Genomic DNA, 54745 nt, shown 5'->3' with positions numbered 1-54745 from the left:
ATGCGGGTGGTGTCTATCATGGCGGCTGGCCCGCGATATCGCGGAATTGAGAGGTGGCGATATTGATCCGATGTTCGATCAGAATGCCAATCTGGATATCCTGCTGCGGTCAATGGAAGACGAAATGTCGCGCAGGGATCGGGCGGGGAGCGGCGCGGAGGGGGATAATGCTGGCTTGCAGATGCAGCTTCACCTCTTGCGGCTCTGGGTTCTGGGCGCGTATGAGGTGTTCCGGAGACTTCATAAGGATCTGAGCGCGGGCGCGCATCACAAGCCTATTGGTGCGTGTCTTCGAGCATCCAACTCCAAAGGATGTGGCTTCGAGGAATGCGTCTTGTGCACCATCGGGCATCTGCGCAACGAACTGGCACTCGTTCGCATTCATCTGGCAAAGTGGGATGAGGCGAAACACATTGAGTCTCCGCCTTTGTCGAACGCTATGCGCGAGACACTCGAGGCGGCTCCGGATGCTTCAGAACCTCCTTTTGACAAGCATCTTATGAGGGGTGAGGGCCATATGTCGGGCGGGATCTGTTGGCATGTCACGGATCTGCGTGTGGGTCGTAACCGCAATATCTCGCGCCGTGAGCTATCGCAGCAGATCTTGGACCGACTTTCGGCCGAGAAACTCGATACTGTCTTCGGTCGCGGCTTGAAAACAGTCGTCGCAGAGGCTAGCAACGGCCCCAACATTACAGAGGGTAAGAGTCAGATGAGCGATCTCGACCAGCTTCGCACGAAATATCTTTCCGGCGTGGCGGATGCCGCGGATGAGGCGGCTCTGGAAGAGCTGCGTCTGGCAGGGCTTGGCAAAAAAGGCGAAATCAGCCTGATGATGCGCGAGCTGGGCAAGATGAGCCCGGAAGAAAAGCAGACCTTCGGTAAGGCGCTCAACGAGCTGAAGACCGAGATCGACACCGCCTTGCGCGAGAAGAAACAGGCGCTGGCCGATGCCGCTCTCGAGGCACGTCTGCAGGATGAATGGCTGGATGTGACCCTTCCGGGGCGTCCGCGTCGTCAGGGCACCATCCACCCTGTGTCTCAGGTGATGGACGAGGTGACCGCGATCTTCGCCGATATGGGCTTCTCGGTGGCCGAAGGGCCGCAGGTGGAAGACGACTGGCATAATTTCGACGCGCTGAATATCGCGCCCGAGCACCCCGCCCGCCAGGAGCATGACACCTTCTTCATGCATCGTGCCGAGGGCGATGACCGTCCGCCGCATGTGCTGCGCACCCATACCAGCCCCGTGCAGATCCGCGCGATGCAGGAGCAGGGCGCGCCGATCCGTGTCATCGCGCCGGGCCGTGTGTATCGCATGGATATGGACCAGACCCACGCGCCGATGTTCCACCAGATCGAGGGGCTTGCGATCGGGAAGGACATCTCGATGGCGAACCTGAAATGGGTGCTGGAAGAGTTCTGCAAGGCCTTCTTCGAGGTCGATAATGTCGAGCTGCGCTTCCGCGCCTCGCATTTCCCCTTCACCGAGCCTTCGGCAGAAGTGGATATCCGTTGCTCTTGGGAGGGCAAACAACTCAAGATCGGCGAAGGCAATAGCTGGATGGAGATTTTGGGGTCGGGCATGGTCCACCCGAAGGTGCTTGAGGCGGCTGGTGTGGATTCGACGCAATATCAAGGCTTTGCCTTCGGTATCGGGATCGACCGTCTGGCGATGCTCAAATATGGCATCCCCGATCTGCGCGCCTTTTTCGACAGCGATCTGCGCTGGCTCAAGCATTACGGTTTCGCGCCGCAGGATGTGCCGACCGTGCTGGGCGGCCTGAGCCGCTAAGCCTGCCTGCCAAGATGCAGACCGCAAAGACGCCGCCCCCGAGGGGCGGCGTTTTGCATTTGGCGGCAGAGGAGGCTGGAATGGTGTGCTGAAAAAATGGGCATCTGGCGGCGGGCCGCTGATCTTTCGCTGCGACATTAAGATCTTGCTCATCAACTTCCCGCCAAGTGGGTGGCCGTTTGGCGCGGGGCGGGTAAGAATGCTGGCAGAGATAAATCGTAGGAACCGGAGGGATCTCATGAGCTGGGGTGGGTTGATTTTTCTGATGGTACTGGGCTGCGCGGTCAGCCTTGTGGGTCAGCTATATGTCTGGGGCAAGGGGACGACGCGCGCGCGGGACGAGGATTACGAGGCGGGGATCACCCGCATTGGTGTGGCAAGCCTTGGCGGTGCAATCCTGTTTGTCTTCCTGCTGGCCATCGGGGTGGACCGCGTTATGCCTCTGGCAAGCTATATGGCCTTTGCCACGGGGATCTGCATCACGCTGGTTATTGCATGGGCGGACACGCGCCAGACGATGAACGAGCGTAATTACGATCTGGGTATGAAATACGATGTCGTGATGTTTGTCGTGGCCGCGATGCATGTGGTCTTTGGCGTCATGATGGGGTCTTTCGGCTGGAATTTCGACATGCTCAGCCTCATTTTTGTCGAGCTGGTGGTCGTTCTGGTCAGCGTGATCTTCCGGTCGGTCGTCCGGGCCGCCACCAGCGGGGCAGAAGAGCACGCACACTGAAAGAGGCTTATGCGGATTTCAGGAAAACCCTTGTTTCACCGCGACCAACGCGGTGATTCCGACGAAAAGCGCAAGCTGTATGCCGCCTATGAACTCGCCTATACATTGGTCGATTTCGGGGCGGCCGTTTGCTTTGTGGTGGGGTCGATCATGTTCTTCTTCGACGCATGGATGATCCCCGGCACATGGCTGTTTCTGATCGGCTCGATCCTCTTTGCAGCCAAGCCGACGATCCGTCTGGTGCGGGAAATCCGGCTTTTGCAGATGGGGGACGCAAAGGATGTCGCGAAGCGGCAGGAGTGACCTTCCCATCCGGTCCCTTATCCGCTAGGACAGGCCCGCATCCCGTAGGGGGAATAGACGAAGGGTTGACCCATGAAATTCACGCTGAGCTGGCTGAAAGAGCATCTGGACACCGAGGCAAGCCTTGACGAGATCCTCTATGCGCTGACCGATCTGGGACTTGAGGTCGAAGAGGTCATCGACCCCGCCTCCAAGCTGGCCAGCTTTACCATCGCCAAAGTGGTCCATGCCGAGAGCCACCCCGACGCCGACCGTCTGCGCGTCTGCCGTGTGGCCACCGATGAGGGCGAGACGCAGATCGTCTGTGGCGCGCCCAATGCCCGCGAAGGCATCACCGTTGTTCTGGCCAAGCCCGGCGATTATGTGCCCGGCCTTGATGTGACCCTGTCGGTCGGCAAGATCCGCGGCGTGGAAAGCTTCGGCATGATGGCCTCCGAGCGCGAGCTGGAGCTGTCGGATGAGCATAACGGCATCATCGAACTGCCCTCGGGCGAGGTCGGCCAGAAATTCGTCGACTGGCTGGCGGTGAACAACCCTGCCGCTGTCGATCCGGTCATCGATATCGCGATCACTCCGAACCGCCCCGATGCTTTGGGCGTGCGCGGTATTGCGCGTGATCTGGCCGCGCGGGGTCTGGGCAAGCTGAAGCCGCTGGCGGTCACGCCGGTTGCGGGCAGCTTCGACAGCCCCGTGTCTGTGTCCATCGACGCGGGTCTGAAAGCCAAGGGTTGCCCCTATTTCGCGGGTCGCGTGATCCGTGGCGTGAAAAACGGCGAAAGCCCCGAATGGCTGAAAAAGCGTCTTGAGGCGATTGGCCTGCGTCCGATCTCGGCGCTGGTGGATATCACCAATTACTTCACCTTCGACCTGAACCGCCCGCTGCATGTGTTTGATGCGGCCAAGGTGGCCGGTGGTCTGCGTATCGAGCCCGCCAAAGGGGGCGAAAGCTTCGCCGCGCTCGACGAGAAAACCTATACGCTGCGCGAAGGCCAGATGGTGATCGTGGATGACAATGGCGTCGAAAGCCTTGCCGGTATCATGGGCGGCTCTGCCTCGGGTGCCGAGGCTGACACCGTCGATGTCTTCCTTGAATCCGCCTATTGGGACCCGATCACCGTGGCGGCCACGGGTCGTGCGCTGAAGATCAATTCGGATGCGCGCTACCGGTTTGAACGTGGCGTTGATCCGGCCTTCACGCTGGACGGGCTGGAGCTGGCGACGCAGATGGTGCTGGATCTCTGCGGCGGCGAGGCGTCTCATGTGGTGTCCGATGGTGCCATGCCGCAGGTGGATCGCGCCTATAAGCTCGACCCCGCCCGTGTGATCAGCCTTGTGGGCATGGAAATCCCCGAGGCGACCCAACGCGCAACGCTTGAGGCGCTTGGCTTCACGCTGGACGGCGATATGGCGACCCCGCCCAGCTGGCGTCCCGATATTCTGGGCGAGGCCGATCTGGTCGAGGAAGTGGCGCGTATCGCGTCGCTCGCGCAGCTGGAAGGCAAGCCGATGGCGCGCGAGACTGCAGGCGTTCCGGGGGCGATCCTCACGCCCCTGCAGCGCCGCGAGAAAATGGCGCGTCGTACCATTGCGGGCGCGGGCTATAATGAATGCGTGACCTATAGCTTCATCGATGCCGCCTCGGCCACGCTGTTCGGCGGCGGTGCGGATGCGACCAAGCTGCAGAACCCGATTTCCTCGGAAATGACCCATCTGCGCCCCGACCTGCTGCCGGGCCTTCTGCAAGCGGCCAGCCGCAATCAGGCACGCGGCGCGGGCGATCTGGCGCTTTTCGAGGTTGGCCCCGCCTTCACGGGCGGCGAACCGGGCGAGCAGCATCTGCAGGCAACCGGCCTTCTGGTCGGCCAGATCGCCCCGCGTGACCCCTATGGCTCGCGCCGTCCGGTGGACCTGTATGACGCCAAGGCCGATGCCGAGGTCATTCTGTCGGCGATCGGTGCGCCTGCGCGGATGCAGATCAACCGCAAGCTGGATGGCTGGTGGCACCCCGGTCGCTCGGGCGTGATGGCGCTGGGTCCGAACAAGCTGTGTGCCTTTGGCGAGATCCACCCCAAGGTTCTGCGCGAGATGGGCGTGAAAGGTCCGGCTGTGGCCTTCACCATCTGGCTGGAAAATGTGCCCTTCCCGAAAGCCAAGGGCCCGTCGCGTCCGGCGCTGGAAATGTCCGACCTGCAAGCGGTCGAGCGTGACTTCGCCTTTGTCGTCGATGCCAAGACCGAGGTGCTGACCGCCGTAAATGCCGCCTTGGGTGCGGATAAGGCGCTGATCGAGGCGGTGAATGTCTTCGACCAGTTCACCGGCCCGAAAGCGGAAGAGCAGATGGGGGCGGGCAAGAAGTCCATCGCGCTTAGCGTCCGCCTGCAACCGCGGGACAAGACGCTGACCGATAAGGATATCGAGGCGGTCTCTGCCAAGATCATCGACAAGGTCACCAAGGCGACCAAGGGCAGCCTGCGCAGCTGATCCTTTTTGCAACATTGACCAAACGCCCCTGCCACCCGCGGGGGCGTTTTTCTATGCCAGAATGCCGCTTGGCGACCAACGGGCTTGTGCCGTGCGCCTATGCTGCCCATCTTGGAAACAGGAGGTGCGCTATGGCAGGAGGTTGGGCCCGCGACGGGGCCGTGAACGAACAGATCGAAGCCTCGGTTCAGGATGAACTGGCCCGTATGCGCCAGCGCCGTGGCCCCACGGGCGAAAGCGCCGAATTTTGCGTGGACTGTGACGAGCCGATCCCCGAGGCGCGGCGCAAGGCCATTCCCGGAGTAAAGCTTTGCGTCGAGTGTCAGGGTGGCCATGACAGCCGTCATGCAAATCGCGGCGGAATGAACCGCCGCGCGTCGAAAGACAGTCTGCTGAAGTGATCAGCCCATGGCATAGGGCCGCAGCCGGTGCCCGTCGGGGTCGGCAATCACGAAGCTGCGGCCAAAGGGCAGGTCGGTCGGCTCCATCAGGACCGGACCTAGCGCTTTCCACTGGTCAAATTGTGTGTCGACCTCGCCTTGGGCCAGCTTGAAGCCGATCTCGCAGCCCCCGGCAGCTCCCGTGGCAGCCGGTGTCACATGATCCTTCTGCCAAAGCCCAAGGGCTTGCCCGTCGGGCAGTTTGAACAGCGCGAACTGGTCCATCCTTTCAAGCGGTGCCTGCCCGAAAGCCGCTTCGTAGAAGGTACAGGACCGTGCGATATCCGCGACATACAGAAAGAGGGTGGTCTGGGTCATGGGGTGCTCCTTTTCATGATGCCCCCTCTCTAGCGTGCCCCTGTGTCAGTTTCTGTCAGCAGCCAAGCAGCCCCTGCGCGCGCCGCCAGTCATCGAACAGCTTCTTGCGCGGGGGGCGGTAGGTCTCGCCCGTGGGCAGGGCTTCCGATATTCGGTCGGTGCGGAAACTGCGGAAATCGCCGCGCAGCTCGCACCAGCCCAGAAGCACCCGCGCCTGGTCAAAAAATGCCAGCGCCACGGGCCAGATGACGCGCTCCGACAGGGTGCCCTCGCCCGTGCGATAGGTAATGCGCAGCTTCTGTTGCTGGCGGATGGCCGCCCGCAGCGCGCGCGAGGCCACCTGATCGGGGGCAGGGCGCGGGCCGCCCACCACCAGCGTGGTCAGGTCCATCTCGTCGCGCAGGGCAGCAGGCACCACCGCGCGCAGCCGCGAAAGCGCGCTTTCCGCCGCCTGCGCCATATCGCTGTCGCCCTTGCTGGCCAGCCAGCGGGTGCCAACAACAAGCGCCTCAAGCTCTTCGACCGGAAAGGTCAGCGGCGGCAGCAGAAAGCCTTCGCGCAGCACATAGCCCAGACCGGCCTCGCCCTCGATCGGGGCGCCTTGCCCCTGAAGCGTGGCAATATCGCGGTAGAGCGTGCGCAGGCTTACCCCGAGTTCCTGCGCCAGAGCGGCCCCCGTCACCGGATGGCGATGGCGGCGCAGGATGTCCAGAAGCTGCAGCAGCCGTTCGGAGCGGCTCATCTGTCAGAGGGGTGCGAGACCCCGTCGACCCATTTGACAGGCTCCCAGTCGCGGGGGTTCACGCCCTCGATGGCACCAAGGTTCACACCATATTGGGTCGGGTCCGAGCGGCGGCGGTGATGGGTGTAAATCCCGCAGGTCTTGCAGAAGTAATGCACCGCCGTCTTGGTGTTGAACTGATAGACGGTCAGGTTCTCTTCGCCCTGCGTGATCTCCAGATCCTCCAGCTTCACCGTAACAGCCGCCGCCCCGCGCCTGCGACAGAACGAGCAATCGCAGCGCCGCGCTGTGCGCAGCCCGTCTGCAAGACGGATTTGCAGCTTTACGGCACCGCAATGACAGCTCACGGTTTGCGGGGCATTCTGGTCGATGATCATGGGCGTTTCCTCCGGTTCACCAACCAGCATAGGCGAAGATGCCGCGCCCACAATAAAAATGGCCTCCCGCAAGGGGAGGCCATTCAGGGGAACAGGGTCCGGACGGGTTATTTCGCGCCCGCCGAGGCCAGAAGCTGGGCGTTGCCGCCTGCCGCTGTGGTGTCGATGCAGATGTGGCGTTCATGCCAGACATGGCCCACATCGGGATGGCCGGTGATCAGCGCAAGGATGGGTCCCTCACGGCGGGCCAAGGCCTGCGCGTATTTGCGCGCCTCTTCCGGTTTGCCCCAGTAGAGCGCCCCCGAAATGCCGTGTTTCGCGGTCAGACCGTCGGGGGTGACATTGGTGGCCACTTCGGCCACGCCGCCCAGTGCTTCGACAGCCGCTTTCTGGTTGCGGGCCTCTTCGGCGCTGGGGCCCATGCACAGGAGCGGTTCGCGCACATGCAGCGTCAGGCGGTTCGATTCACCGGTCGGGCCCGGAAGCGAGCGCGCCTCTTGCGGCTTGTCCGAGGGTGCCGAAGTGGTGAAGCGCCACAGATATTCGGGGCCACCCGCTTTGGGGCCGGTGCCCGAAAGCCCTTCGCCACCGAAAGGCTGGCTGCCCACGACCGCGCCCACCTGGTTGCGGTTAACGTAGATATTGCCGCAATGGATGCTTTCCGTGACTTCCTGCACGCGGTTGTCGATACGGGTGTGCAGACCGAAGGTCAGCCCGTAGCCGGTCGCGTTGACCGCGTCGATGACCTTGTGCAGGTCTTCGGATTTGAAGGTCGCGATATGCAGCACGGGGCCGAAAATCTCGCGTTTCATATCCTCGATGCCGTTCACACGGATCGCGACGGGGGCACAGAAATGGCCCTGTTGCGGGGCGCTGATTTCTTTCAGCACGCGGCCTTGCGCACGGGCGGTTGCCACGTGGTCGCGGATGATGCCTGCAGCCTCGTCATCAATGACCGGACCGATATCGGTGGTCAGATCCCACGGGTTGTCCACCAGCAGCTCGTCCATCGCGCCAAACAGCATTTCCTGAATGGTGGGTGCGATATCGTCCTGCACATAGAGGCAACGCAGGGCCGAGCAGCGCTGACCCGCCGATTGGAAGGCCGAGACGAGGATATCGCGCACGGCCTGTTCCGGCAGGGCGGTGGAATCGACGATCATGGCGTTCAGACCACCGGTTTCCGCGATCAGCGGCGCGCCGGGGTCCATGTTGTCGGCCATAGCGCGACGGATGATCTTCGCGGTCTCGGTCGAGCCGGTGAAGGCCACGCCATTGATCCGCGCATCCGAGGTCAGGCGCGCGCCCACGGTCGCCCCATCCCCCGGCAGCAGTTGCAGGGCTTCGCGCGGCACGCCTGCCTCATGCAGAAGCTGCACGGCGAGGGTGGCGATGATCGGCGTCTGCTCGGCGGGCTTGGCCAGCACGGCATTGCCGGTCGCAAGGGCTGCGGCCACCTGACCGGTGAAGATCGCCAGCGGGAAGTTCCACGGGCTGATGCAGGTGAAGAGGCCACGCGCCTGCGCATTTTGCGGGATGTTGTGGGCGTAGTAATGCAGGAAGTCGACAGCTTCGCGCAGCTCGGCCACGGCATCGATCTGGATCTTGCCGGCCTCGCGGGCGAGGGCCGCGAAGATTTCGCCGTAATGGGCTTCGTAAAGCTCTGCGGCGCGGTTAAGAACCTCGGCGCGTTCGGTTTCCGACGCGGCCCACGGTTGGGCATTGGCCAGAGCGGTCTCGACATCGGCGCTGGAGGCGTTGAAGACCTGACCGATCACATCGCCATTCGAGGGGTTGAGCGCCTCGACAACGGGCAGCGGCTGTGCGGTGCCTGCGATCAGCGGACGGGCCTCGAAACGGGCAGCCTTGAACGGTGCACGGGCGGCATCAATGGTCGCCAGAGCGTCGCGTTCGGTCAGATCGAAGCCGGTCGAGTTCTTGCGGTCGCCGAACAGCGCATCGGGTTTGCGCAGGATCGGGTTTTCCACATGGCGGGTGCTTTCCACCTGAGCGAAGGGGCAGGAGGCCACTTCCTCGGGGGTCACATCCTCGTCCACGATCTGGTTCACGAAGCTCGAATTCGCGCCGTTTTCCAGCAGGCGACGCACCAGATAGGCCAGCAGGTCGCGGTGGGCACCACAGGGCGCATAGATCCGGCAGCGGGTCTTGTGATCGCCCAGAACGAGGTCATGCAGACGCTCGCCCATGCCATGCAGACGCTGGAATTCGAAATTGCGACGGTCTTCGCCTTCGGTCATTTCCAGCACGGCCGACACGGTATGCGCGTTATGGCCTGCAAATTGCGGGTAGATCCGGTCGCGCAGGCTGAGAAGCTTGCGGGCATTGGAGATGTAGCTGACATCGGTCGAGGCTTTGCGGGTGAATACGGGGAAGTCCTTGAGGCCCATGACCTGCGCGCGCTTCACCTCGGCGTCCCAATAGGCGCCTTTCACCAGACGGACCATGATCTTGCGGTCATAGCGCTGCGCCAGATCGTAGAGCCAGTCGATTGCAGGGGTGCAGCGGCGGCCATAGGCCTGCACCACCACGGCAAAACCGTCCCAGCCTGCCAGCGACGGATCGGCCAGAACGGCCTCGATCACCTTGAAGGACAGCGTCATGCGGTCGACTTCTTCGGCATCGACGGTGAAGCTCATATCGGCTTTGGCGGCTTTTTGCGCCAGACGCAGCACGACCGGCACCAGCTCGGCCATCACGCGCTCTTCCTTGGCAAGCTCGTAGCGCGGATGCAGCGCCGAGAATTTCACCGAAATGCCGGGGTTGTCGTAAAGGTGACCCTTGCGGCAGTTGGTGGCAATCGCGTCGATCGCTTGCGAGTAGTCTTCCTCGTAGCGCTTGGCGTCTTTCATGGTGCGGGCGGCTTCGCCCAGCATGTCATAGCTGTAGGAATAGCCCTTGGCTTCCTGCTTCTTGGCGCGCACCATCGCCGACTGGATGGTTTCACCCAGAACGAACTGGCGGCCCATTTCCTTCATCGCGCGGCTTACGGCCTTGCGGATCACCGGCTCGCCCAGACGGCGGATCGCGCCGCGCAGATGGCCTGCCATTCCCGGCGGACGGTCATCGAGCACCTTGCCCGTCAGCATCAGGCCCCACGTGGAAGCATTGACCAGCGGCGAGGCCGAATGGCCCAGATGCTTGCCCCAATCCGACGGTGCGATCTTGTCTTCGATCAGCGCATCCATCGTGTCGGCATCCGGCACGCGCAACAGCGCCTCGGCCAGACACATCAGCGCAATGCCTTCCTCGGTCGACAGACCGTATTCCGCCAGAAAGACCTCCATCAGGCCCGGACGGCTATCGGCGCGGATACGGCGCACCAGTGCGGCCCCGCGTGCGGCAATCTTGCCCCGCGTGCTCTCATCCAGCGCGGCCTGCGCGATCAGGCGGTCCAGCAGCGGTTCTTCGGGTTGCAACGTCAGCGCGTCGATCTGCTGGAAGTCCAGCGCCGGATCAACGATGGGAGATGAAATTTTGGTCATGGCGGGCCTCAAGGAAGGTATTTTGTCTAATCTACATCGAAACCACTTTTTATTTCGCCCATTCGATGACAATTCTTGGTCGAAGAAACCAAAGATACGGGTCTAAACATGCCAAATGATCTGCCAGACCTCGATAATTACGACCAGAAGATTCTCGCGGCGCTTTCGGAAGAGGGGCGGCTGTCTGTTACCGAGCTTGCGCGCCGCGTCGGGCTGACCAAGACGCCTGTGCAGGCGCGGATGAAGCGGCTTGAGGATCTGGGGGTGATCAAGGGCTATCGCGCCGTGCTCAGCCCGATCCGTATGGGGCTGAGCCATGTGGCATTTGTCGAGGTGCGGCTCTTGGACACGCGCGAGGTGTCGCTGGCGGCGTTCAACCGCGCGGTGCGCGCCCTTCCCGAGGTGGAAGAGTGCCATATGATCGCTGGCGGCTTCGATTACCTGCTGAAGGTCCGGACCCGCGATATCACCGATTATCGCCGTGTGATGGGCGAGAAAATCTCGGCTTTGCCACATGTTTCCTCCACCACCACCTATGTGGCGATGGAGACGGTGACGGATGCGGCGGCGATCAGTCCGCAGGTCTGACCGCGATGATAACGGGTTGGCCATCGGCGCGCAGTTCGATGCCGTCTTGTGTGGCCGCAACACTGTCGACGCGGGCAATGGCTGCATGGAAGGCCTGTTCGGTCTGCATTTGCGGTTCCGAGCACATCATGCGGGTGCCGACAATCGCACCGATATGCAGCTTGCCGTCGCGCCGTTCCACAGGCGCGCTATAGCGGTTGCAGCCCGAATTTCCGGCAATCTGCTCCGCTTCCGGATGGAGCAGGTTGACCTTGACCCCCTCGGGCACCGGACGGCCTGCGATCTGCGTGACCTGCCATTCCTGCCCGACAGGCAGAGCGGCCAGCATATCCGCTGGTGGGGCATCGGGTTTGCAGGCGGCAAGACAAGCAATCAGGGCAATCGGGAGCATGAAACGCATGGGGCTATCCTTCGGATAAGGACCGGAACGCGTGCTGGCACGGCCCGCAGGCCAAAATCGGCGCATTCCGGCCCGTGTCGGTATCGTCCATGCATGCGGTCATTGCGCCGTGAAGTAAAGGCCATTGACGTGAGGACCCTCCGGGGGGGGCGGGCGATCGGCCTCTTGGGCGGGGTGGTTCGGGGGCAGGCCGGCCTTCATGCCGTGCCAGAAACCGCTTGCAGAGCTGTGGTAAATTAATCAAAAGGGGCCGCAGCATGTGCTGTTTTTGTTCCTGTGGTTGCCCTGTCCGAGCCGGATAGGGATGTCTGAGAGCGGTTTTCCCGAGGTGATTTCATGACAGGTGAGAGCGTTTCTTCTGATCAGCTCGATGATACGGACCGCCGTCTGATTGCCGCGCTGCGTCGCGATGGGCGGGCGGCTGTCTCCGATCTGGCGACCCAGCTCAACCTGTCGCGGGCCACCGTGCGCTCGCGGATCGAAAAGATGATCTCGCGGGGCGAGATTACCGGCTTTTCCGTCCAGACCCGCTCGGATGCGCCGCAGGCTGCCGTGCGCGGGGTGATGTTGCTGGAGATCGACGGTCGCCAGACCGACCAGATCGTGCAGAACCTGCTGGGCCTGCCTCTGGTGCAGGCGGTGCATACGACCAATGGGCAATGGGATCTCCTGCTGGAGATCGGCGCCCGCAATCTGCAAGAATTCGATGATCTTCTGCTGATCATCCGCGCCTTCGAAGGGGTGCGCCGCAGCGAAACCAGCCTGTTGCTGGGCACAAGGCGGCCTGCGGTGATCGGCTAGGGCCAAGCCTGCAACATATTCCATGGTGTGATAGGCTGGGTGCTTTTCCTACGCGCCTGCGGGCGGTAAGGTGCCTGCGCAACAGGAGGCCCCCGCGATGATTGCCGAGCTAGGTCACTTTACTCTTATACTGGCACTTTTTGTGGCCGTTATTCAGTCCCTTGTGCCGCTGATCGGGGCGCATAAGAACTGGCGCGGCTGGATGGCGGTCGCCGGACCGGCGGCGACGGTGCAGTTTCTGCTTGTCGTGACATCCTTTCTGGCGCTGACCTATGCTTTCGTGACATCGGATTTTTCGGTCGCGCTGGTCTACGAGAACAGTCACACCGACAAGCCGATGCTCTATAAGGTCTCGGGAGTTTGGGGCAACCACGAGGGCTCCATGCTGCTTTGGGTGCTGATCCTGTCGATCTTCGGCGCGGCGGCGGCATGGTTTGGTGGCAATCTCCCGCCCCGTCTGCGGGCCCGTGTCCTGTCGGTGCAGGGCATGATCGGGCTGGCATTCCTGATTTTCATCCTGTTCACCTCGAACCCGTTTCTGCGCATGGCCAATCCGCCGATGAACGGGCGCGGGATGAACCCGCTGCTGCAAGACCCCGGTCTGGCCTTCCACCCGCCCTTCCTCTATCTGGGCTATGTCGGGCTTTCGATGGCCTTTTCCTTTGCCGTGGCCGCCCTCATCGAGGGGCGCGTCGATGCGGCATGGGCGCGCTGGGTGCGGCCCTGGACGCTTGCGGCATGGATCTTTCTGACCATCGGTATCGCCCTTGGATCATGGTGGGCCTATTACGAGCTGGGCTGGGGCGGTTTCTGGTTCTGGGACCCTGTGGAAAACGCCTCCTTCATGCCGTGGCTTCTGGCGGCGGCGCTTTTGCATAGTGCGATCGTTGTGGAAAAACGCGAGGCGCTGAAAAGCTGGACGATCCTTCTGGCCATTCTGGCCTTCGGATTTTCGCTGATCGGCACGTTTATCGTGCGCTCCGGTGTGATTACCTCGGTGCATAGCTTTGCCAACGACCCGCAGCGCGGGATCTATATCCTGAGCATTCTGGCGGTCTTCGTGGGCGGGGCGCTGACGCTCTATGCCTTCCGCGCGGGGGCCATGCAGGCGCGGGGCGTGTTTTCCATGCTGTCGCGGGAAAACGCGCTTGTGCTGAACAATATCCTGCTGGCCGTGGCGGCGCTTGTGGTGTTTGTGGGCACGATCTGGCCCCTGCTGGCCGAGATGTTCTGGGCGCGCAAGCTTTCGGTCGGGGCGCCGTTCTTCGATAAAAGCTTCACGCCGTTCTTCGTGGCACTGGCGCTGGTGCTGCCGGTCGGGGCGATGATGCCGTGGAAACGTGCGAAGATGGGCCGTGTGCTGCGTCCGCTGCTGCCGGCCTTCGTGCTGGCGCTGGCGATTGCCGGACTGGGATGGACAATGGAAACGGGCCGGTCGCTGATGGCGCTGGTGGCCAGTTTCCTCGGGGCATGGATCATTCTGGGGGCGCTTGTCGAACTCTGGCAGCGTGCCGGACGCAGGCCCGCACGGCTGTTGCGCCTGCCGCGCGCCGATTGGGGCAAGGCGGTGGCGCATTCCGGTCTGGCGATCACCATCATGGGGGTCGGGCTGCTGACCGCCGGTCAGGTCGAGGATATCCGCGTGGCACAGGAGGGGCAGCCCTTCGAGGTGGCCGGATACCGGATCAGCCTTGATGAGGTGCATCGCGATCAGGGGCCGAACTATGTTGCCACCACCGCCACGATGACTGTGCGGCGTGGCGGGAAGGTGATCACGGTGCTGCATCCCGAAAAGCGGGTCTATCCGACCGAGGGCATGCCCACCACAGAGGCCGCAATCCATAGTGGCTTCCTGCGCGACATCTATCTGGTGATCGGCGATCCGCAGGAGAATGGCGGCTGGGCCGTGCGCACCTATATCAAACCCTTCGCGATCTGGATCTGGGGCGGGGCGATTATCATGGCCCTTGGCGGGTTGCTCAGCCTGTCGGACCGCCGGTATCGTGTGGCTGCGGGCGCGCGCAAGGCGTCGGCCGTCTCTTCCGCAACTCCGGCAGAGTGAGGCCGTGCCGATGATCCGTATCCTTCTTTGCGCCCTGTCTTTCGTCATGTTGCAGGCGGCGGCGGTTCTGGCCGTGCAGCCCGACGAGATCCTGCCCGATCCGGCGCTGGAGGCCCGCGCCCGCGCCCTGAGCACAGAGCTGCGCTGCCCCGTCTGCCAAGGCGAGGATATCGACGATTCCAACGCCGCCGTGGCCCGTGATCTGCGGCGTCTGGTGCGCGAAAGGCTGGTGGCGGGCGATACGGACCAGCAGGTGCTGGAATATGTGACGGCGCGCTACGGGGAATATGTGCTGTTTTCTCCCGAGGCGAAGGGCGCCAATCTGCTGCTCTACTGGGCGGGGCCTGCCACCTTGCTGATTGCCTTGGGCAGTGTGGTGGTCTGGGTGCGCCGCAGGGCTCGCCGTCACGACCCCCGCCCCGAGGCGCTGAGTGTCGAGGAAAAGGCGCGTTTGGACGAAATATTGAAGGGTTAGAGGCGCTGGCCTCTTGCGCCTTCGCAGCCTTTCGCTTAGCCAAGACGACGTTGCGGGCGTGGCGGAATGGTAGACGCATGGGACTTAAACTCCCTGGGGCCTAGGCCCATACCGGTTCGAGTCCGGTCGCCCGTACGGTTTCCCCCCATTTTGTCCGTGGCGCTGCCGATCCCCCGCTCGGGCGCGGCGCGTGAGGCCGATCCGGGCCGCAGGAGGGGGCCTTTGCCTGGGATGGCCGGGGTGGAGCCTTGCCTTTCGCCTTGCGCCCCACGGCCGTTATCGCCACTATCCGCGCGCGATAAACGGAGACACCCATGAGCTTTACCCTTGCCACCTGGAACATCAACTCGGTCCGCCTGCGCGAGGGGCTTGTGGCGCGTCTGATGCGCGAAGAGGCGCCCGATGTGCTGTGCCTGCAGGAGTGCAAGAGCCCTGTGGAGAGCATCCCCTTCGAGAGCTTCCGCGCTTTGGGCTACGAGCATATGGTTGCCCGCGGCCAGAAGGGCTATAACGGGGTGGCGATCTTTTCCAAGATCCCGATGGAAGAGGCAGGCGCCGGCGATTATGCCAATCTGGGCCATGCGCGCCATGTGGCGGGGCGTCTTGCCAATGGCGTGACTGTGCATAACTTCTATGTGCCCGCAGGGGGCGATGTGCCCGACCGCGAGGTGAACGAGAAATTCGGCCAGAAGCTGGATTACCTCACCCATATGCGCGATGAATTCGCCGCCAAAGCGCCCGAGCGTGCCATCCTTGTGGGCGATCTGAATATCGCCCCGCGCGAGGATGATGTCTGGTCGCATAAGCAGCTTCTGAAAATCGTCAGCCATACGCCCATCGAGGTAGAGCATCTGGACGCGGTGATGAAAGCGGGCAACTGGGTCGATGTGACCCGTCAGGACATCCCCGAAGGGCTGCTTTATAGCTGGTGGAGCTATCGCGCCAAGGATTGGTCCGCCGCCGATAAGGGCCGTCGTCTGGACCATATCTGGGCGACAGCGGATATTGCGGGCGCGGCCTCGGGCTCGCGTATCCTGCGCGATGTGCGCGGTTGGGAACAGCCCTCCGACCATGCGCCGGTCTTCGCGACTTTCGATCTTTAATTTCGCGCGTCCCGCAGGGCAGCCCTTGGCGGGGCGGGTCCGCGAGCGCATATAGACACCGACAGAACTCCGGAAGGAAGATCCCATGCTCGGCAATGAGATGATCGGCGGTATGACAGCCGCAACCGATGACCTGATCAAGGACGTAACCGAAGCCAATTTCATGGCCGACGTGATCGAGAGATCGCAAACCGTGCCAGTGATCGTCGATTTTTGGGCGCCGTGGTGTGGCCCGTGCAAGACGCTGGGGCCGGCGCTGGAAGCGGCGGTGACCAAGGCCAAGGGTGCGGTCGTGATGGCCAAGATCAATGTCGATGAAAACCAGATGCTCGCAGGGCAGATGCGGGTGCAGTCCATCCCGACCGTCTATGCCTTCTATCAGGGCCAGCCGGTGGACGGGTTCCAGGGCGCGCTTCCGGGCTCCGAGATCGAGAAATTCGTGACCAAGATCGCCGAGATGGGGCCGGGGGCCGATAACGGTCTGGCCGATGCGATTGCCGCCGCCGAAGAGATGCTGGCGGAGGGCGCGGCCGAGGACGCCGCCGAGACCTTTGCGGCCATTCTGGACGAAGAGCCTGAAAATGCCGAGGCCTTCTCGGGGTTGATCCGTGCCCATATCGCGGCAGGGCAGCTTGAGCAGGCGCAGGCGCTGGTTGAAAATCTTGCGCCCGCCCTTGCCACGGCGGCATCGGTCGAGGCGGCGCTGGCACAGCTGGAACTTGCCAAACAATCGGCCAATGCCGGTCCGCAGGCGGAACTGCAGGCCAAAGTGGATGCCGATCCGACCGATGCTCAGGCGCGCTTCGATCTGGCGCAGGCGCTGTTTGCCGCAGGTGATGCGGAAGGCGCGATCAACCAGCTTCTGGAGCTGTTCCGCCGTGACCGCGAATGGAATGATGGCGCGGCCAAAGCCCAGTTGCAGACCATTTTCGAGGCGCTCAAACCCACCGATCCTCTGGTTGCAAAGGGGCGTCGCAAACTCGCCTCGATGATATTTGTCTGATCGGGGTTTCGGCCTAGCTGGTGGTCCATGATGAACGCAATCGACCTGCCCGATGCCATTCCGCTCTTCCCGTTGCCCGGGGCGCTTTTGCTGCCCCGGGGGACGCTGCCCCTGCATATCTTCGAGCCGCGCTATTTGCAGATGATCGAGGATTGCCTGAAAACGCCGGGGCGGTTGATCGGGATGATCTTGCCGCGCAACCACGGCGAGGACGAGGCCGAGCTTGCGCCGATCGGCTGCGCGGGGCGTCTGACGGGGTTTTCCGAAACCGAGGACGGGCGCTATCTGATCACCCTGACCGGCATCTCGCGCTTCCGTCTGATGGGCGCACGCGACGGGTTCACGCCCTACATTATGGGCGAGGTCGAGTGGGACGAGTTCTCCGGCGATCTGCATGGGCCTGACCATGACCGGGGCCTGCAACGCGAGAGTTTCTTTGCGCTTCTCAGCCGGTTTTTCGAGGCCAATGGCATGGATACCGACTGGGACAGTCTGCGTGATGCCGAGGACGAATTGCTGATCAATTCGCTTTCGATGCTGATGCCGCTTTCTCCGGAGGACAAGCAGGCCCTGTTGGAGGCTCCCAACCTGACGGTGCGGCGCGAAACCCTGCTGACGCTGATGGATTTCTCCCTGCGCAGCGGTGGCGAAGGGGAAGAGAGCCTGCAATGAGCACAGCGCAACCGGAGGATAATCCCGACCGTGTCAGCACCGAGCGCCCTGCCTTCGACAGGCGGATGCTGGAGGTGCTTGTGTGCCCGTTGACCCATGCCGTGCTGCATTATGATGCCGCCGCACAGGAACTGATCTCGAAGCCCGCACGTCTGGCCTTCCCGATCCGCGGCGGCATTCCGATCCTGATCCCGTCCGAGGCGCGGGATCTGGATGTCGATTGAGGCGGGTTAAAGCGGCTCGCCCTTCAGAAGGCGGGGCAGGGGGCCACCCAGCCCTGCGGCCTGTGTCATGAAGCCGCGCCGCAATCCGGGGAGTGCCTGAACCAGCCCCATTCCCATCTGGCGCCCGAGTTTCAGCAGGGGGTTATGGTTGGAAAACAGCTTGTTGACCGTATCCATCCCCAGCGCCAGCGAGGTGGAATCAAAGCGCCGCCAGCTTTGATAGTCTTCCAGCACATTCAGCGCACCGATATCATCGCCACGCCGGTAGGCATCCACCAGAACCTGCGCCAGCGCCGCGACATCACGCAGCCCGAGATTGAGCCCCTGTCCCGCAATCGGATGCACGCCATGCGCCGCATCGCCGACCAATGCGATCCGCGCGGCCACATAGGATTTGGCCAGCGTCAGGTTCAGCGGGTAGCTGAAACGCGGGCCAGCCAGAGAGATCTGGCCAAGGAAATCCCCGAAGCGCGGGCGCAGCAGGCCCAGAAAATCGCCATCCGACAGGCCGTCCAGCGTCTGCGCGTTCTCGCGCGTCTCGCTCCAGACGATAGAGGACCGGTTGCCGGTCAGCGGCAGGATCGCCAACGGGCCGGTCGGCATGAAGAACTGCTGCGCGATGCCGTGATGCGGTTTTTCATGGGCGATTGCGGCGACCAGAGCGGTCTGGCCGTAATCCCAGCCTTCGCGCGTGATCCCCGCACGTTCGGCCACGCCGGATTTGCGCCCGTCGGCCCCGACCAGCAGGCGGGCCGTCAGGCATTGACCGTCCGAAAGCGTCGCTGTGACATGGCCTTGGGATACCTCTTGCGCGATGACAGAGGTGCCCGCGATTACGGTGACAAGGGGCTGTGCCTCCATCGCGTCCTGCAAGGCGCGGGACAGATAGCGGTCTTCCAGCATCCAGCCCACAGGGGACTGGTCCATCTCGCGCGAGTCGAAATGCAAAAAGAAGGGGGCCGCGCCGTCGCCTGCGTGACCATCGGAGGCTTTGACATCCATCATCGGTTGCGCCTCGGGGGCAAGCTGGCCCCATAGGCCCAGCCCCTTCAGCAGCCGCTGCGAGGCGACCGCCAAAGCGTAGGCCCGCCCGTCAAAGCCCTGATGGGCCCTTGCGCGGGGCGGCGTTGCATCGACCACGGTCACCCGTAGCCCCGCCTGTGCCAGCGCCAATGCCAAGGTCGGGCCGTTCAGCCCGCCGCCGGAAATAAGGATATCACAATCGGTTTTCATGCTGCTAAATATGGCGTTTTCGGCGCGCTTGTCCATTGCTTGCACGACTTTGGTGTAACCCCCATTGTCAGAACGATAAAATCATGTCTAGCCTTGGGTTTGAGTGATGATTGGAGAGCCTGCATGACGACCTCGACCCGCTATCTGCCTGCCGCGGAACAAGGGCGTCTGATTGCCGCGGGCATGCTGGATCCGGTCGCGCAGGTCGAACTCTATCTGGAGACGGCAGCGGGGCGCGATGGCCGGATGGCATTTGCCCGCCTGACCCCCAATCGCGCGCGCTTCGAGGCGATGGCCGCCCGCACACGCACGAAAGTGGGGCAGGGGCGTTCGGCGCTGGATGGGGTAGCCATTTCATGGATGGATGCGGTGGACAGTGCGGGGGCGGTCACCGAAGCGGGCAGCCGGCTGTTTTCGGGCCATGTGCCCGCCCGTGATGCGCGCGCGTTGCAGCAGGCCAGTGCTGCGGGCGGGGTCTGTCTGGGGAAGACGCAGATGACCGAGCTGGGGCTGGATCTTCTGGGGGTGAATGCCCTCAGCGTCACCCCGCCCAACCGCCATGATCCCAGCCTTGTGACGGGGGGAGGGGCCTCTGGCGGGGCGCTCTCGGTCACACTGGGGCTTTGTGCTATGGCGGTGGGGCTGGAGAACGGCGGCGGGCTTCTGGTGCCTGCCGCGTGGAACGATCTGGTGGGGTTCCGCCCCGGACTGGGGCGCGTGCCGCTTGCGGGGGTGGCGACGGGGTCGCAATTCGATACGCTGGGCTTCATGGCGCGACGGGTCGAGGATTGCGCGCAGGGGCTGGCGCTGGTGGAAAACGGCAAGCTCCCCGATCTGCGTGGCGCAGACATATCGGGCGCGCGTCTTCTGGTGCTGGAGGGCGGCGTCTTTGATGATGCCGATCCGGCCTGTCTGGAGGCAATGAGCCGTGCGATAGGCCGTTTGGCCAAGGCGGGCGCCAAGATTACGGTGCAAAGCCCCAAAGCGTTCGAGGCGCTGAAGCGGCTGCGCTTTTTGGCGCAGACCGAGTTTCACGCCCGCTGGCAGCAGCGGGTGAGAGAAAATCCGCTTAAGGTGACGCCCGATTTCCTACGGGCCTTCGAGGCGGCGGTAGGTGTCTCGGCGGATGTCTATCTGCAGGGGCTCGCGCAGTTGCACGCGGTGCGGCAGGACTGGCGGGGCGTGGTTGCGGGCTATGATGTCGTGCTGATGCCCACTGCGGCCTCCTTGGCCCCAAGCTATGATAGCCTGTTGATAGATCAGGATTTCTTTAGGAGCCAGCAACAGTTGGCCAGCCGGAATGTCGGCAGTGCGGCGCTTCTGGGCGGGCCGGTGCTGACCCTACCCACGGGGCGCGATATGGTGGGGCTAAGCCTTCTGGGGCTGCCCGGAGAAGATGAAAAGGTGCTGTGTTTTGGGGCTGCAATCGAGGCCGCGCTTGGCTGAAATGCCACAATCCAAAGGCGACCTTGCCCGCATCTCGCCATGATCTGGACAGGACATGTGGTTTTTGGGTAACGTCGTCCCGAACGGGGCGCAAAATGACTCCGGCAAATGAGGCATATAATGGATTATCCCGAGCGGTTCTCGAACCTGCCCGAATACGCGTTTCCGCGTTTGCGGACGCTGCTCGATTCCCACCAGCCGGGCGGGGAAATTATTAATATGACCATTGGCGAGCCGCGGCATGCGATGCCGGGCTTCGTGGGCGATGTGCTGGCGGCCTCTGTCGCGGAATTCGGCAAATACCCAGCCAATAACGGTACCCCCGAACTTCTGGCCGCGATTTCGGCATGGATTGCGCGGCGCTACGGCGTGGAGGTTGCCGAGGATCGGATCATGGCGCTGAATGGCACCCGCGAAGGGCTGTTCAATGCGGTGCTGGCACTTTGCCCCGAAACCAAACGGGGCAAGCGCCCCGTGGTTCTGATCCCCAACCCCTTCTATCAGGTCTATGCCATCGCCACGATGATGATCGGCGCAGAGCCTGTTTTCGTGCCCGCCACCGCAGAAACGGGGTTCATGCCCGATTATCGCGCGCTGCCTGCCGAGGTGCTGGACCGCACGGCGATCGCCTTTATCTGCTCGCCCGCCAATCCGCAGGGGGCCGTGGCCTCGCGCGCGTATCTGGCCGATCTGCTAGAGCTGGCCGAGACACATGATTTCCGTGTTTTTGCCGATGAATGCTATTCGGAACTCTATCGCCATGACCCGCCCCCCGGGCTGATCGAGGTGGCGCAGGAGGTGGGGGCCGATCCCGAGCGCGTGGTGATCTTCCATTCGCTGTCCAAACGGTCCAGCCTGCCGGGGCTGCGGTCCGGCTTTGTTGCGGCGGGGCCGAAAAGCATGCATTATATCCGCCAGTTGCGCGCCTATTCGGGGGCGCCGCTGCCGCAGCCCTTGCAGCGTGTCGCGGAAAAGGTCTGGGCGGACGAGGATCATGTGATCGAGAACCGCCGCCTGTATCAGGAGAAATTCGATGACGCGGCCGTGGTCTTTGACGGCATCAATTCGGTTACCATGCCCGATGCGGGCTTTTTCCTATGGTTGCCGGTGGAGGATGGCGAGGCGGCGGCCATGAAACTATGGCGCGAGACCGGTGTGCGGGTTCTGCCCGGTGCCTATCTTTCGCGCGAAGTCGAGGGCGAAAATCCCGGCAGATCCTATATTCGGGTGGCTCTTGTCGCCCCAAGAGAAGAAACGCGACGCGGACTGACCAAGCTCCGTGATTGCCTTTACCTTTGAGGACGAGCAGCAGATGGCATTGTATCAAATGAGACAGCGCGACCCCCTTCTCGACCAGAATACGCAGGCACTTCTTGAACGCCGCGGTAAAGAGCTTGCCGGCGCGGGACTGATCGTTCTGGCGGCGCTCTTGAGCATGATGCTTGTCAGCTATTCGCCCGAAGATCCCAGCTGGATGGCCGCCTCGGATGGGGAGGTGCAGAACTGGCTGGGGCGGATCGGCGCGGGGATTGCCTCGCCGCTTTACGTCATTTTTGGCCGTGGATCATGGCTTCTGCCGCTGGCCTCGCTGGCATGGGGCGTGCGTTTCATGACCCATCGCGGCGAAGAACGGGCCCTGTCGCGGCTGATTTTCCTGCCCATCGCGATCGCGGTTTCGGCGGTGCATTCGGCACTTCTGGTGCCGGGGGCGGAATGGACCGCGAATTTCGGACTTGGCGGCCATTTTGGCGATATGATCGCGGGAATGATGCTGGGGATCGTTGGCGCTTCGGCCTTTGTGGTGAAGTTCCTGTCGCTGCTCTTTGCGGCCGGTAGCCTTGCGATGATGGCCTTCGTTACCGGGTTCGTGAAGCCGGAGTTGCAAAATATCCTGCGTTTCCTGCTGCTTGGTCTGCTGGCAGGTTATGACGCGATCATGCGTATGATCGGGCAGGGGGCATCGGCTTCGGTGCTGGCGGCGCGTGGTGCCGCAGAACGCCACCGTGCCCGCCGTGCCGAGGCACAGGCCCATGCCGCCGAACTGGCCGAATGGGAAGCCCAGCAGGACTATCAGGCGCAGGCGGCCCAGCCCTCGCGCGCCCAATCGGCGCGTCGCGCGCCGGTATATCAGGCCCCCGTCTATGACGAGGAAGAAGAGGTTCTTTACGACGACGAACCCGAACAGGACGCGCCTCGCGCAGGCTTCCTGTCGCGCATTATCCGTCCCGCCGAGCCGGAGCCGATGGTCGAAGCCGAGCTTGTGGACTTCGAATATGACGATCCGCGCGCCGGAACGGACGAGGCACCCAGCCCCGAGCGGATCAAGGCACGTATTGCCGAGGCCGTGCATCAGCGTCGGCAGGCCCCGCGGGTGCAGCGTCAGGAGGCTCCGCAACACCTTGCAGCACCGGTCGCGCCGGAACCCGAAGAGGTCCAGCCTGCACGGCCCGAAGCCCCGCTTTCGGTCATGGCGGCTGTGGCCCGCCGTCTGGCCCGTGGTCCGAAACTGCGCGAGCGGATCGAGCCGCAGCTGAAGGCCGAACCGGCCCGCGTCGAACCGCCGCTGCGTGCCGAGCCGCGCTATATGCCGCGTTTCGGAGCGTCCCATGCCGAGGCTCCGTCGGCCCCTTATGCCGATATGGCGCATCCTGCTTATGCCCCGCAGCCCGCGCCGCGCGCGCAATCTGCGGCAGAGGTCTCGGATGCGCGCAGCCGTTTGATGGCCGAGCCGCATCAGGATTTCCGCGCGCAGGATCAGTGGCTTGATCAGGGCTATCACATGGATGAGGTCGAAACGATGGACAGCCATCAGTTCGAGCCTTTCGACGTGGATGCGTTCAGCGCCTTGGACGAGACCTATGGCTCCGCCCATTCCGAGCCCGCACCCGCACAGATGCCCCGCGCCAGCTTCTCGGCGCCGGTGGAAGAGAACGAGGAGCCGTCTGCGGCTTATCGTATGATCCAGCGCGGCGAGGCCTATGCCGAGGATGCGACGCTGAGCGGGGATGATGACGACGACATGATGGATGCGCCGCAGCCGTCATTGTCGCAGCCATCGCTGGATGAGGCGCATGATATGGGCGTTGCGCGCAATGCCATGCCGGATGTGCCTGCCGTCAAGCCGGTTGCAACGGCAAAGACCGTGGCACAGGGGGAAAGCCTCAATCGCGGGCCGATCCAGAAGCCCGTGCATATGCCGAGCGCGACCCATGCCAATTACGAAGCGCCGCCGATGTCGTTGCTGACCGATCCGGCTTCCATCCCGCGTCACCAGTTGCCCGACGAGGCGCTGGAAGAAAATGCGCGCCAGCTGGAAACCGTGCTGGAAGATTACGGCGTCAAGGGCGAGATCGTCTCGGTCCGTCCGGGTCCCGTGGTCACCATGTACGAACTGGAACCGGCGCCGGGTCTGAAAGCCAGCCGCGTGATCGGTCTGGCCGATGATATCGCGCGGTCGATGTCGGCGCTGTCTGCGCGGGTGTCGACCGTGCCGGGGCGCACCGTGATCGGGATCGAGTTGCCGAACGAGCATCGCGAGAAGGTCGTGCTGCGCGAGATCCTGAGCGCGCGTGATTTCAGCGATGGCAATATGCGCCTGCCGCTGGCTCTGGGTAAGGATATCGGCGGCGAGCCTGTTGTGGCCAACCTTGCCAAGATGCCCCACCTGCTGATCGCAGGGACCACGGGTTCGGGGAAATCGGTGGCGATCAACACGATGATCCTGTCGCTGCTCTATCGCCTGACGCCGGATGAATGCCGTCTGATCATGATTGACCCGAAGATGCTGGAACTGTCGGTTTATGATGGCATCCCGCATCTGCTTTCGCCCGTTGTGACCGACCCGAAGAAGGCCGTTGTGGCGCTGAAATGGGTCGTGGGCGAGATGGAAGACCGCTATCGCAAGATGTCCAAGATGGGCGTGCGCAATATCGAAGGCTATAACGGCCGCGTCAAAGAGACGCTGGCGCGTGGCGAGATGTTCAAGCGCACCGTGCAGACCGGTTTTGACGAAGAGACCGGCGAGCCGATCTTCGAGACCGATGAATTCCGTCCCGAGCCCTTCCCCTATATCGTCGTTATCGTCGACGAGATGGCCGACCTGATGATGGTCGCGGGCAAGGAAATCGAAGCCTGTATTCAACGGCTTGCACAGATGGCACGTGCTTCGGGTATCCACCTGATCATGGCCACGCAGCGCCCGTCGGTGGATGTGATCACAGGCACGATCAAAGCGAACTTCCCCACCCGTATCTCCTTCCAGGTGACCTCGAAGATCGACAGCCGCACCATTCTGGGCGAGCAGGGGGCCGAGCAGCTTTTGGGCATGGGCGACATGCTTTACATGGGCACCGGTTCGCGTCTGAACCGTGTGCACGGGCCGTTCTGTTCGGATGAGGAAGTCGAAGAGGTGGTGAACCACCTGAAATCCTTCGGGCCGCCCAGCTATATGTCGGGCGTGGTCGAGGGGCCGGAAGATGACAAGGCCTCGGATATCGACGCGGTGCTGGGTCTTAATACCGGCGGCAATACCGGCAATGAGGACGCGCTTTACGATCAGGCGGTGCAGATCGTGGCGAAGGACCGCAAATGCTCGACCTCTTACATCCAGCGTAAACTGGGCATCGGCTATAATAAGGCCGCGCGTCTGGTCGAGCAGATGGAGGAAAACCATGTGGTGTCTTCCGCGAACCATGTCGGTAAACGCGAGATCCTGATCCCCGAAGCCTGAGCCGGTTTCCGCAAACTCGTGATAGGCGCCCCGTGCAAGTTGATTGCGCGGGGCTTTTCCTTTTTCAAAAAGCGCCTAAATTCCAGCTTATGAACATACTTCGCTTCGCGCTTGCGCCCGTCCTCGCCCTGTCTCTTGCCGTGCCGGCATTTGCCGATGCGATTTCGCTTGGGACTTTGTCCAGCTATCTCAACAGCCTGCAATCGGCCTCTTCGAAGTTCACACAGGTGAATTCCGATGGCTCGATCTCGACAGGCACGATTTATATCCGCCGCCCCAATCGCGTGCGGTTCGAATATGATAAGGATAAAACGCTGGTGCTGGCTTCGGCAGGGCAGGTGGCGATTTTTGATCCGAAATCCAATATGGGACGACCGGAGCAATATCCGCTGTCGAAAACGCCCTTGAGCCTGATTCTGGCCGATAATGTCAATCTGGCCAAATCGGGGATGGTGACCCAGCATACATCGGATGGCACGAAAACAACCGTCACCGCGCAGGACCCGCAGCACCCCGAATATGGCAATATCCAGATGGTGTTTACGGGCAACCCGACCCAGCTGCGCCAATGGGTGATTACCGATAATGCGGGGGCGAAAACCACGGTGATTCTGAATGGCTTGCAGAATGGCAAAGCCTTTGCGCCGTCGCTGTTCTCGATCGATCAGGAGGTCAGCCGCCGAGGCGGCTGACCCTGTTTTCAGCGCCGACAGGAGGCAAGCTGTGCGCGATACATCAGCGCACGGCTTTGCACTTTGCGTGCCACGGCCAGAAGCCAGGGCTTCGATTTATGCGACCCGTTGGCAAAGCCGCCCCGCCCCTCGTGATAGGCCAGATATTGGTTCATGGCATCGGTTTTGGGGATGCCCAGCTTTTTGCTGGTGCCATCCATATACCATCCGATAAAATCGGTGGCGTCCTGAATCCGGTTGCGCCGCGCACCGCGCCCGCCGCCGCTGTCGCGATATTCTTCCCATGTCGCGTCCAGCGCCTGACTATAGCCATAAGCCGAACTCTGACGCCCCATCGGAATCACCCCAAGCGCATATTTGAACGGGGTTTTGGCATTGCCGACAAAGCGCGACTCTTGGTGAATGGTGGCCATCTGCACATAGACAGGAATCCCCCACCGCGATTCGGTGCGTTTCATCGCCTTGAAATAGGCGGGTCTCTCACGCGACAATGCGCATGCGTCATCAAGATTTTGTGGCGCCTTGTAGTTGCCCCCACCACAGGAAGCGGCCAGTAGGGCCAGCGCCAAAAAGGCGAATTTCTTCATACTGCTCTTGCCTGATTATGATCTCGTTTTGCAGGGCAGTGTATCCGAAAATGACCATAACGAAAATCACAAAGCTTCCGGCACGACTGTCAGGGCCACTTACACAGATTGTTTCCGGCGAATTTGTGGAAAAAATGCTGGGTTGTTTGTAAAAGAATTAAGAATTCGAAAACTTTAGGGAAGGCCGTGTATGTTTGCCACTCAAGCCAAATTCCATATCGGGCAGGTTTTGCGCCACCGGAAGGATGCATTTCGTGGCGTTGTCTTCGATGTGGATCCGACTTTCGCCAATTCACAGGAATTCTATGACGCTATTCCCGAGGATAGCCGCCCTGCGAAAAATCAGCCCTATTACCACCTTCTCGCCGAGACGGATGACGATTTCTATGTCGCCTATGTCTCGGAGCAGAACCTGATTGTAGACGGGTCAGGTGAGCCTGTGGAGCATCCGGATCTGCCGGATCTGTTCGGCGAGTTTGAAAACGGCGCCTATCCGCTGCAATTCCAGCTGAACTGAACCCCGATCAGCCTTCTTGCCGCAATGGCAGGCGAAAGGCCAACATGTTACGTCCATTTTCGCGTTTATAGCCAAGATCTTCGGCCAGATCGCGAATGAGGAACCAGCCGAACCCGCCTTCAGGAAGTTCGTCTGTATTCAGAGTCTGCAACGCATCTTCGACAGTATCGAAGGTTGACGGGTCCTCCAGAACGAAGGACGGCAGCTCGACCCCGTCATCAGTGACAGAGCAGTTCAGCCCGCGCTTTTCCATCACCATGGAAAGGGTGATCGTTCCGACGCCGGTATCCTGATAGCTATGTTCGACGATGTTATTGAGCACTTCCGCCAGCAGCAGCTCTAGCGTCCCCGCTTCGTCTTGCGACATATGCAAGACAAACCGTGCCAAAGCGGCGCGCAATGCCTCTCGTACCGCAAGCGGGGTGGCGGGAAAGCTATGATGAAACAGTCGCGGCTGAAGCCGATCCTCTCGCGGAATGGCCGTGCCGGACTTCAACGCCTCTGCGTCATGATTAGCCAGCATTCCGTACCTCCGGCAGGAAGGCCTCTTCCGCAGTGGGATGGATTTTGAAAATGGTGTCCATCCGCGTCAGGCGGAAGACTTTTGCCACATTCATATTCAGACCGGCCAGTTCCAGCTTGCGATCCGCCGGCAACGCTTTCATGACCGCCACGATCGCCCCCAAGCCGGAGCTGTCGAGAAATGTCACGCTTTCAAGGTCCAGTACCACGCGTTGCGATGGTTGCGTGCAGGCTTCACGCATTTGATCTTTGAAGCGGATCGCGATGGCTGCATCAAGACGGTTCTCTTCGACCCGGACCCATAATGCGTCTTGGCGGGCTTCGGCATAAAGATTCATCTGCAGTCTCCAGCTCGTCACTTTTCACCTATCCCGTTTAAGCGCAAAAGCTTACCAAACCGTAATTATGGCTCCGGCCGTAATCGGGACCAAAGGGGGCTTGACCACGCAGACGATCGCAGGCAAGCGACCTTTATGATGTATCGCTATGATCCGCCAACCGACCCCGTCACGATCCTGCATGCCGACCATGAAATTCTGGTGGTCGACAAGCCGTCCGGCTTGCTGTCGGTGCCAGGCAAGGGGCCGGAAAAGGCGGACTGCCTGATTGCGCGCCTGCGTCATTCCTACCCCGAGATCCTGCTCGTGCATCGTCTCGATTGCGATACCTCGGGGGTGATAGTCTTTGCGCTTACCCCCCATGCGCAACGGCACCTGGGGCTGCAATTCGAGCACCGCCAGACCAAAAAGGCGTATCTGGCGCGGCTCTGGGGCCATCTGGAGCCGAAAGCGGGGCGTGTCGACCTGCCGTTGATCGTTGATTGGCCGAACCGCCCGCGCCAGCATGTGGATCACGAGAACGGCAAACCTGCCCAGACCGACTGGAAAGTGCTGCGCCATGATCCCGACGGGACGACGCGGGTGCGGCTGATGCCGTTGACAGGCCGGAGCCACCAGCTTCGGGTCCATTGCCAGTCGCTGGGGCATCCCATTCTGGGGGATCCGCTTTATGCCGAGGGAGAGGCGCAGGCCTATCCGCGCCTGATGCTTCATGCCCATACGCTGCGGCTGCGTCATCCCGATGGCGGGATGCATATGTCCTTTAGTGCCGAAGCGCCGTTCTGAGGGGCCTTCAGGAGGCGGCTGCCTCGGTCAGGGCATAGCCCTTGCGGGCGGCCTGCATGCGCCATGTATCAGCGGCCTGAACCGCATCTCGCAGGTTCGAGAAAAGCACGCTGCGCATTCCTGTAGCGCGGCCGTGGCGCCCCCATTCGCGCTGGACGGTGTATTCACCAAAAAGATTGTCGCACACGTCCACACGGTAGAAATCGCGGGCGCATTGGCGATGTAGAAGAAGGGTCAGCATGGCAGTGCGTTCCTTAATCGGCCTATCACCATTGAATCAGAAGAGCGCGCATGGGGCTATCAAAAATCCACCCGTCCGGCAGGATTTTTCACAGCAGGATTTTGCAAGAAAAGCGAGATGACAAAAGAAAAACCGCAAGGTTTCCCTTGCGGTTTGATCTTGCCGATGGCTCGGTCGTCTCAGCCCTGACGGGCTTTGAAACGACGCTGCGTCTTGTTGATCACGTAAACGCGGCCCTTGCGGCGCACGATTTGGCAATCGCGATGACGCTGCTTGAGCGAGCGGAGCGAGTTGCGAACCTTCATGGTCGTATCTCCTTGTCGCGGCGCGCGTGCGCCTTGAAAGCAAAAAGCCCCGACAGCCAGGCCGAAGGGGCGGCGAAATAGAATGGTGGGCGGTACTGGGATCGAACCAGTGGCCACTACGATGTCAACGTAGTGCTCTACCGCTGAGCTAACCGCCCACGCTCCGATTTGATTTGCCTTCGACCGGATTTTGTCTCAGGCTTGTGCCTGTCCAGAACCTCGATCTTCCGGTTCACCTCATCGGTGTGGAGGGGTCTATAAAAGGTGTTCGCGAGACGCGCAAGAGGGTTTTGACGAGAAAATGCATTGCGCTACACTGCGGGCATCATAAAGAGGGTTCATGACCATCCATGAAACATGATCTTCCGGCATTCAAACTGTCCGTGCCTGATCCGGTCCGGACTTCTGTCATTTTTTCGTCGCCGCATTCTGGGCGCTATTATCCATCTGATTTTAAACAGAATACAGCGTTGGATCTGCTGCGCCTCAGGTCGTCCGAAGATGCTTTTGTGGATGATTTCATGCGCTTGGCCCCTGATCTCGGGGCCTGTTCCATCGCCGCGACCTATCCGCGCGCCTATCTCGATCTCAATCGTGCGAAAGACGAGCTTGATCCGGGAATCATCGACGGGCTGCGCCATCGGGGCAGCGGAAGTCGCGTGGCCGCCGGTCTTGGCGTGATTCCCCGCGTGGTTTCGGGCGGTCGCGCAATCTTGCGCGGCAAGATCAGTGTCGAAGAGGCCCAGAATCGCCTTGATGATATCTGGGAGCCCTGGCATGGCCGGATTGCGAGCCTGATGGAGGATGTGCACGCTATTTTTGGCGAAGCGATTCTGGTTGATCTGCATTCCATGCCCAGCGAGGCGATTGAAGCATTCGGCTTGCGGCGCCCCGAGATTGTGATCGGGGATCGCTATGGCAGTTCGGCATCGGAGCGAATCGTCGAGGGAATCGAGGCGGCATTTGCCGAGACCGGCCTTTCTGTCAGCCGGAATGCGCCTTTTGCCGGGGCATATATCGCGAAAACCTATGGTCAGCCGAACCTGGGCCGCCATGCGGTGCAGATCGAAATCAACCGCGCGCTCTACATGGATGAAGCGCGAATCGAACGACGTGCGGATTTTCCCGAGTTTCAGGCGCTTATGGACGGGGTGCTGACCCGTATCGCGGATATCGGCCGTCCGCGCCAGTCCGGCTCTCTGGCGGCGGAATAGCTAGTCTTTCGGGTCCAGATCCAGCCCGCGTCCGGTCCGGATGGCCGTAGCGCCGAATTTCGCGCGGATCGCATCGGTGGCCCGCTCCAGCTTGGCCCGCTGTCCGGCATCGGGGTCCAGAAGGTCGCCGACAGGATCGCCCGCCTGCGCGGGGCGCAGACCCGAATATCCGATGCCGATCAGCCGATAGGCCGTGCCGGAGGGCAGGGTATCAAACAGCCGCCGTCCCACGTGAAACAGCGTATCGGCCAGCTGGCTCGGGTCTTCCAGCGGCAACTGGCGGGTGATGGTCGAGAAATCGGATCTTTTCAGCTTGAGCGTCACGATGCTGCCCGCCAGTTCCTTGGCCTTCATCCGCGCCGCCGTCTTTTCGGACATGTGCCATAATTGAGCCAGCAGCGCGTCACGGTCACTGAGGTCCTGCGAGAAGGTTGTTTCGTTCGAGACGGACTTGACCGGCGCATCCGGTATCACTTTGCGGCTGTCCTCGCCCTGCGCCAATGACCAAAGCCGCATACCCTGACCGCCAAACCGCCGGAGCATGTCATCCCGCCCGATCCGGCGGATATCGTTCAGGGTCCGGATACCTGCCTGTCCCAAGGCCTGACGTGTCGCCGCGCCGACCCCCCATAGAATACTGACGGGCTTATCTTGCAAAAATGCGGCTGTCTCGGATTTGCCGATCACCGAAAATCCGCGCGGCTTATCGAGATCGGACGCAATCTTGGCAAGAAACTTGTTGTGGCTAAGCCCCACCGAAATCGTCACGCCAATCTCGTTCTCGATCTCGTTGGCCAGCCGCGCCAGACACTCCGCGGCCGTCATACCATGAAGCTTCTCGGTCCCCGTCAGATCCAGAAAGGCCTCATCGAGCGAGAGCGGCTCGATCAGCGGCGTTAGCCTTGCCATCTTGGCCCGGATCTCGCGCGATACCTCGGCATAATAGGAGATGCGTGGGGGAAGAATAACGGCATCCGGACATAGTTTGCGCGCCTGAAACATCGGCATGGCAGACCGTACACCATAGATCCGCGCCACGTAGCAACAGGTCGTGACAACCCCCCGCGTGCCGCCGCCAACAATCAGAGGCTTGGCGGCCAGGGACGGGTTATCCCGTTTTTCGACCGAAGCATAGAAACTGTCGCAATCCATATGGGCAATGCCCAGAGAGAAAATCTCGTCATGGCAGACAAGGCCATCGCGGCGACAGCGCGGGCAACGCCCCCGAAAGTTATCGGGATAATGGGCAAGGCAGGATCTGCAAAGCGTCGCCATGATATCCCTCAAAAGGCAAAAGAAGGAGGGGCGCTCGCGCCCCTCTTGGCCCTTGGGGCCAATTCACCCCTGAGGATATTTCTTGCAGCTGGAAACCCACCTTATAGATCCAGCTGCTGAAAATATCCCGGGGGGCTGCCGCAGGCAGCGGGGGCAGAGCCCCCTCCGCGGTTGTGGGAGAGGCGGCGACTTGTATCGCCGCCTCTCCGGTTAATGTAGCGAAGCGCTGAGGGGGGCGTTGTCCCCCGGAGGCACGATGTGCCCCCCGACAGAAAGTCCGTCCGCTCCGGCGGTGACCGTCACGGTGGACCCGTCAAGGACTTCACCAGACAGGATCAGGTTGGCCAGCGGGTCCTGCAGATAGCGCTGGATCACCCGTTTCAGCGGGCGTGCGCCATAGACCGGATCATAGCCCTTGTCGGCTAGCCAGGTGCGCGCGGCATCATCGAGCGCCAGTCCGATTTTGCGGTGGCCCAGACGGGCTTCGAGCCGTGCGAGCTGTACCGTCACGATACCGTCCATATTCTCGCGCGAGAGGCGGTCGAAGATGACCATCTCGTCCAGACGGTTCAGGAATTCGGGGCGGAAGTGCGCCCGTACCGCATCCATCACCTGCGCTTTGGCCTGTGCCGCATCCGATCCGTCCGGCAGGGTGCTCAGCGCCTGCGAGCCGAGGTTCGAAGTCAGCACGATCAGCGTCTGTTTGAAGTCCACCGTCCGGCCTTGGCCATCGGTCAGCACGCCATCATCGAGCACCTGCAGAAGCACGTTGAACACATCGGGATGCGCCTTTTCGACCTCGTCGAACAGCACCACCTGATAGGGGCGGCGGCGCACGGCTTCGGTCAGAACCCCGCCTTCGTCATAGCCGACATAGCCCGGAGGGGCGCCGATCAGACGCGACACGGCGTGTTTCTCCATGAATTCCGACATGTCGATGCGCACCATCGCCTGATCATCATCAAAGAGATAATTGGCCACGGCCTTGGTCAGCTCGGTTTTCCCCACACCGGTCGGGCCGAGGAACAGGAAGGACCCCAGCGGGCGGTTCTCGTCATTCAGGCCCGCACGCGCACGGCGTACCGCATTGGCCACGGCTGTCACGGCAGCGTCCTGCCCGATCACCCGCTTATGGAGCTCTTCCTCCATTTTCAGCAGCTTCTCGCGCTCGCCCTCGAGCATTTTCGAGGTCGGGATGCCGGTCCAGCGTTCGACAACCTCGGCGATCTGTTCGGGACGCACGGCCTCTTCCACCATGACATCTTCCGACGCCTCGGCCTCGGAGAGCTGTTTCTCCAGATCCGGTATACGGCCATATTGCAGCTCGCCGGCTTTGGCGAAATTGCCTTCGCGTTTGGCACCTTCCAGTTCCGCCCGTGCGCGGTCCAGCTGTTCTTTCAGCACGCGGCTGGATTCCAGCTTGTCGCGTTCGGCCTGCCATTTGGCGGTCATCCCGGCAGAGCGTTCCTGCAGCTCCGAGAGTTCTTTCTCGAGCTTTTCAAGACGGTCCTGGCTTGCGGCGTCATCTTCTTTCTTCAGCGCCTCGGCCTCGATCTGCGCCTGCAGGATCTGGCGATCCAGCGCATCGAGTTCTTCGGGCTTGGAATCGACTTCCATCCGCAGGCGCGATGCTGCCTCATCGACCAGATCGATTGCCTTATCGGGCAGGAAACGGTCGGTGATATAGCGATGCGAGAGCGTTGCCGCCGACACAAGCGCCGAGTCAGAGATCCGCACCCCGTGATGGAGTTCGTATTTCTCCTTGATGCCGCGCAGGATCGAGATCGTATCCTCGACGGTCGGCTCTTCCACCATCACCGGCTGGAAGCGCCGCGCAAGGGCTGCGTCTTTTTCCACATATTTGCGGTATTCATCCAGAGTGGTGGCGCCAACGCAATGCAGCTCGCCCCGCGCAAGCGCCGGTTTGATCAGATTGGCCGCATCCATCGCCCCATCGGATTTGCCCGCGCCCACAAGCGTGTGCATCTCGTCGATGAAGAGGATGATTTCGCCGGCGGCGGCTTCGACCTCTTTGAGGATGGATTTCAGGCGTTCCTCGAATTCGCCGCGATATTTCGCACCGGCAATCAGCGCGCCCATATCCAGCGCCAGAAGCCGTTTGTCGCGCAGGGATTCCGGCACGTCACCATTGATGATGCGCAGCGCAAGCCCTTCGGCAATCGCGGTTTTCCCCACGCCCGGTTCCCCGATCAACACAGGGTTGTTCTTGGTGCGGCGCGAGAGGACCTGCATCGTGCGGCGGATTTCGTCGTCGCGCCCGATGATCGGGTCGATCTTGCCTTCCGCAGCAGCCTCGGTCAGGTCGCGGGCATATTTTTTCAGCGCCTCATAGCCGTCCTCGGCAGAGGCACTATCGGCCGTGCGGCCTTTGCGCAGGTCGTTGATGGCGGTGTTGAGTTTCTGTGCGGTCACAGCCCCTGCATCCAGCGCGTCTTTCGCGCGGGTATTGACGACAGCCAGCGCCATCAGGATCCGTTCGACCGGAACAAAGCTGTCACCGGCTTTCTTGGCGATCTTCTCGGCCTCGTCCAGCACGCGCACCAGCGATTGCTCGACATAGGTCTGACCATCGCCACCCGAAACTTTGGGCAGTTTTTCAACGGCTTGATTGACCGCATCGGTCACGCGTGCGGCATCACCGCCGGCACGGTTGATCAGGTTGGCCGACAGCCCCTGATCGTCATCCATCAGTGCTTTGAGCAGATGTTCGGGCACCACACGTTGATGGCCTTCCCGCATTGCAATGGTTTGCGCAGATTGAAGGAAGCCGCGCGAACGCTCCGTGAACTTTTCCATGTTCATCGGGTATCTCCTTTTCTAAAGCCCCCGAAAATCGATATGCCCGTAAGCGGCACATATCTGGTCGGGTCTCATCGAATAATTGGGTGGGTTTCTATGCGTATTCAAGGGACCGGCCTCGACCAAATTGAAATATTTCGCCTTAGGCGACGTGTTTGGGGAACTGTTTGGGCCCTGGCAAGGTTCCGTAAATGTCTCGCCCGTAGGATGAGACATCAGGAACAGGAGAGACATCATGACTGTGCTGCATTATCTGCCCTTCCTCGCCGCCTTAACCCTTATGGGTCTGGTCATGATGCATCGCCTTCGGGTGCATGCCTTGACGCCGGTCAAGTCCCGTATCTGACGTTGCGGCCTTCCCGGCGGCTCTCGGCACAGGAAATTTTAGGCGATTTTTCCGTTCGCGGGGCCTCGGGGCTTGATTTTTGAGGCTGGCTTGCGCATCGGGGTGCAAACCCACAGGAGATGCCACATGACCGCCCTACTTCCCGCAGATGACCGTCTGATTGTCGCACTGGATGTGCCCAATGCGCTGGCGGCGCTGGATCTGGCCCAGAAGCTGGGCGATAGCGTGTCGTTTTATAAAATCGGTCTGGGGATGCTGACCGGCGGCGGGCTGGCTCTTGCCAACGAGCTCAAGCAGGAACATGGCAAGCGCATCTTTCTCGATATGAAATTCTTCGATATCGGCGCGACCGTTGAGAATGCCGTGCGCGGAATTGCCCAGTTCGATCTGGATTTCCTGACCGTGCATGGCGACCCCCATGTGGTGCGCGCCGCCAAAGAGGGCGCGTCGGGCAAAGATCTCAAAATTCTGGCGGTGACCATCCTGACGTCGCTGGACCGTGCCGATCTGGATGCGGCGTTGATCCAGCCGGGCGATATTGCCGATCTGGTAACCGAGCGGGCGGCCCGTGCGCTGGAGGCGGGTGCGGATGGCGTGATCGCCTCGCCGCGCGAGGCGGCGATGATCCGCGCGCTGCCGCAAGCGGAAGGCAAGCTGATCGTCACGCCGGGTGTGCGTCCGGCGGGGGCGGCTTTGGGAGACCAGAAACGGGTCGAGACGCCCGCATCTGCCCTGTCCGCCGGTGCGGATCATCTTGTGGTCGGTCGTCCGATCTGGCAGGCCGAAGACCCCAAGGCCGCGGCGCAGGCAATTCTGGCTGAAATCCGCCATATCTGACTGTTTCACGAGAAACGTCCGGACAAGGCTCAATGGAAAAGGCCCGCCAATCGCGGGCCTTTTTGTAGCTAGTAGCTATATGATTAGTTTGCCTGCGGTTGGGTGCCATTATCGGCATCAGGCGCGACATCCACCTGTGCCGGAGGCTCCTTGTTGTCCTGCGTTTGGGGCGCGGGGTCGGATTGCGGCGCGACCTCATTGGTAATGGACACATCTCCGGCGCCCGAAGGCGGGGTTGCGCTCTGATCACCGGGCGAACCCATGATGTACCACATCAACACCCCCAAAGCCACGACGATGGCCCCGAGGATGAAATACAGCCCGCCATCGCGGCGCGGCGGAGGTGTAGGGGTCTGTGACATTGTCGTCTCCTCTCGACTGAGATTTGACGGTAAAACGTCGGGGAAGCTGGCAGGTTCCCTGTTGTGAGATCCGCGCCGCCCGATGCGCAGATCCTTGCCAATGGCTACAGCGCCGGAGGCTCGAGCCCCTTCTTGCATTGCTCGGGCCCGTCATAGCGGGCCGAATAAGCGACGGCCCCGCATGTCTTGCAGCGGAATTGCTTCAGCGTGCCTTTGCCGCCCACCCGTTCCCATCGGCAGGGATTACGCCTGCGATACCACAGGAGGCCGATGAAAATGAACACCGCAAGAAAAATGGCAATAGGCATGATCCGCTCCTTTGGTTCCGATTTAAGGCTGGGCGGAGGGTGTAACAGGGGCGGGAGAGGTCACATCGGGGTGAGAGGCCGGTTCGGGCAGCAGCTTGACACCCACCAGAATCAGCACGACCAACACGGCCCACCCGCCAGGCCGCGAGATCAACCATAGCGCCACGACCAGAGCCACCCCGATCAGGCGGGAGGTCAGGGCGGTCAGAGGGGCGATCAGCAGGCCGAACATCGGATCAGTCGAGGTGCTCGGGAAGGGGCAGTGCCTGAAGCACCTGCGCCGCGCTCACCGGTTTCTTGCCGGCCCGCTGGGCCTCCAGAACCTCGACCGCGCCGGTGCTGCCCGCGATGGTAAAGCCATCCAGCACCTGACCCGCCTCACCCGACCCCGCCACCTGCGCGGCACGCAGCAGTTTGACGCGCTCGCCCTTGATCTCGCACCACGCGCCGGGGAAGGGGGAGAGCCCGTTGATCTTGCGGGTGATCTCCTCGGCAGGGGCGGCCCAATCAATCCGCGCCTCGGCCTTGTCGATCTTGCTGGCATAGGTCACCCCATCTTCCGGCTGAACCTCTATCGGCAGATCGGCAAGCCCCTCCAGCGCCTCGATGATCATCGAAGCCCCCATGACCGACAGCCGGTCATGCAGCTCGCCCGTGGTCTCGGTCGCGCCGATTTCGGTGGCGCGGCGCAGGCGCACGGGGCCGGTGTCGAGCCCCGCCTCCATCTGCATGATGCAGATGCCTGTCTCGGCGTCGCCCGCCATGATCGCGCGGTGAATGGGGGCCGCGCCGCGCCAGCGCGGCAGAAGCGAGGCATGGATATTCAGACAGCCCTGCGCGGGCGCATCCAGAATTACCTGCGGCAGGATCATCCCATAGGCCACCACCACGGCCACATCGGCCTTCAGATCGGCAAAGGCCTGACGGTCGGCGTTATCCTTGAAATTCAAAGGGGTGCGCGTTTCGATCCCCAGCTCTTTCGCCCGTGCCTGAACCGGCGAGGGGCGCAGCTTCTTGCCACGGCCCGCAGGGCGCGGCGGCTGGGAATAGGCGGCGATGACGTCATGTTCGCGCGCCAGTGCCTCGAGCACCGGCACAGAAAACTCGGGGGTGCCCATGAAGACGACGCGCATAACCTTAGCCTTTGTTCAGTTTCTTCGATTTCTGGATCAGCATCTTGCGGCGCAGGGGAGAGAGATGGTCCACATAGGTCTTGCCGTTCAGATGGTCGATCTGATGCTGTACCGAGGTCGCCCAAAGGCCCACAAAATCGCGCTCTTCCATCTCGCCATCGGCATTGAGAAAACGCACGGTCACGGCGCGAGGACGCTCGATCGGTGCCCAGACGCCCGGAAGATTGGGGCTGGCCTCGTCATGCTTGCGCATCTTGACGCTGGCATGAAGCACCTCGGGGTTGGCCATACGCACGGCCTCGCCGCGTTTGTCGGACGCATCCACCACCGCCAGACGCATCATGATCCCGATCTGCGGCGCGGCCAAGCCGACGCCCGGCATGGCGTCCATCGTCTCGATCATATCATCCCAGATCATCCGAACGGTCTCGGTGATCTCGGCCACAGGCTCGGCCGCCGTGCGAAGGCGCTTGTCCTCGAAGGGGATGAATTTGCGAACGGCCATCAGATGATCCCGTCGGATTTCGGCGCGCGGGCGCGCTCGCGTTTGAGCTTTTGCATCTTCGCGGTGATCAGCTTGCGCTTCATCGGCCCGAGATAATCGATGAACAGCTTGCCATCGAGGTGATCCAGCTCGTGCTGGGCGCAGGTGGCCCAAAGCCCGTCGAATTCCTCTTCCATGACCTTGCCGTCGATATTCAGCCATTTCATCCGCACCAGTTTCGGGCGGGTGACCTCGGCATATTGATCGGGAATCGACAGGCAGCCCTCTTCATAGGTGTTGGTCTCTTCCGAGGACCATGTGATCTCGGGGTTGATTATCACCATCGGTTGGGGCGCCGCGTTTTCTTCTTTTACGCAATCCATCACGAAGACGCGCTGCAAAACGCCGATCTGCGGCGCGGCAAGGCCGACACCGGGGGCGTCATACATCGTGGCCAACATATCATCGGCCAGTTTGCGGATTTCTGCATCGACGGAAGCGACCGGATCACAGGTCTTCTTCAGTCGCGGGTCGGGATGGATCAGGATCGGGCGTAGGGTCATAGGGCCGATTTAGGCGATGGTGGAGATTTAGGCAATGGGTCAGCGGCCCCGGCCCCGCATTATAAGGGTACAATCGCGCATTTGTATCCCGCGCCAAGAGGTGGTCTGATGCGCGGCAAAGATGCAGGAGAGTTGTCATGAGCACACCCGATTTCGACGAGATCATTGATCGCCGCGGCACCCATTCCGCGAAATGGGACAGTATGGAGGGCATTTACGGCGTGCCCGCCGAGACCGGCATTCCGATGTGGGTCGCCGATATGGATTTCCGCCCGCCCGCCTGCGTGCAAAAGGCGCTGGAAGAGATGACCCGTCAGGGCGTTTACGGCTATTGGGGCGGGAATGCCGAGTATAACGCCGCGATCCGCTGGTGGATGAAGACGCGCCACGGCTGGGACGTGCAGGACGACTGGATCTTCACCACGCATGGCTTGGTCAATGGCACGGCGCTTTGCGTGGATGCCTTCACCTCGGAAGGCGATGGCGTGATGCTGATGACGCCTGTCTACCACGCTTTTGCCCGTGTGATTAAGGCCGCGGGGCGCGCGGTTGTGGAATGCCCGCTGAAGCTGGTGGATGGGCGCTACCAGATGGATTTCGACGCGTGGGACGGGATTGTGGATGCAAAGACCCGCATGCTGGTGCTGTGCTCGCCGCATAATCCGGGCGGTCGGGTCTGGACGCAGGACGAGTTGGCGCAGGTGGTGGAATTTGCCCGCAAGCATGATCTGGTGCTGGTGTCGGACGAGATCCACCATGATCTGCTGATGCCGGGGCAAAAACATGTGCCGATGGCGAAGGTTGCGGGGGATTTTCCGGTAGTGATGATGACCGCCACCACCAAGACCTTCAACATCGCGGGCACCCATTCTGGCAATGTGATCATTGCCGATCCGGCATTGCGGGCGCGTTTTGCCGCGCGGATGGGGGCGCTCGGGATCTCGCCCAATAGCTTCGGCATGGCGATGGCGACGGCGGCCTATAGTCCCGAAGGGGCGGAGTGGGTGGATGCGCTTTGCGCCTATCTGGATGGCAACCGCCGGATCTTCGACGAGGCGGTGAATGCGATTCCGGGGCTGCGGTCGATGCCGCTGGAGGCGACCTATCTGGCTTGGGTCGATTTCTCGGGGACGGGGATGGCACGCGAGGAATTCACCCGCAGGGTCGAGAAAGACGCGCAGATTGCCGCCAATTACGGCACGACCTTCGGCAAAGGCGGCGAGGCTTACCTGCGCTTCAATCTGGCGACGCCGCGCGCGCGGGTGGAAGAGGCTGTCACGCGCTTGCAGCAGGCATTTGCGGACCTGCAATAAAGCGGTGAATGGCCCCGTCGTCGGGGCCATTTCCGTCAGGCGCTTGGCAGGTAGCCCGCCGGAGCATTGGGATCGCGCACGAAATCCAGCGGCGCGCGGTCCATCACAGGGGTTTCCCGCTTGATCGTGCAGATCAGTTCGCCATTCTCGACTTCCGATGCGATGATCAGCCCCGTGGCAATGTGGCGGATGCCCTCATACAGGGCGACTTCGCCGCGAAGATGATCGATCTCATCGGCATTCAGCGCCAGCCCGCCACGCCAGCGGCGCAGGATCGGCCAGCTTTTTTCGCCCGATTTCAGGCTCAGCCTCGTACGTTGGCCCGCGGTCTTGGTTTGCGCCTCGCGCATGGCTTGGGCAATATCTTTGGGCAAGAACTCCATCAGGTCCTCCATCTTCCGGATGAGCGGTCTTGGCATCAATTCTGTGCCGTTAATGGTGAAAATCAAGTGAAGTCGCACAAGATTTCTGACCTGATGCAAAGCCGTGGATGATGTGAAGCTTTTGGATAACCTAAGGAAATAACGATGAAATCCCTGTTTATCTCTTTTCTGGTTGTAAGTTCTGTGGCCGCGGCGCCACTTTCTGCGGCGGGCTGTGGCGGCAATTTTACAACCTTTCTGAGCACCCTGACCCTTGAATTGCAGGCCGAGGGGCTAAGCGATTCTCAGGCGAAGGCATTTCTGCATGGGGCCCGTATCGATCCGGAGGTTCTGAAAGCGGATCGGGCGCAGGGTGTGTTCCGGTTGGATTTCGATGACTTCGCGCGTCGGGTGATAAGCCGGAACCGTCTTGAGACCGGCGCGTATCAAGCGGTGAAACAAGGCCCGTTGCTGCAAGACATCGAGCAGAATTACGGTGTTTCACGTGGCGTGCTTCTGGCTTTCTGGGGGTTGGAAACCGATTTCGGACAGGTGCAGGGGACGTACAAGACCCGCGATGCGCTGTTGACGCTGGCACATGATTGCCGCCGCCCCCAGCTGTTTCTGCCACAGGTCATGGCGGCTGCAAAGCTGTATGCGCGGGGGGATTTCGACCCTTTGCGAACCCGTGGCGCATGGGCGGGCGAGATCGGGCAGGTCCAGATGCTGCCCAGGGATATTCTGGAAAACGGGGTGGATGGCGACGGGGACGGGCATGTCGATTTGAAAGGGTCTGCGGCGGATGCTCTGACGTCGGCGGCCAGACTGCTGCGTCATCTGGGCTGGCAACCGAACGCGCCTTGGCTGCAAGAGGTGACGTTACCCGATGATCTGGATTGGGCGCGGACCGGGCTGGATCATCCGGCGCCCATCTCGGAATGGGTCGCGCGCGGGGTGGTGCCGCGCGATGGCGTATTGGACCCCGCATTGTCTGCCGCCGTGATCCTGCCGATGGGGCGCAAGGGGCCGGCCTTCCTTGCTTACCCAAATTTCGAGGTTCTGTTCGAGTGGAATAAGAGTTTTGTCTATGTGACGACGGCGGCCTATTTCGCGACGCGACTGGAAGGGGCTCCGGTTTTCGAGGCGGGCCATCCCGATCCGGGGCTTTCGAAGGCCCAGATCAAGATCTTACAAGAAAAGCTCTCGGCCCGTGGCGCGGATGTCGGCACGGTGGACGGCATCTTGGGCCGCAAGACGCGGGCCGCCGTACAAGGTGCGCAATCCGCTCTGGGGTTGCCTGCCGATGCTTGGCCGACCGTTGGATTGCTGAACCGTCTTTAGCTCAACTTTCGCGGAAGGCATGTTCCAGATAGCTCATGAAAGGTGCCAGAATATAGCTGAGGGGCGTGCGGTCAGTGGTGCGCAGATAGGCTTCGACCGGCATGCCCGGCAGAAGCGGCATCTTGGACATTTCTGCCTCTGCCGCAGCATCGGGCATCACCTCCGCGCGGTAATAGGTGGTTGATGTGGCCGGATCGACCGATGCGTCGGGCGAAATCCGCAGAACGCGACCGGAGAGTTCGGGTGTTTCGCGGGAGGGCAGGCTGGGCAGGCGCAGCGAGGCCACCTGATCCTGCCGTATCTCGTCAATATTCATGGGTGGCACGCGAATTTCGATCAGCATCGGGCGGTCTTGCGGGATAAGATAAAGCACCGGATCTGCGGGACGAAGTACGGCCAGACGGGTCGTGATGGCCATCTCGTGCACGATCCCGTCAATCGGCGCGCGGATGTCCAGAAGCGCGATCTTGTTTCGCAAATCGCGCGTTTGCTCCATCAAGGTCAGTTCTTTCTGGTCGATGTCGCGCAGCTGGTCCTCGGCTTCGACGCGGCGTTCGGACGTGGCTTGGAGCTTCTGGATTTCGGTCGAGGTGATCTCTTCCTCGGTTTCGGCGCGTTGTGCGATAAGCTGGCCGCGTTGTCCGAGAAGACTGGCCAGTTCGCGCTCCAGAGAGAGAATGCGTGTGCGCTGGGTCAGACCGCGTTCAAAAAGGCCTTTTTGCGATTGTAACTCGCGCGACAGAAGCATTTGCTGTTGCCCGATGGCGTTGATCTGCGCGTCGATCCCTGTCAGCCGGTTGGCGGCCTGAAGCGCTTTGCGATCCAGCTGGGACAGCATCTGGGCCAGTGTTTCGCGGCGGGCATCGAACAAGGTGGACTGGCCCGTCAGGATCTTCCGCAAATCGGCACGATTGGCGGCTTTCGCGGCCAGAACAGGGGGTAGGGCCACCTGCTCTGCGCCAATTCTTTCGGCCTGGAGCCTTGCGCGCCGTGCCCGCAGGTCGAACAGCTGGTCTTCGAGGATGGTGAGATCAGATTGCATATCGCCACCGTCCAGCCGGATCAGAATATCTCCGGCGGCAACCTTATCGCCGTCATGCACATAGATTTCCTCGACCCTTCCCCCCTGAGGGTGCTGCACCACCTGCCGGTTCGTGTCGAATTCCAGACGGCCGGAAACGATAACAGCCCCCGCGATGGTTGTCAGGCTTGCCCAGCTGCCGAAGATCACCACCAGAATGAACAGCGCCGCATAGCCCAGAAGCAGCAGCCGTTTGGTGGCGCTGTCTTTGGGGGCGATCTGCCCCGAAGGCACGGGCTTTTTTGCCGGGGTCACCGGGCGGGGAGGGGTCTGGGCCAGACGTCTGGAAAGGTCGGCCACCCGGAGCGGGGTTTGAGGTTCGTAGCGCATCAGAGGGGGCCTCCGTGACGGGGCTGGGCTTTGGACCGGTCATAGCTGGCGATCTGGCTGATATCCTTGGCGTTTCGCACGGTTTTGGACAAAACCTCTTGGCGCGGGCCATAGGCGCGGACCTGACCACGGTCCAGCATCAGCAGCATATCGCATTCCGTAATGGCCGCCGGACGATGGGCCATCACGATCACCGCGCCCCGCCGCGCCTTCATTTCGCGGATGGCATGGTTGAGTGCGGCGCTTCCATCGGCATCAAGATTGGCATTCGGCTCGTCCAGAATCAGCAGGACGGGATCGCCGTAAAGCGCGCGGGCCAGACCGATGCGCTGGATCTGTCCGCCCGAGAGCGGCCCCGACGCGCCCTGCACCCGTGTCTCGTAACCGTCCGGCAGATCAAGGATCATGTCATGCGCATCGGCGCGCTTTGCCGCCTCGATCACCGAATCGAGAGACGGTGTCTCTTTCATGCGTGCGATGTTTTCCGCAATCGTGCCCTCGAAAAGCGTAACGTTCTGCGGAAGATAGCCCAGAAGCTGGCCCAGCGTGTCCGACTGGAAACGCGCAAGTTCGTTATGGTCCAGACGCAGATGCCCGTCGGCAATCGGCCTGACGCCGCATAGGGTCCGTGCCAGTGTGGTCTTGCCGCATCCCGAAGGCCCGATGACCCCCAGCGCCTGTCCGGGTTCCAGCCGGAAGCTGACGGCACGCAGGGCGGGCTTGCGGGCGCCGGGCGGAAAGACGGTCAGGTCTTTTGCCCAGATCCGCGCGGCGGGGCGCGAAGGGATCGTGCTGCTTTCGGCGGGCTTGCTATCAAGCAATTCCGGCAGACGGTTCCAGCCGTCGCGGGCGCGCATGATGACGCTCCATCCGCCAATGACGGTTTCCACGGGGCTGAGGGCGCGCCCCATGAGGATCGAGCCAGCAATCATCGCCCCCGCGCTCATCTCGCCGCGCAAGACAACCCAGGCACCCAGGGCCAGCATGGCGGATTGCAGAAGCTGCCGGAAGCTGCGGGTAAAGGTGGTGAAGCCATTCGTGCGGTCGGCGGCGCGGGCCTCGCTTTGGGTGGCAAGGCTGCGGCTGTCGCGCCAGCGCCGGAAGGCGGCGCCCTGCATGCCCAAGGCCTGCAACAGTTCGGCCTCGTCGCGCAAATAGGTGCCCAGCCTGCTGGAGGTGGTTTGCGCTTTCGCGGCCTCGCGGCTGAGGCCACGGGTGGCCAGACGGTTGAGCAGGGTGACCGCAATCAGAACCGCGCCGCCGCCCAATGCCAGAAGTCCCAGCAGCGGATGGAAGATGAAGATGGCCATGAAAAACAGCGGTGACCAAGGCATGTCGAAGATGGCCAGCAGAATGCGCGAGCCCAGAAGTTTCTGCACGGCATCCAGATCGACCAGACCCAGACTGGAGACCAGATCTTCGGGGTTGAGCGCATTGCGGCGTAGCACCGCGGCAAAAACCCGCGATTCCAGACGGCCCATCATACGTTTGGCCACATGCGACATCAGCTGGGCGCGGGCAAAATCCAGAGTGCCCATGATCGTGTAAAGAAACACCACCAGCAGGAACAGGCTGGCCAGCGTTTCCTCCGCACGCGAAGCCAGCACCCTGTCATAGACCTGCAGCATGAACATCGGACCCGTCATCATCAGCAGGTTCACGAAAGCCGAGAACACCGCGACGCTGACCAGAAGCCCTGCCTCGCGCTGCCGTTCGGCATTCAGCTCTTTCTTTCCCTTCAGAAAACGACGATCCGGCATGACACCCTTTCAGAGTTGTCGCAAAAGAACCCCGGCACCTGTTTCAAGAGGTGCCGGGGTCCAGTGTTGCCCAGAGGTCTTTCCGAAGATTTACCGCAAGGGTTGAATCTCGTTAAAGCTCTAACGTTTTCCGGTAATCGCCCCCAGAACATCATTGATGATCTTTTCGGCGATATTCGGCTCTTGCTGCTGAACCGGCTGGTTCTGCGCATTCCAGCCGGACACGACGGTGCCATCGCTGGAATAGGTCTGCCCGTCATAGGTTTGCCCGTCATAGGGCTGGGTCTGGCCGCGCCATTCCGACGGGTCGGCCATCGGCAGCGGTTTCGATTCCTGCCCCTGTTCGACGCGGGTCATGACCTCGTGCCAGATCTCGGCGGGCAGGCCGCCGCCGGTCACGCCGGTCAGGGGCTTGTTATTGTCATTGCCCATCCAGACGCCGGTGACGTAATCGGCGGTGAAGCCGATAAACCATGCATCCCGCGCCGACTGGGTGGTGCCGGTCTTGCCCGCAACCTCGTAGCCGTTCAGCTTGGCGCGGCGGCCGGTGCCGTTCTCGACGACGGAATGCATCATATAGACCAGCTCGCGCGCGGCTTTCTCGGAGATGACCCGCTCGCCGATGCCGCCGCCGGAAGTGAAGATCGGGGTCTGGTCCCCCTTCAGTCGCAGGTCCGTCAGGCCATAGGGTCGGACCGAGGAGCCGCCATTGAGGATGCCCGCATAGGCCCCCGTCATGTCGATCAGGGTCGATTCCGACACCCCGAGACCCAGCGCCGGACCCTTGGCTAGATTGTGCCCGAAGCCGAAATCTTCCGCCACTTTGCGCACGGCATCGCGGCCTACCTCTTCCTGTAGGCGCACGGTGGCCACATTGACCGAATGCGTCAGCGCCTGCGTCAGGGTGATCGGGCCGCTATAGGTGCGCTCGTAGTTCTGCGGTGACCACGGGCCGGAGCCGGGAATGTTCAGCGTCAGAGGTGTGTCCTGCACGATGGAATCAGGTGTGTAGCCCATATCCATCGCCGCCGCATAGACGAAGGGCTTGAAGGTCGAACCGGGCTGGCGCAGGGCCATTGTCGCGCGGTTGAACGCCCCCGTCACCTTGCTTTCGCGCCCGCCGACCATCGCACGGACCGCCCCGTCGGCGCTCATGACAATGATCGCCGCTTCCGCTTTGGAGCCATCCTTGACCTTGTTGTCGAACACATCCTTCAGCGCGCTTTCGGCGGCAGCCTGCACCCGTTGGTCCAGCGTGGTATGCACGATCACATCTTCGGTGGTGTCGCTTGACAGGAAGGGCGGGATGTCATCCATCACCCAGTCGGCAAAATAGCCGCCCGCACGTTTCTGCGCCGCTTCCGACAGGGTTGCGGGATGCGCCACGGCCTCCTGATACTGGGCATCGGTCAGGAATTTCTGCTCGTGCATCAGGGCCAGAACCGTGCCTGCCCGCGCCTGCGAACGTGCCAGATTATTGGTCGGGGCATAGCGGGTCGGTGCTTTCAGCAGGCCGGCAAGCATGGCGGCCTGCTGCGGGTTCACATTGGCTGCCGAGATCCCGAAATACCGCTGTGCGGCGGCTTCGAAGCCGCGCGCGCCCGCCCCCAGATAGGCCCTGTTGAGATAGATCGTCAGGATGTCGTTTTTGGTATACTTGGCTTCCATCGCCAGCGCATAGGGGATCTCTTTGATCTTGCGCGTCAGCCCGCCCGAGCGGCAGTCGGTTTCATATTCGGCCTCGTTCTTCCATTTCTTGGGGTCATATTCGACGCCCAGACACAGAAGCTTTGCCACCTGTTGCGTGATGGTCGAGCCGCCATTGCCGGAGAAGGGGCCGCGCCCCTCGCTGAGGTTGATGCGGATCGCCGAGGCGATGCCGCGCGGGCTGACCCCGAAATGATGGTAGAAGCGGCGGTCTTCGGTGGCCACGACGGCCTCGCGCAGATAGGGCGAAACGTTCTTGGCGGTAATCTGGCCGCCAAAGGTTTCCCCGCGCCATGCGAAAACCTGATTGTCACGGTCGAGCATCGTGACAGAGCCGCGGGTCCGGCCATCCAGCAGGGTCTCGAGCGGCGGGAGCTGGGTGTAGTAGTAATAGACGAAGCTACCCAGCACCAAAGCGATCACGGCAAAGACGCGCCACGTGACCTTGAACAGCAGGCTTCCGAAGAACCTCAAAAGGCCCAGCAGCAATCCGACAATCAGGCCGTGACGCCGCACAGGACGCTTCCGAGCCGGTTTTGCGGATTTCTTTGGGGGGGTCTTCTTCGGTCCAGGTTTGCCGCCGCGAGGGTAGCGTCGTTCCGCCACCAGCGGTTTGCGCGGGCCGCCATTATTTGCCATCTGCTCGTTTCCGTTTTTGATCGTTGCGGATAATTTACACGGCTGGGCAGGCTTTGTGGAGATTATGGTTCTCACGATTCGGTATATTGTCCGCTTAAATTTTAATCTTGCTGCTTAAATATTGGATATTGCCTGCGCTGAAAGGCACGGGATCGTGAGGAGGCGATGAGGGTTTGCTTGTGCAATGCCTAAGAAATGGGCTTTCTGACAGCGTGCCGCCTATCGAATCCGGCAGGCGGAGCTGCGGATACAGGAAGGGATCGAACGTGAAACTGATTATTGCAGCAATCAAGCCTTTCAAGCTGGAAGAGGTGCGTGAAGCACTCACCTCCATCGGCGTGCGTGGCATGATGGTGACCGAAATCAAGGGTTTCGGAGCGCAGTCCGGTCATACGGAAATCTATCGTGGCGCCGAATACGCGGTGAATTTCGTGCCGAAGGTGAAGCTTGAAATCGTCGTGACCGATGGTCTGGCGGATGAGGTCGTCGACACGATCCTCAAAGCCGCAAAAACCGACAAGATCGGTGATGGCAAGATCTTTGTGCTCGATGTGGCACAGTCGGTTCGCGTTCGTACCGGGGAAACCAACGAAGACGCTCTATAAGCGTTACGGAATACAGGGATAGGTGAAATGAACAAATTGCTGAAATCAGCGGCGCTTGCCTCGGCATTCGCCCTGTCGGCCCTGCCGGCTTTGGCACAGGACGCCACGGAAGCGGCAGCGCCTGTGATCGACAAGGGCGACGTGGCCTGGATGATGACCGCGAGCCTGCTCGTGCTCTTCATGCTCGTTCCCGGTCTGGCACTGTTCTATGGCGGGCTTGTGCGCACCAAGAACATGCTCTCGATTCTGATGCAATGTACCGTAGTCGGCGCAATGGTGATGGTGATCTGGGTGGTCTATGGCTACTCGATGGCCTTTGGCGGCGGCACCTCGCCGTTCTGGGGCGGTTTTGGCAAGCTGTTCCTTGCAGGGGTTACGCCGGACACGACCGCCGCCACCTTCACTGATGGTGTCGTGCTGCCGGAATATGTCTTCATCGCGTTCCAGATGACATTTGCCGCAATCACTCCGGCGCTGTTCATCGGCGGGTTCGCCGAGCGTGTGAAATTCTCGGGCGTTCTGGTCTTCTCGGCGCTTTGGGTCACCTTCGTCTACTTCCCGATCGCCCATATGGTGTGGGATGGCGCAGGCCTGATCTTCAACATGGGCGCAATCGACTTTGCCGGCGGCACCGTGGTGCATATCAATGCCGGTGTGGCTGCGCTTGTTGCCGCGATCTTCATCGGGCCGCGCATCGGTCTGGGCCGCGATATGATGGCACCGCATTCGATGACGCTGACGCTGGTGGGTGCGGCGATGCTGTGGGTCGGCTGGTTCGGCTTCAACGCGGGCTCCAACCTTGAAGCCAATGGCGGCGCAACGCTGGCACTGTTCAACACCTTCGTGGCCACTGCTGGCGCGATCCTTGCATGGTGCCTCATCGAATCGATGGCACGTGGCAAGGCGTCGATGCTGGGGGCTGCCTCGGGGATGGTTGCAGGCCTCGTGGCGATCACTCCGGCATGTGGCACCACCGGTCCGGTTGGCGCGATTGTTCTGGGCGCTGTGGCTTCGGGCTTCTGCTACTTCTTCGTCACCACCGTGAAGAACAAGTTCGGCTATGACGACAGCCTCGATGTCTTCGGCATCCACGGCGTGGGCGGGATCGTCGGCGCGATCGGCACCGGTATCCTGTGCGCACCGTCGCTGGGCGGCACCGGCTATGTGGTCGAGGCAGGCACGATGGCGGCACAGGTCATGGCGCAGATCAAGGCGATTGGTGTGACCATCCTGTGGACGGGGATCGGCTCGATCATCCTGCTCTACATCACCAAGGCCCTTGTCGGCTTCCGCGTCAGCCAAGACGAAGAGCGTCAGGGTCTGGACCAGACCTCGCATGGCGAAAGCGCGTATCACCCGTAAGAGGGGCGCATCACCGCTTAGAAGAAAGGCCCGGATCCGTGCGATCCGGGCCTTTTGCTATGTGATGGCGTCGCCTGTAACACGCCCGGGGCAAGGCTGTCGCGATCTGGGCGTGGCCTCAACGGTGCTGGTTGTTCAGCGTATTGAGGTTGTGGATCAGCTTTTCCAGAATGTCGGTCAGTTCTTCATAGGTGCCCTCGGGCATACCGGTCATGGATTCGGCATAAACGCGGTCAGCGGCGCTACGGGCTTCGGTGAACGTGTTCTGGGCCTTTTCTGTCGGCGCAACCAGCCGCACGCGACGGTCATTGGGGGAGGGGGCCCGCTCGACCCAGCCGCCCTGTTCCATCCGGTCGACAAGACGCGATACCGAGATCGGCTCGATTTCCATCAACTCGGCAATCCGCGCCTGCGGCAGCGGTCCTTCACGCATGAGAATCGACATAAGGCGCCATTGCGAAGATGTCAGTCCGATATCGGCCGTATGGGTTTCAAAGCGGCTGCGCACGGCGCGCGAGGCGTCGTGCAGAAGATAGGCTAGGCGGGCTTTGGGCATAGGGAACCTCTGTTGTCTGACATCATCTTAGGATGAAACGGTTATTATTTTATAAGTTTGCTCAAAGTAACTCTACCGCATTCGTCTTACAATATATGAAAAAAGGCAGCCCTGGGGGCTGCCTACTTAGGTCTTAAAGATGCAATCTGCGGGTCAGACGCCGGCTGCGACAATCGCCTTGGCCAAGAGCGGCACCGAGTTTTCATTCAGGCCGGCGATGTTCAGACGCGAGTCACCGACCATATAGATCGCGTTATCTTCGCGCATTTTCATCACCTGTGCCTCGGTCGCCCCCAGACGCGAGAACATGCCGCGGTGACGGGCGAGGAAGTCGAACCGGTCCGAATTGGTCAACTGGCGCAGCTCTGCGGCCAGTTGCTCGCGCAGGCCCAGCATGCCGTTGCGCACGGATTCCAGCTCGTCTTCCCATTCCTGACGCAGGGTCGGGTCGGTCAGGACTTTCGCCACCAGCGCCTGCCCGTGGAAGGGCGGGAAGGAATAGGCCAGACGGTTCAGCTTGCCCAGATTGTCCTGCGTGATTGCGGTATTGGCCGCATCGCCCAGCACCATCAGACAGCCGGTGCGCTCGCGGTAGATGCCGAAGTTCTTCGAGCAGGAGGCCGCGATCATCAGTTCCGGCATCTTCTCGGCCATCAGGCGGGTGCCTGCGGCATCGGCTTCCAGACCGTCGCCAAAGCCCTGATAGGCCAGATCGATCATCGGGGTCGCGCCGTTTGCCAGCAGGGTCTCGGCAACCACGGCCCATTGCTCCAGCGTCAGGTTCGCGCCGGTCGGGTTATGGCAGCAGCCATGCAGCAGGACGACATCCCCCTTCTTGGCCTGCTTGAGGTCTTCGATCATCGCGTCAAAGGCCACCGCGCGGGCGTCATTGTCGAAATACCGGTAGGGTTTGACCTCGACACCCATGAAATTCAGGATGGCGATATGGTTCGGCCAGGTCGGGTCCGACACCCAGACTTTCATCTCGGGGTTGGCCAGACGCGCCAGTTCGAAGGCCTGACGGCAGGCACCGGTGCCGCCGACGGTCGACAGGAAGGCCAGACGGTCCGCCGGATAGCCTTCGCCCAGCACCATCGCGGCCATTGCGCCGTGGAAATCCGGCTGGCCGATCAGGCTGGCATAGGTTTTGGTGGTTTCGGTCTCGTGCAGGATCTTCTCGGCTTTCGAGATTGCCGACATGATCGGGGTCTTGCCTTCAGCAGTCTTGTAGACGCCGACACCAAGGTCGATCTTTTCGTCGCGCGGATCGGCGCGATAGAGGCCGGACAAGGCAAGGATCTTGTCCGCCGGCGTGGGTTTGAGATTGCTGAACATCATGCTTCTCCGGTTGCGACCCTGAGGTCGTTATACATGCCCCATTCGGACCAGCTGCCGTCATAAAGCGACCAATCCGATTTGCCCATCGATTCGAGCGCCAGCGCCAGCACGGCCGCCGTCACACCCGATCCGCAGGACGTGATGGCGGGTTTCGCCAGATCGACGCCTGCTGTTTCGAAAATCGCGCGCAGGTCCTCGGGGGATTTCATCGTGCCGTTCGCGTTGAGAACCGTACCGAAGGGCACATTGCGCGCATTGGGGATATGGCCTGCCCGCAGACCGGGGCGCGGCTCGGGCTGGCTGCCCGCAAAGCGTTCGGCGGCACGCGCATCGATGATCACCGCATCGCCCAGTTTCGAGCTATGCGCGACCTGCGTCACATCCTTCACTAGCTGCGCCTGACGCTGCACCGTCATATGCCGTTCGCGCAGCACGGGCGGCATGTCTTCGGTGGGGCGGTTCTCGGCCAGCCATTTCGGCAGGCCCCCATCCAGCACCGCAACATCGGCTTTGCCGAACAGCTTGAACAGCCACCACACGCGCGGTGCCGAGAAAATGCCGCATTGATCGTAGATCACCACCTGATGGCCGTCGCCCACGCCCATTGCCCGCATCCGCGAGATGAACTTTTCGGCGGGCGGTGCCATATGTGGCAGATCGGAACGCTGGTCGGAAATCTCGTCGATATCGAAAAAGCGTGCGCCGGGGATATGGCAGGCGTCATACGCCGCCTTCGCATCCTTATCGGACCCCGGCATGAACCAGGATGCATCGATCACCCGCAGATCGGGATTTTTCAGATGGTCCTCAAGCCAGTCGGTCGATACCAGTATCTTCGGATTATCCATCGCGCGCCTCCCTCCCTTTTACTCAGCTTCCTGATTAAACGGAAGAGGATCGGGGGTGCAAGGGCGGATCGGGCAAGGCTGCCTTGCCCGCACAGCCGCAGCTTGCAGCCGCGCGTCAGGTCAGAGGTTCTGCTTGAGCAGGCGCTGCTTCTGGCGATCCCAGTCGCGCTTGGCTTCGGTGGCGCGTTTATCGGCCACTTTCTTCCCCTTGGCGATGCCGATCAAGAGCTTCACCAGACCCTTTTCATTGAAATACATCTTCAGCGGCACGATGGTCATGCCTTCGCGCTGGGTCGCATTCCACAGCCGCGAGAGTTCACGCTTGGACACCAGCAGCTTGCGCTTGCGGCGTTCCTCATGGCCGAAGGTCTTGGCCTGAGCGTATTTCTCGATATTGCCGTTGATCAGCCACAGCTCCGCCTCTTCGACGGATGCATAGCTCTCGGCGATATTGGCGCGGCCATTGCGCAGGGACTTGACCTCGGATCCGGTCAGCACGATGCCTGCCTCGAGCGTATCCTCGACGGCGTAATGGTAGCGTGCCTGACGGTTCTCGGCGATCAGGCCGTTATTCTCGGAACTCGGTTTCTTAGCCATGATCGGGCAGAGATAGGGCGGCTAGCCGCCCGAGTAAAGATCCTACAGGCTGCGGGGTGACCAAATCGTGAGGGATTTTTGCGCAAAGCCTGAAACTTCTGCCCCGTCCGGCCCGTATACTTCCCCGTATGCTTTGCCAGATGCCTATAGCCGGAGGGTCGATGATGCGCCAAGACTGGGATATCTACAAGGATCGGGATGTCACCCCGAAGGAGATGTTTCTCAACCGCCGCCAGATCATGGCTGGTGGCCTCGGGGCGGCGTGTGTCACGGCCCTGCCGCGCGGCGCCCGTGCCGAGGCGCTCACGCCCAATAGCTTCGAGGAGATCACCTCTTACAACAATTTCTACGAATTCGGCTGGGACAAGTCGGACCCGAAAAAATATGCGGCGGCGCTGACCACGACCCCTTGGTCGGTGGAGATTGACGGGCTGGTCGAGAGGCCCGGCACCTATGCGCTGGAGGATCTGCTGAAGATGGTCACCGTCAGCGAACGTATCTACCGTTTCCGCTGTGTCGAGGCCTGGTCGATGGTGATCCCGTGGTCGGGGTTCCAGTTGTCGGACCTGCTGGAAAGCGTCGGTGTGCAATCCGGCGCCCGATATGTGGGGTTCACCTCGGTGCTGCGCCCGAAGGAGATGCCCGGCCAGAGCGGGTATTCCGGCATCGACTGGCCCTATCAGGAAGGGCTGCGGCTGGACGAGGCGATGAACCCGCTGACCCTGATGGCCACCGGCCTTTATGGTGAGGACCTTCCCAAGCAGAACGGCGCACCGATCCGGCTGGTCGTGCCGTGGAAATACGGGTTCAAATCGGCCAAGAGCATCGTGAAGATCTCGCTCCTGAAAGACCAGCCGCTGAATACATGGCAGGCGCTGCAGCCGAAGGAATACGGCTTCTATGCCAATGTGAACCCGCAGGTAGACCATCCGCGCTGGTCACAGGCCACCGAGAGGGTGATTGGCGCGGGGCTGTTTGGCGGGCGGAAAGAGACGCTGATGTTCAACGGCTACGGCGAGCAGGTGGCCTCTCTCTATAAAGGCATGGATCTGCGGAAGTTCTACTGATGCAGCTGGCTATCGCGTCTCCGATCAATCGCGCCACACGTCATCTGCCGACATGGCTCGTCTATATAGCGGGGCTGGTCCCCTTGGCTTGGGTGGTGTGGCTGGTGCTTTCCGGCGGGATCGGTGTCGATCCGGTCAAAGGGATCGAGCACCGTCTGGGCAAGATCGCGCTGTGGTTCCTGATGGGCGGGCTGGTGATCTCGCCCCTGCGCCGAACCACGGGGGTGAACTTGCTGCGTTATCGCCGTGCCGTGGGGCTTCTGGGCTTCTTCTATGTGGCGCTGCATCTGGCGGCTTGGGTGGTGCTGGATATGGCGCTGCTCTGGGGGCAGCTCCTGCCTGACCTCTATCGCCGCCCCTATCTGTTCTTCGGGATTGCCGCCTTTGTGCTGATGATCCCGCTGGCGCTGACCTCGAATAAGGCCTCGATTCGGCATCTGGGCAAAAACTGGCGCCGCCTGCACTGGCTGGTCTATCCGGCCGTCGGCTTGGGCGTGCTGCATTATGTCTGGCAGATGAAGGTGATCTCTCAGGAAGGCTGGATCTGGATCGCGGCATTCACCCTGCTGATGCTTCTTCGGGGTGGCTGGGGTTTGATGGGCCGTTAAGGAGCGCTTTGAGGTGGGTTTGTTTTCGCGTTGGGGCGGGTTCGGCTGGGGCAGGGTGTGTGTGGGTTGGTTTTTGGGCGGGGGATTCCTGTAGTTTTGGGTGTGTTGGGGATTGGCGTCATAAAACTGTTCGAAATATATGCTTTAATTTCAGTTGGTTGGCTGATTTTTTTGGTTTTTGGCATGTTTTTGTGAAAAAAGGGGTTGCGGGTTGTGGGTGTTCTCCGTAAATACCGCTTCACCGCAGCGGCAGACGACGCAGCGGGGCGCGGAAGCCGCGGCGGACGGGATCGAAAGAGACGGTTTGAAGCGGTTGAAGCGATAGAAATTCGGAAGATTAGGTTGGCGGTTAGCACCTGAGGATTGGGTGCTGCTGGTAATTTTTGTCTTCGGCTCTTTGACATTGATGGTTTTACTGAAGAGATATGCGGGCGGTTTGGTCGATGATCGACTAAATGATCGTTTGCATA

54 protein-coding genes and 2 tRNA genes are annotated in these 54745 nt (G+C 61.5%); 28 read left to right on the top strand and 28 right to left on the bottom strand.

Going from position 1 to position 54745, the window contains the following annotated elements; translation table 11 throughout:
- The first annotated feature begins 712 nt into the window (after positions 1 to 712).
- From pheS to RPE78_RS05325, 5 genes are all read left to right on the top strand, one after another.
- Positions 713 to 1795, top strand: a complete 1083-nt coding sequence (gene pheS / locus RPE78_RS05345; RefSeq protein ID WP_406721428.1) for a phenylalanine--tRNA ligase subunit alpha — start codon at positions 713 to 715, stop codon at positions 1793 to 1795.
- Positions 1796 to 2033: 238 nt separating this feature from the next.
- Positions 2034 to 2531, top strand: coding sequence for a hypothetical protein (locus RPE78_RS05340; RefSeq protein ID WP_339108456.1), 498 nt, complete (start codon positions 2034 to 2036; stop codon positions 2529 to 2531).
- A 9-nt stretch (positions 2532 to 2540) separates the two neighbouring features.
- On the top strand, positions 2541 to 2834 hold the full coding sequence (locus RPE78_RS05335; protein WP_339108455.1) for a YrhK family protein: 294 nt from the start codon (positions 2541 to 2543) through the stop codon (positions 2832 to 2834).
- A gap of 72 nt (positions 2835 to 2906) precedes the next feature.
- Entirely contained in the window at positions 2907 to 5315 is a 2409-nt protein-coding gene (gene pheT / locus RPE78_RS05330; protein WP_406721427.1) for a phenylalanine--tRNA ligase subunit beta, read from the top strand.
- A gap of 131 nt (positions 5316 to 5446) precedes the next feature.
- Positions 5447 to 5716 carry a DksA/TraR family C4-type zinc finger protein gene (locus RPE78_RS05325; RefSeq protein ID WP_406721426.1) on the top strand — a complete coding sequence of 90 codons (270 nt, stop codon included), beginning with the start codon at positions 5447 to 5449 and terminating at the stop codon, positions 5714 to 5716.
- Here the strand turns inward: RPE78_RS05325 and RPE78_RS05320 are convergent, their stop codons facing one another.
- From RPE78_RS05320 to putA, 4 genes are all read right to left on the bottom strand, one after another.
- A complete protein-coding gene (locus tag RPE78_RS05320) occupies positions 5717 to 6073 on the bottom strand; it encodes a VOC family protein (RefSeq protein WP_339108452.1) in 357 nt (118 codons plus the stop codon).
- A 55-nt stretch (positions 6074 to 6128) separates the two neighbouring features.
- Positions 6129 to 6815: a helix-turn-helix transcriptional regulator gene (locus RPE78_RS05315; protein ID WP_406721425.1), complete on the bottom strand. Its 687-nt coding sequence runs from the start codon at positions 6813 to 6815 to the stop codon at positions 6129 to 6131.
- Positions 6812 to 7192 carry a GFA family protein gene (locus RPE78_RS05310; protein ID WP_339108450.1) on the bottom strand — a complete coding sequence of 127 codons (381 nt, stop codon included), beginning with the start codon at positions 7190 to 7192 and terminating at the stop codon, positions 6812 to 6814. The genes RPE78_RS05315 and RPE78_RS05310 overlap by 4 nt, the downstream gene beginning before the upstream one ends.
- Positions 7193 to 7299: 107 nt before the next feature.
- Entirely contained in the window at positions 7300 to 10695 is a 3396-nt protein-coding gene (gene putA, locus RPE78_RS05305) for a bifunctional proline dehydrogenase/L-glutamate gamma-semialdehyde dehydrogenase PutA (protein WP_406721424.1), read from the bottom strand.
- A gap of 108 nt (positions 10696 to 10803) precedes the next feature.
- On the opposite strand from putA, the gene RPE78_RS05300 reads away from it, so the two are divergent.
- On the top strand, positions 10804 to 11283 hold the full coding sequence (locus RPE78_RS05300) for an Lrp/AsnC family transcriptional regulator (RefSeq protein ID WP_339108448.1): 480 nt from the start codon (positions 10804 to 10806) through the stop codon (positions 11281 to 11283).
- Here RPE78_RS05300 and RPE78_RS05295 read toward each other — a convergent pair.
- Positions 11267 to 11683: an META domain-containing protein gene (locus tag RPE78_RS05295; RefSeq protein WP_406721423.1), complete on the bottom strand. Its 417-nt coding sequence runs from the start codon at positions 11681 to 11683 to the stop codon at positions 11267 to 11269. The two genes, RPE78_RS05300 and RPE78_RS05295, sit on opposite strands and share 17 nt — an antisense overlap.
- 336 nt (positions 11684 to 12019) lie before the next feature.
- On the opposite strand from RPE78_RS05295, the gene RPE78_RS05290 reads away from it, so the two are divergent.
- From RPE78_RS05290 to RPE78_RS05255, 8 genes are all read left to right on the top strand, one after another.
- The gene (locus tag RPE78_RS05290) at positions 12020 to 12484 is read left to right on the top strand and encodes an Lrp/AsnC family transcriptional regulator (RefSeq protein WP_339108446.1); all 465 of its coding nucleotides are present in this window, start codon (positions 12020 to 12022) and stop codon (positions 12482 to 12484) included.
- Positions 12485 to 12581: 97 nt separating this feature from the next.
- Complete coding sequence (locus tag RPE78_RS05285; RefSeq protein WP_406721422.1) at positions 12582 to 14546, top strand: heme lyase CcmF/NrfE family subunit; 1965 nt, start codon at positions 12582 to 12584, stop codon at positions 14544 to 14546.
- Positions 14547 to 14565: 19 nt separating this feature from the next.
- Positions 14566 to 15021, top strand: a complete 456-nt coding sequence (locus tag RPE78_RS05280) for a cytochrome c-type biogenesis protein (RefSeq protein ID WP_406721617.1) — start codon at positions 14566 to 14568, stop codon at positions 15019 to 15021.
- A gap of 52 nt (positions 15022 to 15073) precedes the next feature.
- A tRNA-Leu gene (locus RPE78_RS05275) sits at positions 15074 to 15156 on the top strand.
- Between the two features lie 179 nt (positions 15157 to 15335).
- On the top strand, positions 15336 to 16124 hold the full coding sequence (locus RPE78_RS05270) for an exodeoxyribonuclease III (protein ID WP_339108443.1): 789 nt from the start codon (positions 15336 to 15338) through the stop codon (positions 16122 to 16124).
- Positions 16125 to 16209: 85 nt separating this feature from the next.
- Complete coding sequence (locus tag RPE78_RS05265; protein WP_406721421.1) at positions 16210 to 17127, top strand: tetratricopeptide repeat protein; 918 nt, start codon at positions 16210 to 16212, stop codon at positions 17125 to 17127.
- Positions 17128 to 17154: 27 nt separating this feature from the next.
- Positions 17155 to 17799 carry an LON peptidase substrate-binding domain-containing protein gene (locus tag RPE78_RS05260; RefSeq protein WP_339108441.1) on the top strand — a complete coding sequence of 215 codons (645 nt, stop codon included), beginning with the start codon at positions 17155 to 17157 and terminating at the stop codon, positions 17797 to 17799.
- Positions 17796 to 18023: a Trm112 family protein gene (locus RPE78_RS05255; RefSeq protein WP_339108440.1), complete on the top strand. Its 228-nt coding sequence runs from the start codon at positions 17796 to 17798 to the stop codon at positions 18021 to 18023. Before RPE78_RS05260 ends, RPE78_RS05255 begins: the two co-directional genes overlap by 4 nt.
- Before the next feature lie 6 nt (positions 18024 to 18029).
- Here the strand turns inward: RPE78_RS05255 and RPE78_RS05250 are convergent, their stop codons facing one another.
- A complete protein-coding gene (locus RPE78_RS05250) occupies positions 18030 to 19256 on the bottom strand; it encodes an FAD-dependent monooxygenase (protein WP_406721420.1) in 1227 nt (408 codons plus the stop codon).
- 123 nt (positions 19257 to 19379) lie between these two features.
- Here RPE78_RS05250 and RPE78_RS05245 point away from each other — a divergent pair, with 123 nt between their 5' ends.
- The 4 genes from RPE78_RS05245 (at position 19380) to RPE78_RS05230 (ending at position 26123) form a co-directional block, all read left to right on the top strand.
- Positions 19380 to 20702, top strand: a complete 1323-nt coding sequence (locus RPE78_RS05245) for an amidase (RefSeq protein WP_406721419.1) — start codon at positions 19380 to 19382, stop codon at positions 20700 to 20702.
- A gap of 120 nt (positions 20703 to 20822) precedes the next feature.
- Complete coding sequence (locus RPE78_RS05240; RefSeq protein WP_406721418.1) at positions 20823 to 22001, top strand: aminotransferase class I/II-fold pyridoxal phosphate-dependent enzyme; 1179 nt, start codon at positions 20823 to 20825, stop codon at positions 21999 to 22001.
- A gap of 13 nt (positions 22002 to 22014) precedes the next feature.
- The gene (locus RPE78_RS05235; protein ID WP_406721417.1) at positions 22015 to 25431 is read left to right on the top strand and encodes a DNA translocase FtsK 4TM domain-containing protein; all 3417 of its coding nucleotides are present in this window, start codon (positions 22015 to 22017) and stop codon (positions 25429 to 25431) included.
- A gap of 89 nt (positions 25432 to 25520) precedes the next feature.
- Positions 25521 to 26123: an outer membrane lipoprotein carrier protein LolA gene (locus RPE78_RS05230; RefSeq protein ID WP_339108435.1), complete on the top strand. Its 603-nt coding sequence runs from the start codon at positions 25521 to 25523 to the stop codon at positions 26121 to 26123.
- Between the two features lie 8 nt (positions 26124 to 26131).
- On the opposite strand, the gene RPE78_RS05225 is transcribed toward RPE78_RS05230, so the two are convergent.
- Entirely contained in the window at positions 26132 to 26710 is a 579-nt protein-coding gene (locus tag RPE78_RS05225; RefSeq protein ID WP_339108434.1) for a lytic transglycosylase, read from the bottom strand.
- A 190-nt stretch (positions 26711 to 26900) separates the two neighbouring features.
- Between RPE78_RS05225 and hspQ the strand changes: the two genes are divergently transcribed.
- Positions 26901 to 27227 (top strand): heat shock protein HspQ, encoded by a 327-nt coding sequence (gene hspQ / locus RPE78_RS05220; RefSeq protein WP_339108433.1) that lies wholly within the window; start codon positions 26901 to 26903, stop codon positions 27225 to 27227.
- A gap of 7 nt (positions 27228 to 27234) precedes the next feature.
- Here the strand turns inward: hspQ and RPE78_RS05215 are convergent, their stop codons facing one another.
- Both RPE78_RS05215 and RPE78_RS05210 read right to left on the bottom strand, forming a co-directional pair.
- Positions 27235 to 27750 carry an ATP-binding protein gene (locus tag RPE78_RS05215; protein WP_339108432.1) on the bottom strand — a complete coding sequence of 172 codons (516 nt, stop codon included), beginning with the start codon at positions 27748 to 27750 and terminating at the stop codon, positions 27235 to 27237.
- Positions 27740 to 28087: an STAS domain-containing protein gene (locus tag RPE78_RS05210; protein ID WP_339108431.1), complete on the bottom strand. Its 348-nt coding sequence runs from the start codon at positions 28085 to 28087 to the stop codon at positions 27740 to 27742. The genes RPE78_RS05215 and RPE78_RS05210 overlap by 11 nt, the downstream gene beginning before the upstream one ends.
- Positions 28088 to 28222: 135 nt before the next feature.
- Here RPE78_RS05210 and RPE78_RS05205 point away from each other — a divergent pair, with 135 nt between their 5' ends.
- Positions 28223 to 28873 carry a pseudouridine synthase gene (locus RPE78_RS05205; RefSeq protein ID WP_406721416.1) on the top strand — a complete coding sequence of 217 codons (651 nt, stop codon included), beginning with the start codon at positions 28223 to 28225 and terminating at the stop codon, positions 28871 to 28873.
- Positions 28874 to 28880: 7 nt separating this feature from the next.
- On the opposite strand, the gene RPE78_RS05200 is transcribed toward RPE78_RS05205, so the two are convergent.
- The 3 genes from RPE78_RS05200 to RPE78_RS05190 form a co-directional block, all read right to left on the bottom strand.
- Positions 28881 to 29114 carry a WGR domain-containing protein gene (locus RPE78_RS05200; protein ID WP_339108429.1) on the bottom strand — a complete coding sequence of 78 codons (234 nt, stop codon included), beginning with the start codon at positions 29112 to 29114 and terminating at the stop codon, positions 28881 to 28883.
- Positions 29115 to 29293: 179 nt separating this feature from the next.
- Positions 29294 to 29419: a type B 50S ribosomal protein L36 gene (ykgO, locus tag RPE78_RS05195; protein ID WP_096433353.1), complete on the bottom strand. Its 126-nt coding sequence runs from the start codon at positions 29417 to 29419 to the stop codon at positions 29294 to 29296.
- 83 nt (positions 29420 to 29502) lie between these two features.
- Positions 29503 to 29577: transfer RNA gene (locus RPE78_RS05190), tRNA-Val, on the bottom strand.
- 192 nt (positions 29578 to 29769) lie between these two features.
- Here RPE78_RS05190 and RPE78_RS05185 point away from each other — a divergent pair.
- A complete protein-coding gene (locus RPE78_RS05185) occupies positions 29770 to 30633 on the top strand; it encodes an N-formylglutamate amidohydrolase (RefSeq protein ID WP_406721415.1) in 864 nt (287 codons plus the stop codon).
- On the opposite strand, the gene RPE78_RS05180 is transcribed toward RPE78_RS05185, so the two are convergent.
- Together RPE78_RS05180 and clpB are read right to left on the bottom strand one after the other, a co-directional pair.
- The gene (locus RPE78_RS05180) at positions 30634 to 31908 is read right to left on the bottom strand and encodes a DNA polymerase IV (RefSeq protein WP_406721414.1); all 1275 of its coding nucleotides are present in this window, start codon (positions 31906 to 31908) and stop codon (positions 30634 to 30636) included.
- 210 nt (positions 31909 to 32118) lie between these two features.
- Positions 32119 to 34731 (bottom strand): ATP-dependent chaperone ClpB, encoded by a 2613-nt coding sequence (gene clpB, locus RPE78_RS05175; RefSeq protein ID WP_406721413.1) that lies wholly within the window; start codon positions 34729 to 34731, stop codon positions 32119 to 32121.
- Between the two features lie 469 nt (positions 34732 to 35200).
- On the opposite strand from clpB, the gene pyrF reads away from it, so the two are divergent.
- On the top strand, positions 35201 to 35911 hold the full coding sequence (gene pyrF, locus RPE78_RS05170) for an orotidine-5'-phosphate decarboxylase (protein WP_406721412.1): 711 nt from the start codon (positions 35201 to 35203) through the stop codon (positions 35909 to 35911).
- 83 nt (positions 35912 to 35994) lie between these two features.
- Here the strand turns inward: pyrF and RPE78_RS05165 are convergent, their stop codons facing one another.
- The 6 genes from RPE78_RS05165 to def (RPE78_RS05140) all read right to left on the bottom strand — a co-directional run bounded on the left by RPE78_RS05165 (position 35995) and on the right by def (RPE78_RS05140) (position 38761).
- On the bottom strand, positions 35995 to 36273 hold the full coding sequence (locus RPE78_RS05165; RefSeq protein ID WP_339108423.1) for a hypothetical protein: 279 nt from the start codon (positions 36271 to 36273) through the stop codon (positions 35995 to 35997).
- 104 nt (positions 36274 to 36377) lie between these two features.
- The gene (locus tag RPE78_RS05160) at positions 36378 to 36581 is read right to left on the bottom strand and encodes a hypothetical protein (RefSeq protein ID WP_339108422.1); all 204 of its coding nucleotides are present in this window, start codon (positions 36579 to 36581) and stop codon (positions 36378 to 36380) included.
- 22 nt (positions 36582 to 36603) lie between these two features.
- The gene (locus RPE78_RS05155) at positions 36604 to 36813 is read right to left on the bottom strand and encodes a hypothetical protein (RefSeq protein ID WP_406721411.1); all 210 of its coding nucleotides are present in this window, start codon (positions 36811 to 36813) and stop codon (positions 36604 to 36606) included.
- 4 nt (positions 36814 to 36817) lie between these two features.
- Positions 36818 to 37714 (bottom strand): methionyl-tRNA formyltransferase, encoded by an 897-nt coding sequence (gene fmt, locus RPE78_RS05150; protein WP_406721410.1) that lies wholly within the window; start codon positions 37712 to 37714, stop codon positions 36818 to 36820.
- A gap of 4 nt (positions 37715 to 37718) precedes the next feature.
- Positions 37719 to 38219, bottom strand: a complete 501-nt coding sequence (def, locus tag RPE78_RS05145) for a peptide deformylase (RefSeq protein WP_406721409.1) — start codon at positions 38217 to 38219, stop codon at positions 37719 to 37721.
- Complete coding sequence (gene def, locus RPE78_RS05140) at positions 38219 to 38761, bottom strand: peptide deformylase (RefSeq protein WP_406721408.1); 543 nt, start codon at positions 38759 to 38761, stop codon at positions 38219 to 38221. Before def (RPE78_RS05140) ends, def (RPE78_RS05145) begins: the two co-directional genes overlap by 1 nt.
- Positions 38762 to 38898: 137 nt before the next feature.
- Here def (RPE78_RS05140) and RPE78_RS05135 point away from each other — a divergent pair, with 137 nt between their 5' ends.
- Positions 38899 to 40074, top strand: a complete 1176-nt coding sequence (locus RPE78_RS05135) for a MalY/PatB family protein (RefSeq protein ID WP_406721407.1) — start codon at positions 38899 to 38901, stop codon at positions 40072 to 40074.
- 35 nt (positions 40075 to 40109) lie between these two features.
- Here the strand turns inward: RPE78_RS05135 and RPE78_RS05130 are convergent, their stop codons facing one another.
- Positions 40110 to 40457 carry a hypothetical protein gene (locus RPE78_RS05130; protein ID WP_339108416.1) on the bottom strand — a complete coding sequence of 116 codons (348 nt, stop codon included), beginning with the start codon at positions 40455 to 40457 and terminating at the stop codon, positions 40110 to 40112.
- Positions 40458 to 40601: 144 nt separating this feature from the next.
- On the opposite strand from RPE78_RS05130, the gene RPE78_RS05125 reads away from it, so the two are divergent.
- On the top strand, positions 40602 to 41777 hold the full coding sequence (locus tag RPE78_RS05125) for a lytic murein transglycosylase (RefSeq protein ID WP_406721406.1): 1176 nt from the start codon (positions 40602 to 40604) through the stop codon (positions 41775 to 41777).
- A gap of 1 nt (position 41778) precedes the next feature.
- On the opposite strand, the gene RPE78_RS05120 is transcribed toward RPE78_RS05125, so the two are convergent.
- From RPE78_RS05120 to RPE78_RS05110, 3 genes are all read right to left on the bottom strand, one after another.
- Positions 41779 to 43188 carry an HlyD family type I secretion periplasmic adaptor subunit gene (locus RPE78_RS05120; RefSeq protein ID WP_339108414.1) on the bottom strand — a complete coding sequence of 470 codons (1410 nt, stop codon included), beginning with the start codon at positions 43186 to 43188 and terminating at the stop codon, positions 41779 to 41781.
- A complete protein-coding gene (locus tag RPE78_RS05115) occupies positions 43188 to 44948 on the bottom strand; it encodes a type I secretion system permease/ATPase (protein WP_406721405.1) in 1761 nt (586 codons plus the stop codon). The genes RPE78_RS05120 and RPE78_RS05115 overlap by 1 nt, the downstream gene beginning before the upstream one ends.
- 120 nt (positions 44949 to 45068) lie before the next feature.
- Complete coding sequence (locus tag RPE78_RS05110; protein WP_406721404.1) at positions 45069 to 47294, bottom strand: transglycosylase domain-containing protein; 2226 nt, start codon at positions 47292 to 47294, stop codon at positions 45069 to 45071.
- 266 nt (positions 47295 to 47560) lie between these two features.
- Between RPE78_RS05110 and RPE78_RS05105 the strand changes: the two genes are divergently transcribed.
- Positions 47561 to 47899 carry a P-II family nitrogen regulator gene (locus RPE78_RS05105; protein ID WP_339108411.1) on the top strand — a complete coding sequence of 113 codons (339 nt, stop codon included), beginning with the start codon at positions 47561 to 47563 and terminating at the stop codon, positions 47897 to 47899.
- A 27-nt stretch (positions 47900 to 47926) separates the two neighbouring features.
- The gene (locus RPE78_RS05100; protein WP_339108410.1) at positions 47927 to 49261 is read left to right on the top strand and encodes an ammonium transporter; all 1335 of its coding nucleotides are present in this window, start codon (positions 47927 to 47929) and stop codon (positions 49259 to 49261) included.
- A gap of 118 nt (positions 49262 to 49379) precedes the next feature.
- On the opposite strand, the gene RPE78_RS05095 is transcribed toward RPE78_RS05100, so the two are convergent.
- The 4 genes from RPE78_RS05095 to smpB all read right to left on the bottom strand — a co-directional run bounded on the left by RPE78_RS05095 (position 49380) and on the right by smpB (position 52600).
- On the bottom strand, positions 49380 to 49817 hold the full coding sequence (locus RPE78_RS05095; RefSeq protein WP_339108409.1) for a MarR family transcriptional regulator: 438 nt from the start codon (positions 49815 to 49817) through the stop codon (positions 49380 to 49382).
- A 153-nt stretch (positions 49818 to 49970) separates the two neighbouring features.
- Complete coding sequence (locus tag RPE78_RS05090; protein ID WP_339109449.1) at positions 49971 to 51152, bottom strand: amino acid aminotransferase; 1182 nt, start codon at positions 51150 to 51152, stop codon at positions 49971 to 49973.
- Positions 51152 to 52003, bottom strand: a complete 852-nt coding sequence (gene sseA, locus RPE78_RS05085) for a 3-mercaptopyruvate sulfurtransferase (protein WP_339108408.1) — start codon at positions 52001 to 52003, stop codon at positions 51152 to 51154. Before sseA ends, RPE78_RS05090 begins: the two co-directional genes overlap by 1 nt.
- A 120-nt stretch (positions 52004 to 52123) precedes the next feature.
- The gene (gene smpB / locus RPE78_RS05080; RefSeq protein ID WP_339108407.1) at positions 52124 to 52600 is read right to left on the bottom strand and encodes an SsrA-binding protein SmpB; all 477 of its coding nucleotides are present in this window, start codon (positions 52598 to 52600) and stop codon (positions 52124 to 52126) included.
- 161 nt (positions 52601 to 52761) lie between these two features.
- Between smpB and msrP the strand changes: the two genes are divergently transcribed.
- Both msrP and msrQ read left to right on the top strand, forming a co-directional pair.
- Positions 52762 to 53667, top strand: coding sequence for a protein-methionine-sulfoxide reductase catalytic subunit MsrP (gene msrP / locus RPE78_RS05075; RefSeq protein ID WP_339108406.1), 906 nt, complete (start codon positions 52762 to 52764; stop codon positions 53665 to 53667).
- Entirely contained in the window at positions 53667 to 54275 is a 609-nt protein-coding gene (gene msrQ, locus RPE78_RS05070) for a protein-methionine-sulfoxide reductase heme-binding subunit MsrQ (RefSeq protein WP_406721403.1), read from the top strand. The genes msrP and msrQ overlap by 1 nt, the downstream gene beginning before the upstream one ends.
- The last annotated feature ends 470 nt before the right edge of the window (positions 54276 to 54745 follow it).

Source organism: Thioclava litoralis (assembly GCF_045278885.1).
Classification (GTDB): domain Bacteria; phylum Pseudomonadota; class Alphaproteobacteria; order Rhodobacterales; family Rhodobacteraceae; genus Thioclava; species Thioclava litoralis.
Note: the sequence above shows the minus strand (reverse complement) of the source record. Positions and strands in the feature narration are given on the sequence as shown.

What these genes read in the sequence shown, in the direction of transcription:
- RPE78_RS05320 (WP_339108452.1), bottom strand. Translation starts at nt 6,073, where the DNA reads ATGACCCAGACCACCCTCTTTCTGTATGTCGCGGATATCGCACGGTCC.
- def (WP_406721409.1), bottom strand. Translation starts at nt 38,219, where the DNA reads ATGGCCGTTCGCAAATTCATCCCCTTCGAGGACAAGCGCCTTCGCACG.
- RPE78_RS05265 (WP_406721421.1), top strand. Translation starts at nt 16,210, where the DNA reads ATGCTCGGCAATGAGATGATCGGCGGTATGACAGCCGCAACCGATGAC.
- sseA (WP_339108408.1), bottom strand. Translation starts at nt 52,003, where the DNA reads ATGGATAATCCGAAGATACTGGTATCGACCGACTGGCTTGAGGACCAT.
- RPE78_RS05185 (WP_406721415.1), top strand. Translation starts at nt 29,770, where the DNA reads ATGAAACATGATCTTCCGGCATTCAAACTGTCCGTGCCTGATCCGGTC.
- RPE78_RS05230 (WP_339108435.1), top strand. Translation starts at nt 25,521, where the DNA reads ATGAACATACTTCGCTTCGCGCTTGCGCCCGTCCTCGCCCTGTCTCTT.
- RPE78_RS05310 (WP_339108450.1), bottom strand. Translation starts at nt 7,192, where the DNA reads ATGATCATCGACCAGAATGCCCCGCAAACCGTGAGCTGTCATTGCGGT.
- RPE78_RS05335 (WP_339108455.1), top strand. Translation starts at nt 2,541, where the DNA reads ATGCGGATTTCAGGAAAACCCTTGTTTCACCGCGACCAACGCGGTGAT.
- RPE78_RS05095 (WP_339108409.1), bottom strand. Translation starts at nt 49,817, where the DNA reads ATGCCCAAAGCCCGCCTAGCCTATCTTCTGCACGACGCCTCGCGCGCC.
- def (WP_406721408.1), bottom strand. Translation starts at nt 38,761, where the DNA reads ATGACCCTACGCCCGATCCTGATCCATCCCGACCCGCGACTGAAGAAG.
- ykgO (WP_096433353.1), bottom strand. Translation starts at nt 29,419, where the DNA reads ATGAAGGTTCGCAACTCGCTCCGCTCGCTCAAGCAGCGTCATCGCGAT.
- RPE78_RS05205 (WP_406721416.1), top strand. Translation starts at nt 28,223, where the DNA reads ATGATGTATCGCTATGATCCGCCAACCGACCCCGTCACGATCCTGCAT.
- RPE78_RS05155 (WP_406721411.1), bottom strand. Translation starts at nt 36,813, where the DNA reads ATGTTCGGCCTGCTGATCGCCCCTCTGACCGCCCTGACCTCCCGCCTG.
- clpB (WP_406721413.1), bottom strand. Translation starts at nt 34,731, where the DNA reads ATGAACATGGAAAAGTTCACGGAGCGTTCGCGCGGCTTCCTTCAATCT.
- RPE78_RS05290 (WP_339108446.1), top strand. Translation starts at nt 12,020, where the DNA reads ATGACAGGTGAGAGCGTTTCTTCTGATCAGCTCGATGATACGGACCGC.
- RPE78_RS05115 (WP_406721405.1), bottom strand. Translation starts at nt 44,948, where the DNA reads ATGCCGGATCGTCGTTTTCTGAAGGGAAAGAAAGAGCTGAATGCCGAA.
- RPE78_RS05240 (WP_406721418.1), top strand. Translation starts at nt 20,823, where the DNA reads ATGGATTATCCCGAGCGGTTCTCGAACCTGCCCGAATACGCGTTTCCG.
- RPE78_RS05235 (WP_406721417.1), top strand. Translation starts at nt 22,015, where the DNA reads ATGGCATTGTATCAAATGAGACAGCGCGACCCCCTTCTCGACCAGAAT.
- RPE78_RS05135 (WP_406721407.1), top strand. Translation starts at nt 38,899, where the DNA reads ATGAGCACACCCGATTTCGACGAGATCATTGATCGCCGCGGCACCCAT.
- RPE78_RS05340 (WP_339108456.1), top strand. Translation starts at nt 2,034, where the DNA reads ATGAGCTGGGGTGGGTTGATTTTTCTGATGGTACTGGGCTGCGCGGTC.
- RPE78_RS05120 (WP_339108414.1), bottom strand. Translation starts at nt 43,188, where the DNA reads ATGCGCTACGAACCTCAAACCCCGCTCCGGGTGGCCGACCTTTCCAGA.
- RPE78_RS05295 (WP_406721423.1), bottom strand. Translation starts at nt 11,683, where the DNA reads ATGCGTTTCATGCTCCCGATTGCCCTGATTGCTTGTCTTGCCGCCTGC.
- RPE78_RS05255 (WP_339108440.1), top strand. Translation starts at nt 17,796, where the DNA reads ATGAGCACAGCGCAACCGGAGGATAATCCCGACCGTGTCAGCACCGAG.
- RPE78_RS05125 (WP_406721406.1), top strand. Translation starts at nt 40,602, where the DNA reads ATGAAATCCCTGTTTATCTCTTTTCTGGTTGTAAGTTCTGTGGCCGCG.
- RPE78_RS05300 (WP_339108448.1), top strand. Translation starts at nt 10,804, where the DNA reads ATGCCAAATGATCTGCCAGACCTCGATAATTACGACCAGAAGATTCTC.
- RPE78_RS05130 (WP_339108416.1), bottom strand. Translation starts at nt 40,457, where the DNA reads ATGGAGTTCTTGCCCAAAGATATTGCCCAAGCCATGCGCGAGGCGCAA.
- RPE78_RS05210 (WP_339108431.1), bottom strand. Translation starts at nt 28,087, where the DNA reads ATGAATCTTTATGCCGAAGCCCGCCAAGACGCATTATGGGTCCGGGTC.
- msrP (WP_339108406.1), top strand. Translation starts at nt 52,762, where the DNA reads ATGATGCGCCAAGACTGGGATATCTACAAGGATCGGGATGTCACCCCG.
- RPE78_RS05200 (WP_339108429.1), bottom strand. Translation starts at nt 29,114, where the DNA reads ATGCTGACCCTTCTTCTACATCGCCAATGCGCCCGCGATTTCTACCGT.
- RPE78_RS05315 (WP_406721425.1), bottom strand. Translation starts at nt 6,815, where the DNA reads ATGAGCCGCTCCGAACGGCTGCTGCAGCTTCTGGACATCCTGCGCCGC.
- fmt (WP_406721410.1), bottom strand. Translation starts at nt 37,714, where the DNA reads ATGCGCGTCGTCTTCATGGGCACCCCCGAGTTTTCTGTGCCGGTGCTC.
- RPE78_RS05260 (WP_339108441.1), top strand. Translation starts at nt 17,155, where the DNA reads ATGATGAACGCAATCGACCTGCCCGATGCCATTCCGCTCTTCCCGTTG.
- RPE78_RS05100 (WP_339108410.1), top strand. Translation starts at nt 47,927, where the DNA reads ATGAACAAATTGCTGAAATCAGCGGCGCTTGCCTCGGCATTCGCCCTG.
- RPE78_RS05325 (WP_406721426.1), top strand. Translation starts at nt 5,447, where the DNA reads ATGGCAGGAGGTTGGGCCCGCGACGGGGCCGTGAACGAACAGATCGAA.
- smpB (WP_339108407.1), bottom strand. Translation starts at nt 52,600, where the DNA reads ATGGCTAAGAAACCGAGTTCCGAGAATAACGGCCTGATCGCCGAGAAC.
- RPE78_RS05285 (WP_406721422.1), top strand. Translation starts at nt 12,582, where the DNA reads ATGATTGCCGAGCTAGGTCACTTTACTCTTATACTGGCACTTTTTGTG.
- RPE78_RS05160 (WP_339108422.1), bottom strand. Translation starts at nt 36,581, where the DNA reads ATGCCTATTGCCATTTTTCTTGCGGTGTTCATTTTCATCGGCCTCCTG.
- RPE78_RS05250 (WP_406721420.1), bottom strand. Translation starts at nt 19,256, where the DNA reads ATGAAAACCGATTGTGATATCCTTATTTCCGGCGGCGGGCTGAACGGC.
- RPE78_RS05180 (WP_406721414.1), bottom strand. Translation starts at nt 31,908, where the DNA reads ATGGCGACGCTTTGCAGATCCTGCCTTGCCCATTATCCCGATAACTTT.
- RPE78_RS05270 (WP_339108443.1), top strand. Translation starts at nt 15,336, where the DNA reads ATGAGCTTTACCCTTGCCACCTGGAACATCAACTCGGTCCGCCTGCGC.
- RPE78_RS05165 (WP_339108423.1), bottom strand. Translation starts at nt 36,273, where the DNA reads ATGTCACAGACCCCTACACCTCCGCCGCGCCGCGATGGCGGGCTGTAT.
- RPE78_RS05245 (WP_406721419.1), top strand. Translation starts at nt 19,380, where the DNA reads ATGACGACCTCGACCCGCTATCTGCCTGCCGCGGAACAAGGGCGTCTG.
- msrQ (WP_406721403.1), top strand. Translation starts at nt 53,667, where the DNA reads ATGCAGCTGGCTATCGCGTCTCCGATCAATCGCGCCACACGTCATCTG.
- RPE78_RS05215 (WP_339108432.1), bottom strand. Translation starts at nt 27,750, where the DNA reads ATGCTGGCTAATCATGACGCAGAGGCGTTGAAGTCCGGCACGGCCATT.
- pheT (WP_406721427.1), top strand. Translation starts at nt 2,907, where the DNA reads ATGAAATTCACGCTGAGCTGGCTGAAAGAGCATCTGGACACCGAGGCA.
- RPE78_RS05225 (WP_339108434.1), bottom strand. Translation starts at nt 26,710, where the DNA reads ATGAAGAAATTCGCCTTTTTGGCGCTGGCCCTACTGGCCGCTTCCTGT.
- pyrF (WP_406721412.1), top strand. Translation starts at nt 35,201, where the DNA reads ATGACCGCCCTACTTCCCGCAGATGACCGTCTGATTGTCGCACTGGAT.
- hspQ (WP_339108433.1), top strand. Translation starts at nt 26,901, where the DNA reads ATGTTTGCCACTCAAGCCAAATTCCATATCGGGCAGGTTTTGCGCCAC.
- putA (WP_406721424.1), bottom strand. Translation starts at nt 10,695, where the DNA reads ATGACCAAAATTTCATCTCCCATCGTTGATCCGGCGCTGGACTTCCAG.
- pheS (WP_406721428.1), top strand. Translation starts at nt 713, where the DNA reads ATGAGCGATCTCGACCAGCTTCGCACGAAATATCTTTCCGGCGTGGCG.
- RPE78_RS05090 (WP_339109449.1), bottom strand. Translation starts at nt 51,152, where the DNA reads ATGTTCAGCAATCTCAAACCCACGCCGGCGGACAAGATCCTTGCCTTG.
- RPE78_RS05110 (WP_406721404.1), bottom strand. Translation starts at nt 47,294, where the DNA reads ATGGCAAATAATGGCGGCCCGCGCAAACCGCTGGTGGCGGAACGACGC.